This window comes from Novosphingobium sp. Fuku2-ISO-50 (genome assembly GCF_001519055.1).
Taxonomy (GTDB): domain Bacteria; phylum Pseudomonadota; class Alphaproteobacteria; order Sphingomonadales; family Sphingomonadaceae; genus Novosphingobium.
On sequence record NZ_KQ954307.1, the window covers coordinates 1 to 44,987 of the forward strand.

The 44,987-nt window shown below is 60.6% G+C and carries 47 protein-coding genes and 3 pseudogenes; 15 read left to right on the forward strand and 35 right to left on the reverse strand.

The window, feature by feature from the left end:
* Together AQZ50_RS18735 and AQZ50_RS18740 are read right to left on the reverse strand one after the other, a co-directional pair.
* Positions 1-2,161, reverse strand: a 2,161-nt coding sequence (locus AQZ50_RS18735) for a type IV secretion system DNA-binding domain-containing protein (protein WP_231730416.1), incomplete at its 3' end; no start/stop codon positions are given.
* Complete coding sequence (locus tag AQZ50_RS18740; protein WP_067748827.1) at positions 2,064-2,354, reverse strand: hypothetical protein; 291 nt, start codon at positions 2,352-2,354, stop codon at positions 2,064-2,066. The genes AQZ50_RS18740 and AQZ50_RS18735, both read right to left, overlap by 98 nt.
* Before the next feature lie 358 nt (positions 2,355-2,712).
* Here AQZ50_RS18740 and AQZ50_RS21055 point away from each other — a divergent pair, with 358 nt between their 5' ends.
* Together AQZ50_RS21055 and AQZ50_RS18750 are read left to right on the forward strand one after the other, a co-directional pair.
* Positions 2,713-3,186: an AbrB/MazE/SpoVT family DNA-binding domain-containing protein gene (locus AQZ50_RS21055; RefSeq protein ID WP_231730417.1), complete on the forward strand. Its 474-nt coding sequence runs from the start codon at positions 2,713-2,715 to the stop codon at positions 3,184-3,186.
* Positions 3,173-3,562, forward strand: a complete 390-nt coding sequence (locus AQZ50_RS18750) for a type II toxin-antitoxin system VapC family toxin (protein WP_067748831.1) — start codon at positions 3,173-3,175, stop codon at positions 3,560-3,562. The genes AQZ50_RS21055 and AQZ50_RS18750 overlap by 14 nt, the downstream gene beginning before the upstream one ends.
* Before the next feature lie 115 nt (positions 3,563-3,677).
* On the opposite strand, the gene AQZ50_RS18755 is transcribed toward AQZ50_RS18750, so the two are convergent.
* The 3 genes from AQZ50_RS18755 to AQZ50_RS18765 form a co-directional block, all read right to left on the reverse strand.
* Positions 3,678-4,637 (reverse strand): DUF2493 domain-containing protein, encoded by a 960-nt coding sequence (locus AQZ50_RS18755; protein ID WP_067748833.1) that lies wholly within the window; start codon positions 4,635-4,637, stop codon positions 3,678-3,680.
* Between the two features lie 472 nt (positions 4,638-5,109).
* The gene (locus tag AQZ50_RS18760; RefSeq protein ID WP_156427442.1) at positions 5,110-5,895 is read right to left on the reverse strand and encodes a hypothetical protein; all 786 of its coding nucleotides are present in this window, start codon (positions 5,893-5,895) and stop codon (positions 5,110-5,112) included.
* A 36-nt stretch (positions 5,896-5,931) separates the two neighbouring features.
* Positions 5,932-6,942, reverse strand: coding sequence for a hypothetical protein (locus AQZ50_RS18765; RefSeq protein WP_197412559.1), 1,011 nt, complete (start codon positions 6,940-6,942; stop codon positions 5,932-5,934).
* Positions 6,943-7,079: 137 nt separating this feature from the next.
* Between AQZ50_RS18765 and AQZ50_RS20630 the strand changes: the two genes are divergently transcribed.
* Positions 7,080-7,445: a hypothetical protein gene (locus tag AQZ50_RS20630; RefSeq protein ID WP_156427443.1), complete on the forward strand. Its 366-nt coding sequence runs from the start codon at positions 7,080-7,082 to the stop codon at positions 7,443-7,445.
* A 104-nt stretch (positions 7,446-7,549) separates the two neighbouring features.
* Here AQZ50_RS20630 and AQZ50_RS18770 read toward each other — a convergent pair.
* Positions 7,550-7,861, reverse strand: a pseudogene (locus tag AQZ50_RS18770) (transposase); the annotation flags it as partial.
* Between the two features lie 253 nt (positions 7,862-8,114).
* Here AQZ50_RS18770 and AQZ50_RS20250 point away from each other — a divergent pair.
* Positions 8,115-10,238, forward strand: a complete 2,124-nt coding sequence (locus AQZ50_RS20250) for a recombinase family protein (protein ID WP_197412560.1) — start codon at positions 8,115-8,117, stop codon at positions 10,236-10,238.
* A 21-nt stretch (positions 10,239-10,259) separates the two neighbouring features.
* On the opposite strand, the pseudogene AQZ50_RS18800 reads toward AQZ50_RS20250, so the two are convergent.
* The 4 genes and pseudogenes from AQZ50_RS18800 to AQZ50_RS18815 form a co-directional block, all read right to left on the reverse strand.
* A pseudogene (locus AQZ50_RS18800) lies at positions 10,260-11,321 on the reverse strand (IS1380 family transposase); the annotation flags it as partial.
* A gap of 466 nt (positions 11,322-11,787) precedes the next feature.
* Positions 11,788-12,117, reverse strand: a complete 330-nt coding sequence (locus AQZ50_RS18805; RefSeq protein WP_067748857.1) for a hypothetical protein — start codon at positions 12,115-12,117, stop codon at positions 11,788-11,790.
* Positions 12,118-12,200: 83 nt separating this feature from the next.
* On the reverse strand, positions 12,201-12,530 hold the full coding sequence (locus AQZ50_RS18810; RefSeq protein ID WP_067748859.1) for a single-stranded DNA-binding protein: 330 nt from the start codon (positions 12,528-12,530) through the stop codon (positions 12,201-12,203).
* A 516-nt stretch (positions 12,531-13,046) separates the two neighbouring features.
* Entirely contained in the window at positions 13,047-13,241 is a 195-nt protein-coding gene (locus AQZ50_RS18815) for a hypothetical protein (protein WP_067748862.1), read from the reverse strand.
* A 225-nt stretch (positions 13,242-13,466) separates the two neighbouring features.
* Between AQZ50_RS18815 and AQZ50_RS18820 the strand changes: the two genes are divergently transcribed.
* Entirely contained in the window at positions 13,467-13,685 is a 219-nt protein-coding gene (locus AQZ50_RS18820) for a helix-turn-helix domain-containing protein (RefSeq protein WP_067748865.1), read from the forward strand.
* 98 nt (positions 13,686-13,783) lie between these two features.
* On the opposite strand, the gene AQZ50_RS18825 is transcribed toward AQZ50_RS18820, so the two are convergent.
* The 4 genes from AQZ50_RS18825 to AQZ50_RS18840 form a co-directional block, all read right to left on the reverse strand.
* Positions 13,784-14,233 (reverse strand): DUF736 domain-containing protein, encoded by a 450-nt coding sequence (locus tag AQZ50_RS18825; protein WP_067748867.1) that lies wholly within the window; start codon positions 14,231-14,233, stop codon positions 13,784-13,786.
* Positions 14,234-14,496: 263 nt separating this feature from the next.
* The gene (locus tag AQZ50_RS18830; protein WP_067748870.1) at positions 14,497-14,877 is read right to left on the reverse strand and encodes a DUF736 domain-containing protein; all 381 of its coding nucleotides are present in this window, start codon (positions 14,875-14,877) and stop codon (positions 14,497-14,499) included.
* A 142-nt stretch (positions 14,878-15,019) separates the two neighbouring features.
* Entirely contained in the window at positions 15,020-15,973 is a 954-nt protein-coding gene (locus AQZ50_RS18835; RefSeq protein WP_067748873.1) for a hypothetical protein, read from the reverse strand.
* Positions 15,974-16,065: 92 nt separating this feature from the next.
* Complete coding sequence (locus AQZ50_RS18840) at positions 16,066-16,923, reverse strand: DUF7146 domain-containing protein (protein ID WP_067748876.1); 858 nt, start codon at positions 16,921-16,923, stop codon at positions 16,066-16,068.
* A 134-nt stretch (positions 16,924-17,057) separates the two neighbouring features.
* Between AQZ50_RS18840 and AQZ50_RS18845 the strand changes: the two genes are divergently transcribed.
* On the forward strand, positions 17,058-17,303 hold the full coding sequence (locus tag AQZ50_RS18845) for an AbrB/MazE/SpoVT family DNA-binding domain-containing protein (protein WP_067748965.1): 246 nt from the start codon (positions 17,058-17,060) through the stop codon (positions 17,301-17,303).
* Positions 17,300-17,689 (forward strand): type II toxin-antitoxin system VapC family toxin, encoded by a 390-nt coding sequence (locus AQZ50_RS18850; RefSeq protein ID WP_067748879.1) that lies wholly within the window; start codon positions 17,300-17,302, stop codon positions 17,687-17,689. The genes AQZ50_RS18845 and AQZ50_RS18850 overlap by 4 nt, the downstream gene beginning before the upstream one ends.
* 11 nt (positions 17,690-17,700) lie before the next feature.
* On the opposite strand, the gene AQZ50_RS18855 is transcribed toward AQZ50_RS18850, so the two are convergent.
* From AQZ50_RS18855 to AQZ50_RS18895, 9 genes are all read right to left on the reverse strand, one after another.
* Positions 17,701-17,988, reverse strand: coding sequence for a hypothetical protein (locus tag AQZ50_RS18855; RefSeq protein WP_067748882.1), 288 nt, complete (start codon positions 17,986-17,988; stop codon positions 17,701-17,703).
* Entirely contained in the window at positions 17,988-18,365 is a 378-nt protein-coding gene (locus AQZ50_RS18860) for a DUF3768 domain-containing protein (RefSeq protein WP_067748885.1), read from the reverse strand. The genes AQZ50_RS18855 and AQZ50_RS18860 overlap by 1 nt, the downstream gene beginning before the upstream one ends.
* Before the next feature lie 21 nt (positions 18,366-18,386).
* Positions 18,387-18,737 carry a hypothetical protein gene (locus tag AQZ50_RS18865; RefSeq protein WP_067748888.1) on the reverse strand — a complete coding sequence of 117 codons (351 nt, stop codon included), beginning with the start codon at positions 18,735-18,737 and terminating at the stop codon, positions 18,387-18,389.
* A 78-nt stretch (positions 18,738-18,815) separates the two neighbouring features.
* A complete protein-coding gene (locus tag AQZ50_RS18870) occupies positions 18,816-19,055 on the reverse strand; it encodes a hypothetical protein (RefSeq protein WP_067748891.1) in 240 nt (79 codons plus the stop codon).
* Positions 19,056-19,070: 15 nt separating this feature from the next.
* Positions 19,071-19,457 carry a hypothetical protein gene (locus AQZ50_RS18875; protein ID WP_067748893.1) on the reverse strand — a complete coding sequence of 129 codons (387 nt, stop codon included), beginning with the start codon at positions 19,455-19,457 and terminating at the stop codon, positions 19,071-19,073.
* A gap of 23 nt (positions 19,458-19,480) precedes the next feature.
* Entirely contained in the window at positions 19,481-19,906 is a 426-nt protein-coding gene (locus tag AQZ50_RS18880; protein ID WP_067748896.1) for a hypothetical protein, read from the reverse strand.
* Between the two features lie 8 nt (positions 19,907-19,914).
* The gene (locus tag AQZ50_RS21295; RefSeq protein ID WP_197412561.1) at positions 19,915-20,172 is read right to left on the reverse strand and encodes a zincin-like metallopeptidase domain-containing protein; all 258 of its coding nucleotides are present in this window, start codon (positions 20,170-20,172) and stop codon (positions 19,915-19,917) included.
* 20 nt (positions 20,173-20,192) lie between these two features.
* On the reverse strand, positions 20,193-20,810 hold the full coding sequence (locus tag AQZ50_RS18890) for an ArdC-like ssDNA-binding domain-containing protein (protein WP_067748902.1): 618 nt from the start codon (positions 20,808-20,810) through the stop codon (positions 20,193-20,195).
* A gap of 139 nt (positions 20,811-20,949) precedes the next feature.
* Positions 20,950-23,031, reverse strand: coding sequence for a ParB/RepB/Spo0J family partition protein (locus AQZ50_RS18895; protein WP_369801442.1), 2,082 nt, complete (start codon positions 23,029-23,031; stop codon positions 20,950-20,952).
* Between the two features lie 210 nt (positions 23,032-23,241).
* Between AQZ50_RS18895 and AQZ50_RS18900 the strand changes: the two genes are divergently transcribed.
* The 4 genes from AQZ50_RS18900 (at position 23,242) to AQZ50_RS18915 (ending at position 25,982) form a co-directional block, all read left to right on the forward strand.
* Positions 23,242-23,682, forward strand: coding sequence for a LexA family protein (locus AQZ50_RS18900; protein ID WP_067748907.1), 441 nt, complete (start codon positions 23,242-23,244; stop codon positions 23,680-23,682).
* Positions 23,682-24,953: a Y-family DNA polymerase gene (locus AQZ50_RS18905; RefSeq protein ID WP_067748910.1), complete on the forward strand. Its 1,272-nt coding sequence runs from the start codon at positions 23,682-23,684 to the stop codon at positions 24,951-24,953. The genes AQZ50_RS18900 and AQZ50_RS18905 overlap by 1 nt, the downstream gene beginning before the upstream one ends.
* Positions 24,954-25,016: 63 nt before the next feature.
* The gene (locus tag AQZ50_RS21060) at positions 25,017-25,202 is read left to right on the forward strand and encodes a hypothetical protein (RefSeq protein ID WP_067748913.1); all 186 of its coding nucleotides are present in this window, start codon (positions 25,017-25,019) and stop codon (positions 25,200-25,202) included.
* 135 nt (positions 25,203-25,337) lie between these two features.
* Positions 25,338-25,982, forward strand: a complete 645-nt coding sequence (locus tag AQZ50_RS18915; protein WP_067748967.1) for a DUF433 domain-containing protein — start codon at positions 25,338-25,340, stop codon at positions 25,980-25,982.
* A gap of 179 nt (positions 25,983-26,161) precedes the next feature.
* Here the strand turns inward: AQZ50_RS18915 and AQZ50_RS18920 are convergent, their stop codons facing one another.
* Together AQZ50_RS18920 and AQZ50_RS18925 are read right to left on the reverse strand one after the other, a co-directional pair.
* Entirely contained in the window at positions 26,162-26,341 is a 180-nt protein-coding gene (locus AQZ50_RS18920) for an NAD(P)-binding protein (RefSeq protein ID WP_067748916.1), read from the reverse strand.
* Positions 26,338-27,453 carry an NAD(P)/FAD-dependent oxidoreductase gene (locus tag AQZ50_RS18925; protein ID WP_067748970.1) on the reverse strand — a complete coding sequence of 372 codons (1,116 nt, stop codon included), beginning with the start codon at positions 27,451-27,453 and terminating at the stop codon, positions 26,338-26,340. The genes AQZ50_RS18920 and AQZ50_RS18925 overlap by 4 nt, the downstream gene beginning before the upstream one ends.
* Positions 27,454-27,624: 171 nt before the next feature.
* On the opposite strand from AQZ50_RS18925, the gene AQZ50_RS21065 reads away from it, so the two are divergent.
* The gene (locus tag AQZ50_RS21065; protein ID WP_304437935.1) at positions 27,625-27,714 is read left to right on the forward strand and encodes an ATP-binding protein; all 90 of its coding nucleotides are present in this window, start codon (positions 27,625-27,627) and stop codon (positions 27,712-27,714) included.
* Between the two features lie 32 nt (positions 27,715-27,746).
* Here AQZ50_RS21065 and AQZ50_RS18930 read toward each other — a convergent pair whose 3' ends face one another.
* The 5 genes from AQZ50_RS18930 to AQZ50_RS18950 form a co-directional block, all read right to left on the reverse strand.
* Positions 27,747-28,514, reverse strand: coding sequence for an SDR family NAD(P)-dependent oxidoreductase (locus tag AQZ50_RS18930; RefSeq protein ID WP_067748919.1), 768 nt, complete (start codon positions 28,512-28,514; stop codon positions 27,747-27,749).
* Between the two features lie 34 nt (positions 28,515-28,548).
* On the reverse strand, positions 28,549-30,318 hold the full coding sequence (locus tag AQZ50_RS18935) for a thiamine pyrophosphate-binding protein (RefSeq protein WP_067748922.1): 1,770 nt from the start codon (positions 30,316-30,318) through the stop codon (positions 28,549-28,551).
* A gap of 29 nt (positions 30,319-30,347) precedes the next feature.
* Complete coding sequence (locus AQZ50_RS18940) at positions 30,348-31,784, reverse strand: aldehyde dehydrogenase family protein (RefSeq protein WP_067748924.1); 1,437 nt, start codon at positions 31,782-31,784, stop codon at positions 30,348-30,350.
* Positions 31,785-31,916: 132 nt separating this feature from the next.
* Positions 31,917-32,738, reverse strand: coding sequence for a glutathione S-transferase family protein (locus AQZ50_RS18945; RefSeq protein WP_082703808.1), 822 nt, complete (start codon positions 32,736-32,738; stop codon positions 31,917-31,919).
* Between the two features lie 46 nt (positions 32,739-32,784).
* On the reverse strand, positions 32,785-33,690 hold the full coding sequence (locus AQZ50_RS18950) for a VOC family protein (protein ID WP_067748929.1): 906 nt from the start codon (positions 33,688-33,690) through the stop codon (positions 32,785-32,787).
* Between the two features lie 320 nt (positions 33,691-34,010).
* Here AQZ50_RS18950 and AQZ50_RS18955 point away from each other — a divergent pair, with 320 nt between their 5' ends.
* Entirely contained in the window at positions 34,011-35,195 is a 1,185-nt protein-coding gene (locus AQZ50_RS18955; RefSeq protein ID WP_067748932.1) for an acyl-CoA dehydrogenase family protein, read from the forward strand.
* A 71-nt stretch (positions 35,196-35,266) separates the two neighbouring features.
* On the opposite strand, the gene AQZ50_RS18960 is transcribed toward AQZ50_RS18955, so the two are convergent.
* From AQZ50_RS18960 to AQZ50_RS18975, 4 genes are all read right to left on the reverse strand, one after another.
* Positions 35,267-35,944 (reverse strand): TetR/AcrR family transcriptional regulator, encoded by a 678-nt coding sequence (locus AQZ50_RS18960; RefSeq protein ID WP_082703810.1) that lies wholly within the window; start codon positions 35,942-35,944, stop codon positions 35,267-35,269.
* Between the two features lie 156 nt (positions 35,945-36,100).
* Positions 36,101-38,422: a TonB-dependent receptor gene (locus tag AQZ50_RS18965; protein WP_067748939.1), complete on the reverse strand. Its 2,322-nt coding sequence runs from the start codon at positions 38,420-38,422 to the stop codon at positions 36,101-36,103.
* Between the two features lie 355 nt (positions 38,423-38,777).
* A complete protein-coding gene (locus tag AQZ50_RS18970; protein WP_067748948.1) occupies positions 38,778-39,938 on the reverse strand; it encodes an acyl-CoA dehydrogenase family protein in 1,161 nt (386 codons plus the stop codon).
* A gap of 50 nt (positions 39,939-39,988) precedes the next feature.
* Positions 39,989-41,560, reverse strand: coding sequence for a long-chain-fatty-acid--CoA ligase (locus AQZ50_RS18975; RefSeq protein WP_067748973.1), 1,572 nt, complete (start codon positions 41,558-41,560; stop codon positions 39,989-39,991).
* A 249-nt stretch (positions 41,561-41,809) separates the two neighbouring features.
* On the opposite strand from AQZ50_RS18975, the gene AQZ50_RS18980 reads away from it, so the two are divergent.
* Together AQZ50_RS18980 and AQZ50_RS18985 are read left to right on the forward strand one after the other, a co-directional pair.
* Positions 41,810-42,835, forward strand: coding sequence for a phosphotransferase family protein (locus tag AQZ50_RS18980; protein WP_067748951.1), 1,026 nt, complete (start codon positions 41,810-41,812; stop codon positions 42,833-42,835).
* On the forward strand, positions 42,798-44,120 hold the full coding sequence (locus tag AQZ50_RS18985) for an acyl-CoA dehydrogenase family protein (protein ID WP_231730418.1): 1,323 nt from the start codon (positions 42,798-42,800) through the stop codon (positions 44,118-44,120). Before AQZ50_RS18980 ends, AQZ50_RS18985 begins: the two co-directional genes overlap by 38 nt.
* Positions 44,121-44,194: 74 nt before the next feature.
* Here AQZ50_RS18985 and AQZ50_RS21300 read toward each other — a convergent pair.
* Positions 44,195-44,976: pseudogene (locus tag AQZ50_RS21300) on the reverse strand (IS5 family transposase).
* Between the last annotated feature and the right edge of the window lie 11 nt (positions 44,977-44,987).

Sequence of the window (44,987 nt, forward strand, 5' to 3'; positions counted from 1 at the left end):
TCTCGCGCGGGTCGGTTACCTCTGGGGACTGTTGCTGGGCTTGTGCATCTGGCTCGTTGATCTCGGTCTCCGGCTCGGTCATGGCCTGCTCGGCTGCCCCAACGACAGGCGCTGGCCCGCCATCACCGCCCGTGGCTTCTTCATCGCCTTCGCCCGGAGGAGCGTAGGCAGCCAATTGCATATCGGTTTTGCGCAGGAAGGGTTCGGCGATTTTGGGATAGTCGCGCCAGACAAGGCGGATGCGCGCTGCCGGAAAGCCTTCGGGAAACTTCACATAGCCGTGGAGCGACGGCAGGTTCATGATGTCATCGGGGATGACGAGCGGCTTGACCTCGGTGCGGGGCGTAATCGTCGCCGCATCGCGCGATCGGCTCGCGCCGATCGAATAGGCCTCATCGGTCTCCCGTACCTCGCGAAAACCGATGAAGTTCGAGCAAACCTCGGCGGTGTTTTTGTCAGCGGTGGCGAGGATCAGCTTGGTGCGCGCCAAAGAGGCAAGGTTGATCGCGCCTTCCTCGCCATAGGTTTCGGCGAGCTTGTCAAAGCTGTGCATCCCCAGCACGAAGGCCCCGCCAAAGCCGCGGGCGGTCTGCAAGCCATGCTCGATCGCTGGCATCCGGTGGAGCGCGTGAACCTCGTCGAAGAGATACCACATCCGCAGATCACGGGTGCGCGGCATGCCCATCAGCGCATTGACCGCCAGATCCATCCAGAGGGTGAGCAGCGCGCGGTTGAGCGTCAGATCGGTATGGGTCGAGGTGATGAACAGGATCGAGCCTGGAACCGGCTCCTCTTGCACCCAGCGCCGGATCGAGAACGGTGGCCGCTCTCCCGGCACAGGATCAGGCAGAAATCGGATCGCTTGCGCGTTGGTGTTGAACACGGCGCGGATGGATTCCGCCATGCGCGCGGCCTCAGTGGCAGTCAGCGGGCTCGCGATGGTGTTGGCGAGCTTGGCGTGAACGGCCTTGAGGTCAGCCGACATGAGGTGATGGGCAATCGCGCCATTGGTGGTCTCGCCAGAGGCCGCGAGTTTTACGCACATTTCGACAAAAAGCGTGCGCGCCGCCATGGCCCAGAAAGGCTCGGCATTGCCACCATCGCTGGGGATCAGCGCGGCGGCGGCCGAGATGTAATCTGCGTAGTTCTGGCAATCGTTGAAGATGGTCCAAGGCGGGCAGCGCTGGTCCATGGGATTGAGAATATGGTCGCGGCCTTCTTCGTAAAAGGCTTCGACAAAGGCACCCGTGAGGTCGAAGACCACGCAGCGTTGGCCGCGCTCGCGCGCCTCGGTCACCAGCTTGCGAAGCTGCGTCGTTTTGCCCGCGCCTGTGGTGCCGATGAGCATGGCGTGGGTCTGCTCAAGCCGCCAAGGATAGGCGATCCCTGCCATGGCATAGGGCACATGCAGCCCCAACGCGACGCGCTCGGCGATGGTGGCGTGAGCCACGCGATCGGCCTCCATGGTGGGGTGGCGCTCGGCCAATTCGGCGGCGAATTCGGCGGCATTGTGCGCATCGATCTCGCCCGCCAGCACTGCAGCGCTGACCAGCATGGCACCGCGCTCGTGGCGCTCCTTCAAGATGTCGACGCCAATCTTCTGCGACAGACGCACGAACCATGTCGCCAGCGGGCCGCTGAAAAACAGCGAACCGGCCAAAGCCACGATCATGCAACGCATGAATTTGGTCCAGGCCTGCGCGACATCAGGATAGTCGGGCACGTCGCCGATGGTCATCGGCACCACGCTGTCGTCCGGCAAAGTCAGGTTGACGCTGTGGCCGGGATCGAGATCGACCAGATTCCAAAAGTCGGCGAAGAGCCGCATTTCGACGAGCTGAACCTCATGCTCGCGCATGAGCAGGGCCAGCAGCAGGACAAGCAGCAGGCTGAAGCTGAGGACCGCTGCCAGGATCGGCCAGCGCAGCCCTTCCATCATCATCATGTAGCGCAGGCGGATAAGCTGCGAACCACGGGTGAATGCCCCGACGTTGCGGACGATCTCGCCGCGCGCCGATTCATGTTCGACCGCTACGGGGCGCCGGTCGAAGCGGATGTCGCCGTCACGCGCCATGGTATTTTTTCGTGTATTCGATGGCGAGATCGAGCAGCCGGTCAGCGTCCTCGGGTGAGGCCTTTTGAAGCAGCGTGTCGAGCACAAGCGTGTTGAGCTCGATCATGGTAATCAGGCGAACAAAATCGATGCCATGACCGTGCTCCGCGAAAGGCAGGGCAATGTTGATGAGATTGCGGGTGGTTTCGGAAATCGACGTGCCCTGCTTCTCCGCAAGGGCCTGAAGACGTTCAGCCTGACGCGCCGTCATACTAACGCCAATAGGGATGTAGTCGGCCATTCTGCTTCTTTCTATGCAGAGGCCGGTTCGGTTATCGCCCGGATAGGCTACCGCCTAAGTGGCGGAAATTCAAGCCTGGCCCGCTGTGATCGTCATTACAACGACGCGGCGACGTTGCAGGAGCCTGCATCACAAATAGGAATATTTTAGAATGACTTAGGGCTAATTTGCAGTGTACTGCATCAATTTGGCTCGGCTAGCGCAGATTTGCACCCTGCTGCAATCGGCGTTGCAAGGACATGGCAGGTTGCAACTTTATATAAATATCGGATAATATTGATTATTTTTCCATAAGCCATTTATGAGGTTCTGCGGCTATCCGCGTTCGGTGTGCCCATTTTTCCTCCCTCAGGTACTCATGAAGCAGATTGAATGGGAATCTTGCCGTGCAGAACTCGATATCGGGTTTACCGGTGGAAGCCGCCCCCGCAAAGGGGACGCGAGCGATCAAGAACCGACTTACAGACGTGGTTTGAGGCGTGAGGTCAGACACCGCAAATCGGTTGCCAAAAGCTACAGGCAGGTGTATCTTACCTTCGTCTTACTTACGGAGCGGGCCATGGGCATACAGGAAAGGGTCACGACCACCGTGTCGACCAAAGGGCAGGTTATCCTGCCCAAGGCGATCCGCGACCAAAGGCATTGGCCTGCCGGCACCAAGCTGATCGTCGAAGAGACGCCCGAGGGCGTGCTCCTGAAATCCATGCCGGTTTTTGCAAGCACCGATATGGCGGCCGTGTTCGGTTCGCTCCGGCCAACGGGGCCAGCCCTGTCGATTGATGACATGAACGTGGTGATTGCCGAGGAAGCCAAACGTCGTGCGCGCGATTGATACCAATATCGTCGTGCGGTTGTTGACTGCTGACGATGCCGAACAAGCCAAGGCTGCGCGGGGCATCGTTGAGGCTGGCGACATATTCCTCGGGGTGACGGTGCTTCTCGAAGCGGAATGGGTGCTTCGCGCGGGATATGGGTTTCAGCCTGCACAGATTGTCACGGCGCTGCGAGGTTTGGCGGGACTGCCTGGCATGACCGTAGAAGAGCCTTTGCAACTGGCGACCGCGCTCGACTGGCTGGAGGGCGGCATGGATTTCGCCGACGCCCTGCATCTGGCACGCTCCAGCCATTGCAGCGCCTTTGTGACCTTCGATCAGAAGTTCGCCAAGCGGGCCAAAGCGTTGGCGACGATACCAGTGATCATTCCCTGAAACTGCGTCAGCAGGCGCGCGACATGGGGTGGACTTGTCCCACCCCTACGTCCGCGTGCCTTCAGCCATCGGAAAAAGAAAGGAGGACGCCGCGCGAGCGGCGCCCTCCGATACGTCAGGCAGCGACGCGCTGGTGACGCTGGGCGAAAGCGTGGTGGGGCACGTTGGCCTCGCGCACGCGGCTGAGCAGATTGGACTGGAGCCCCGAACCTTCGCAGACCACGGCATGCACCGGCTTCAGGTTCAGCAGTTGCTCGTTCCGAACGAAGCCTGCCCGCTTGCCAAGCGCCCGGTTGAGCGTGAAGCGGACGGTCTTGACCCCGCGCGCGGCGGCCCAAGCGTGGGCAATCTGATCGCAGCCCTTGTGCTGGGCGGTCGTTGCCAGGATCATGTGGGGTACGCGGGCATGGGTTTCATCGAGCGCTTGCCATAGCAGTTCGTGGTCTTGCCAGTCTGTGCCGCCGGAGAAGATCACCACCGGGCCGGTGGGCGCATAATCCTCCCGGCGCTTGGAGGCTCGGGCGGCGAGGAAGTCGCGGGCGTCGATCTGGCTGGCGGTCAGGCCCGATGAGACGCGGCTGCCTTTCACCGTCGAGAATGGCCGACCGGTTTCGACCCGGAAAATCTCGCCGGCATAGTCGCGCATGGCTTCCATCGCCTCGCGGCAGTCCATCAGGGTCTGGCAGATACGCTGGGCCTCTTCCAGTTCGACGGCATAGATCTCGGAAGGGTCAAATGCCCTTGCCATCTCGCCAACCTTCTTGCTGGCTTCGTCCTCGCGCTTTTCGATGCGCTGCGCGGTGACGTGGAAGCTGTTTACGATGCCCCAGACGATGTCCCGTCCGAATTCCTCCATGCGGGTTTCGCGGAAGAGATCGAACACCGTGCCGATCACCACTTCCATCGCGCCGCGCGCGGCGTGCGGATCGGGCATGTCGGTTGCCATGGGTTCGTCGTGCACGGAAAGCTGAGCCATGCTGCCTTGTTCGGCAAAGGCTCCGTCAAAGCCCGGAGCTTCGATCTGCTCACGGTAGAATGCGCCGAGATCTTCGAGGTTGGTGATTGCATGCGTCATGGTGACCTCCAAAAGGTTCAATCCGTCATCCTTCGTGATGACGTCAGGTCACACGGCAAGCTGCGTCCAGCATGTCAGGGACGTTGACCGGGAAGCCCGAAGGGACCCCGGTTGACGCCGCAGCGCGGGGCGTGGGGGAGCCGATTTTGTGTCGGCACAGCCGGCGCAAAATTGGGGGAACCGCGCATCCTTGATCCTGCGCCAGACCAGCTTGCCATACTGGGACTATGAGAGAGTTGTTGTTTTTGAAATATCGCCCCCTGCCGTCAACGACCGCGCCAGTCGATCGTCACCCGGATGGGCCGAGACCCGCATGGGGCTCGGTGGAGCCCGGCACGGGCGGAATAGAGCGCGGTGAACGCCTTGGCGGGCAGGCGCCCGAGTAGCCAAATAACGGCAACTGGCCGAAGGCAGACTGGCAGGTTTCAGGATGACGGAACACCAACCCAGCAGGTCTATCGAGCGCCGGTGGTTACCGACCGAACGCCGGGCCCCTAACATCTACCGCCAGTTCGCTTGCAAACACCGCATCCCAAGGCCGTTCAAGGAAGCAGAAGCCGGCGAGGGAGCGGGTGAAGACAATTCCCTCGTCCGCCATGTACCGTGTCACCGCGTTGCCCGACCAATCATCCTCGCGGAAGCGCCGACTCTTGTAGAAATCTGCAAAGTCCTCCAACCCGTCCTTGTGAAATGTACCGTTGGAGCAAAACAACAGACGAACCGGACCGCGTTCGCTGGCATCTAGCAGCCCGACCTTCTGCTCGACTTCGACCGTCCGCTTAATGAAGGACCAGCGCGCCTTGATCTCTTGGCCGGAAATCGCTGCGCCCGCCCAATCACGGCTTACTATCAGCCGCGCGTTATTGGGAAACGCCGCTTCCAAATTTTCAAAGCGCTGCCATGAGGCTCCGTCGTCAATCCATTGTGGGGCAACGGTTTTCACGTCTACCCATGAGCGCGTACCGTCGGGCCATTCCAGGCTAAAATCGATTGACTTGGCTGTGTTCATTAATTTCGGCTCGTACCGGATTACGACATCGCTGGCATCGAGGCGCAAAAGTTCGACTGCCGCAGCCAGTTCATTGGCATCTTCTACGATCGGGCGAAACTCACCGCCAGCGCGCCAACGCGTGACATTCCCCGAAAACCGCGCAATCAATTTATCAGCATCCTTTAAGCGCGGGTCGGCGCGCAGCACTGGGAAAACCTGCTGTTCAATGGCCGCAATCCAAGGCTCAGCATAGTCAAGCGCATACACAGTGTTCATTTCCTCTATGGTGGGGGCCCTAGGCAACTACGCCAACACGATACCAGCCTTCTCCGCACAGTAGACCCGTTCGCGTGCCTGCTCGATGACTCGGCGATTGTAGCGCGCCAGCATTGGGCGATTGTTCTTCGTCACTGTCACATTGATCGTCGCCTGTGGCCGCTGGCGCCAGTTGTTTAAGGCAAAAGCAACAAAAGCAGGTGCGGCGCGTCCTTCGACCAAAGTCGCAGCGTCGGCAAAAATGTAGTCGACAAAGGCAGTGGAACACAGATTGAAGGACATCGCCATGTGCGGCCCATCTGGAATCGGTTGGCAGTAGCTTCGATCCGAGAGCAAACAGGCCCCTTGGTCGTAGGTCCAAACAAAAGCCGCTGCCTGCGTGTCGCGCGCCTCAAACAGGCTCTTAATCACACCTTCGAACAGGTTTGGCTGATCGTCCTCGGTCTGCATCAATAGGACGAAGATCAGTCGGAGCCACGTGACATAAGTCTCCTGCGATACGTCGAGTTGCTGACACAGGTAGGCCTGGTGCGGCTTCTGCCCCTCGACGATCCGTCGATAGGTGGCGAGCAGTTCCGGATCGGTCGGCTCGTAGTGCCCAACGCTGGGAAAGCTGTTCAACACTTTCTGGATGCAGAAGGGATTGCGGACAAAGTTCAGAAGCTTCGCCGCGAACAGGTCGATGAGCTCGGTCTTTATGTCGGTGCTGCCGGCCGCCAGCTTCTCAAGCAAGCCCTTGGTACGAATCTCGACGTTCGTCTCGTATTTGTGGAATAGCGCTTCGAGATTCAATCTCAGTGGTCCACCTCCCGGTACGTCGAAGCTAAAGAGGTCCAGCATCGATAAGGTCGATGCGATTGCACCCCCGCGGGGAGCCTCCAGCTCAAGCCTGTAAGCTTCTCGATCTGCGATGCGAAACGAGTAGATCCGGAACTTTCCGCCGGTGCTGTTCGGGTTGCTCGCGTTGAGCTTCTGCTCTACCTGCGGCACAAAGTGCTGATTGCGTGTCTCGTTGCGGCGCATGTTCTGAAGTTTCACCCCCCCTTGAATTGGATCGTAGCACGGCCTCCACCACAGAGTCAGCGCCGAGATCGCGGGATAGTATGCCTAATTGGCCCCAAAGGCAGCTAACAGGCTTGGCCTGCGCTTTAATGTCTGACCGGCCTGAGCGCGTTGTGGGCACGCCGATTACTCCCTCCACTCAGCAGTTCTTACCACGCACTCTTGCGCTCATTGATCATCACTGTCAGCATTGTGAGATCAAGCTGAAGCTGGAGAAAACAGTGAGCCCACCTCGTGAGCTAACCGATGAAGAGGCTGCTGACTTTGCTTTATCGATGTCACGATTTGAGCGCGACGTCATAATCCTTTGCTCAAAAGGCAAGTCTTGGCGCTATCCTAGAATAGCCGACAAAATCGGCGCATCCTATGAAGATGTTCAAGCTGTGGGGCACAAATTGCAGGCCATGCGCTTAGCCCGGTTTATTCATGAGTCCGCCGCTTTGGAGAGTTCTGGGCTCGGCGTGTTGGTGGCCGCGTGATCTGGGCGATCGGCTGCGCCGGTGTTTTTCACCGTGGCAGGACCGATGGGCTTTTCGAGGTTGATGGACGAAGGTGCGGGCTTTGGGCGGCACTGCCGCGCTGGCTAGGTGGGCGCAGGCCGGAGACTGGTGGCGATTGCTTTGAACACGCTGGCATCCGGGCAGGCTGAGGCGAAGGCGATGCGGATACGCGAGGCGCTTTCGATGACGCGAGCGGCGACCTTGAGCAGTCGCAGTCGCAGGGTCGCGAACTCGGCCGTTGCCAGAGAGGCTGCCTTGGGGATGGCCTGCTGGATGCGCCACAGCAGCCAGTAGGCTGCGGTGTGCAGGATGAGGCGCATCTGGTTGGCGTTGGCCGAACGGCACGACGTGCGATCGCTGGCGAGCTGCGATTTGTGGCGCTTGATGAGGTTCTCGATATCCCATAGAAGAAACCTCTCATAACTTGACAGATTCAAGCGGATTGCCCAGAATCGGGTTTGAAGCGCTATGTGCGCTGACCCGCTGGCTTGGATCGCGTGATGGGCGAAGAGCAGTCAGTCCCGACATTTCAGCTGTTGTCGATGGGGCAACAGCAGCAGGTAATTGCGCTGATCGGACGGATGGCGCTTCGCCAGATCCGCAGCGCCCAGACGATCGGGGAGAAAGGCGATGACGTCAGGAACTGTCATGGTCCGGTCGAGTTTGCCCGAGAAAGTTCATGGGCGTCACCGTGACCGGCTGGCGATTGTCTATATTCGGCAATCGACGCTGCAGCAGGTAGAACGAAATCAGGAATCAACGCGGCTGCAATATGCGCTGGTCGACCGTGCCTTCATGCTGGGTTGGCCGCGCGAGGCGATTATTGTGGTTGACGATGATCTTGGGCGTTCGGGCGCGACGATTGAGGGACGGCTCGGGTTTCAACGTCTTGTCGCGGAAGTTGGTCTTGGTCATGTCGGCTTGGTGTTGGGCATAGAGATGTCCCGCCTGGCACGCTCGTGCCGGTATTGGCATCAACTCCTGGAGATTTGTTCTTTGTTTGATACGTTGATCGCAGATGCCGATGGCGTTTACGATGCGGGCAACTTTAACGATCGGTTGTTGCTGGGCTTGAAAGGTACGATGTCGGAAGCGGAGCTGCATGTCATCAAGGCCCGTATGATGGAGGGTCGTCTAGCCAAGGCGCGGCGTGGTGAGCTCGCGAAGGCCGTGCCGATGGGCTACGTGCAGCGCCCGTCGGGCGAAGTGATTTTTGATCCCGACGAGCAGGCACAAAGTGTGATCCGGCTTGTGTTCGACCTGTTTGATCGTCTCCGAACGGTTGGAGCGGTGCTTGTGTATTTGATCGAACATGACGTGAAAATGCCGGTGCGACGGAGGCATGGTCCAACTCGGGGTGATCTCGAATGGCACCGACCCAGTCGGCCAGGGCTCTATGACATGTTCAGCAATCCCATCTACGCGGGCATCTATACTTGGGGCAGACGGCAGGTCGACCGGCGCCGTCAGAGGCCGGGGCGCCCTGGGACCGGGCGGCGTTCGCGTGGACCAGAAAATGTTGAGGTGTTTCTCCCTGACCGCTTGCCAGCCTACATCAGTCGGGACAAGTTCGAACAAATACAGGCACAAATCCGCTCGAACCGGACGAACGACAAAGGCCATGCGCGCGCCGGAAGCGCCTTGTTGTCCGGCATGGTAACGTGTGGTGTGTGCGGATTGCGGATGACTTCATCCTACAACAATAATGGCAAGACAGCGCGCTACATGTGCGCTGGCAGGACCATCAACTATGCCGATCCACTTTGCCAGTCTCTACCGGCCGCGCCGGTCGATGCTGAGGTGACGCGCCTGGTGCTGCAGGCACTGGAACCGGCGGCGATGGACATCAGCCTGGCGGTTGCAAACGACCTTGAAGCTGAACGCAACGCTCTGGACAAACAATGGCATCAGCGCCTCGAGAGGGCGCAGCACGATGTTGATAGGGCACGGCATCAATATACCTGCGTCGATCCGGAAAACCGCCTGGTGGCTCGTACGCTGGAGAAAGATTGGGAGACAGCCCTTGCAGCACAGGCGCGCCTGGCCGTCGATTATGACCGCTTCAAACGCGAACGAATGCAGGCACCAAGTGGCGCTGAATTAATCGCCGTCCGCAAGCTGACAGATGATTTGCCAAATCTTTGGCACGCCACAACGACCACCCAAAAGGAACGTCAGGAGATCACTCGCCTGCTCCTCGAAAGGGTGTTGGTCAAAACGATCGATGACACGGAGCACGCGATCCTCGAATGTCATTGGCAGGGTGGAAACCAGACCGTGCACAGGATCGTCCGGCCGGTCAAACGAGCGACAGACATGGAGGGCTATTCGGCTCTGATCGCACGCCTGCGGGAACTTCATCAGGCCGGAAACCACGCCACCCGCATCGCAGATATTCTGAATGAGGAAGGTTGGCGCCCACCCAAGCGGCGCGACACATATAACGCCGGCATGGTCCACCAACGCCTGCTCTCAGCCGGGATCACTGCAGTCAAATTCAAGAAACCCTTATGCCTTGCAGATCGTGGACCTCACGAATGGACTGTCGGGGAACTTGCCAAGCACATCGGCATGCCGGAATCGACGCTCTATACTTGGGTTCAAAACGGCCGCCTAAGCTGCCGCTCGATCACCGTCGCCGGTAAGATTATCAAACTGCTTACGGCCGATGCAGAAACTATTGAAAGCATTAGGGCGATACGATCGATTCCGCCACATTTGAGAAAAACGCTTCCTTCCAACGAAAGAATTTCCTTCAACTTTAAGTCTTGAGAGTCGCCATGCCTGGTCGATATCTGCCTGGCCGCGTGCGCAGTAGAGCGTGTCGTAGATGTGCTCGGCCGAACCTTCGGCCAGCGAGGTGACGACATAGCGGATGTCCATACCCAGCGTGCTCGCCTCGATCCGGGCGACAACGCGGCGCTGGCCCTTCCAGCTTTTCGCGCCGTAGCGGGTCTGGGCATAATGGCGCAGGACCGCACGGCCTTCCTCGGCCCGCTTGACCGCGCAGGCATCGGCGGCAGCGACGATGACCGGATCGGCCCGCAGCGCAGCGTTGGTTGGCAGGCCGAACACGTAATCGATGCCGGCCGCTTCGCAGAAGGCCATGACCTCGGGCCGGCCATAGTGCCCGTCTCCGCGGATGGTGATGTGGGTATCGGGCCAGTGCCGGCGGATATGGCGCACGAGGCGCCGGATGTGGCCGGCGGCTTCAGCGCCCGACGGTGTCTTGCCGGTACGCAGCAGCATCGCCACTGGCCGGCCGGTCGCGGTGTCGTAGACGTGGATCGGCAGGAAGCAGCGCTCACCGTGATGACCATTCCAGAACGAGAGCTGCTGGTAGCCGTGAACGACATCACAGGTGTCATCGATATCCAGCGTCACCGCCGCCGGCGCGGCGGGATAGCTGGCGCAGTAGATGCCGATCATCGCGACCATCATCCTGGCCAGTTCGCGTGTGGTCGGAGCATTCTCCCAGCGGCTCATCGTCGGTTGGCTGGCAAGCCCCGCGCCCGATCCCGGCAACTTGCCCAGCGCCAGGCGGAACCCAGGATCATCGCGCAGGGTGTCGAGATCATCGGCATCCTCGTAGCCGCATGTAATCGCGAACACCCGGGCACGCAGGATGTCATCAAGGCGATGGATCACCCGCATCGGGTCACGCGGATCGGCAATGCAAGCCGCAAGCCGACGGCAAATCCCCATCGCGCGCTCGGCCTGCGCAAGCAGGAGAACGCCGCCGTCAGAAGTGAGCCGACCACCGTCGAACGCAGCTGTGAGCTTTTTGCGGCCAATGGCTGGAAACGAAAATCCGAGCGCGCTATCCTCGCTTCCGGCGGGTGTGGCCTGTGGCATTTATTGCCTCGTTGCAGGTTGGTTTAGACACCCAATTTCCTACAGCAAGACAAGCGCTTACGCTACTCCCGCCAACCTTTCACGCCGGCCCTGGCGAATAAGACAGGTTAGCCCACGTATCGGTCATCCCTTATAATGGTTCTGCGATTTTTTTGAACGACCGTGGTGAAAGCGTTAAACGCGCAGTTGAGGCGCTTACAAGGTTGAAGGCTAAGCGAGACAGCTAGGTAAGGTTAGAATGTATAATCGAAAATATTTGAGGATGAATTTACCCGGTTTTTAAATATGCGCGCTGTGACTTTTCCTTTCTCCATCCAGCACTTTTTTGCATAATACCGTTTGGGCCATCCGGAAAAGCTGCCAGTCGGTTTTTGCGGTCGCTGAATTGTCGCGCGATCGGCGAAAAGGGGGTGCTTTGCCGTCACTACTCGAGGGCGAGCGCTGACAAGCGCTCGCCCTCGAGCGGTCAATGCACCGCCACTACGTCGATGAGCAGCCCATCGAGGCTATCGATGCCGCGCTCGTCGGCGATCAGGCTCCAGGCGGAAACCAGTTCCTCGAAATATTCGGCATCAACCAGCGTTTCGGCGCTGGCTTCGCCAAGCTGGCTTTGCTCCCAGGCGAGGGCGTGGGCGGCGTCGGTCGATGAAGCGATGGCGTTGCTCAGATGAGCGGCGATGTCGTAATCGCTGAGGTGTGCGGCTTGGCCCCGGATGCGGGCTACCATGGCGGGATTGGTGACGGTGATGCCGTTGGTGATGCAGGCGACGTCATCGAAGGCCGAGAAGTGCAACATGAACTTGCTCCCGAAAGAGAAAGGGCGGCCCGCCAGTGTTTCGCGATTTCTCGAGAAATCGCTGAGGGGCCGCCCGTCAGGGGTCAGATGAACTCGATCTCGTCGGCGACGATGTCGGTGTTGTAGAAGGTGCGGCCGTCCTTCTCGTTGCGGGTGTAGCGGATCTCTCCGGTGACGATCAGCTTGTCGCCCTTTTTCTTGTGGTTGGCTATCGACTTGCCGAGGCCATTGAAGGCTTTGACGGTGTGGAACTGGTCGTAGGTTTCGGTGTAGCCATCCTCGCCCTTTTGGACCTGGCCGTCCTTGATGACGGGGCGCGAGGTGACGAGGGTGAAGCTGACGCCGCCTTTGGAGTCGGTGCCGAAACGGGTGATGTCGGAGGTGATGCGGCCGGACAGGAAAACCTTGTTCATGGGATGTCTCCAGATCTTACCAGCGGGCCGATCCCGCCGGGATGAACCAGAGCGCAGCCCGCGATTGAGGGGCTGCTGCACCGAGCCTTGGCGAGGGGAACCTCCATTTTCCGGGTGGTGCGGGCGCCGAGCGCAGCGAGGTAACTCGGCCGGTCAATGGGGGTTGCAGCGGTCCCGCGCGGGCGTAGTGTTCATCCCTTCCAAGGCGGGTTGGCCTGCTGGTGAGATTGTCAGGAGATGCGCGTGCAAGGGTCTTATGCCCTGATCTGGCCGCGCCGATATCCCCCGTTGTGGTCGCCCATCGACCCAGGGGTCAGTTGATTGCCGCCCTTTTCCAAGCTCGGTAGCCGTCAGGGCCAAGTCCAAAGCAGAGGATGGCCCAGCGTGCACCAGTTCCCCTAACGCCAAGCCTGGGGCCGAACGATCACTCGCCAACCCTGAAAGGGCGACATGCTTGTCAACGGGAAGCAAGACCCCGACTGATAAGGCCGCTTCTGTAAACCTGCGGCGTCACTGTCAGGCCTGATCGCTGCCCCGTGCGGAGGCCTGCTGGTTGATCGGGTTTTCGGGATCAAGGCATTCCAGCGCATGATCGATATGCATGGCTGCCAGCAATTCCCCGGCTTCTGCAAGCCGGGTCTTCAACTGGGCCAGCGTTCCGGTGATGGCCTGATTTTCCGAGTGTGTAAGCGGATTGTGATGCTCTGCCATGCAATTGCACCTTTGGCGGGATTGAGGAGAATACGCAGCCTAACAGGCAAGCGTTACAAACAATTGGAAGTGATGATGGGTCCAGTTACGGGGCAGGCAACATGGAAGGGTCTGTCGCCCGTCTGCGACGCTGCTGAGTTGTCCGAAGGTCCAAATCATCGAGAATGCTCATTTACATACTATAGTTGATAAACTCAAAGTGTGTAAATCGCGATCCTGCTGCGCATGGACATGCGTAAACTGGTTGGCCGGAATTTCGCGCGCCTGCGTCGAGACCGAGGTCTGACCCAGGAGCAAGTCGAGGTGCGCTCGGGTTTCAGCCAGCAATATCTCAGCAGCCTTGAGCGTGGGCGGCGGAACCCGACCATCGTCACACTCTATGAATTGGCGCTGGCGCTCGACGTCAGCCATGTCGATCTGGTCCTGCCTGACAATGAGATCTGACAGGCTGCGCGCTCTGGCATTCCGCAAGCGATGAATAAAAATGGGCGACCCGTTGCAAAACGGGCCGCCCAAAAGGCCGAGCATTCTGACGAAAGGAATCAGGCTGCCCTGGCCAGACCCGGGTCAAGGTCACCAAACGGCGATGCTTCGTGATCCACTGCGCCGTGATCGGTGAAACCTTCATTGCCTGATCCCGTGATCGCCACCTCGCCGAACGCGGCTTCCATGCGGCGGCGCGGGCGCGACCAAGCGACGTTGAGAGCGCCATCTTCCTGCGAGAACAAGGCCACCGAAAGCGGTGCCTCAAAGCTCGGATCATCGATCTGGCCCTGAAGGAAACTGCCGCTGCCGTTGGTTGCAGTCTTTTCCCAAAGACCGCCGACGGGGATGAACTGGCCATTCTTGGCCCGCACCATCACGTCATATTTCGGGGCAGCGGCATTGCTGGAATTGACGGGGCGCAGGCCGACGACAAGGTCCAGCGCGGCAGTCTGGATCTTGCCCATGTAAACGCCAGCGCCGTTGAGCTTCAATTCACCGATATTCATGGCCGTAATCTCCTCTGGCCCGACACCCTCTTGCATCTTGGGTGCCGAAAGTTGGTTTGCGTCTTAGCCCCCTTGGCCAAGACACTTTTCCCACATTCCCCTCATCTCTCCGTCCTCGCTGCTGGCCGCCAGGTTCGACGTGCGCGGGGCCAGACATTCCTCGCGGCCAACCCGACCTCCAGCGCCGCAGGCATAAAAATACCCCGAGCCGCAACGAAGCGACCCGGGGCACAGGGGATCTGGAAATTGGATTGAGCGCAGGTTCAGGCCGCGTCGAGGAAAGGTGGATTGTCGTTCGCGGAAGGTGAGAAGGCAGCACTCGAACGGCGCTGCGGACGCAGCCAGGCAACATTGTAGCTGCCATCGTTCTGGCGGAAGGCGCTGATCGCCAGCGGGTGTCGCATCGAGGGATCGTCGATCCGGCCTTGCAGGAAGCATTCACCGGTGGCCTTCGAGGTTTGTTCCCACAGCGCACCGATCTGGACATGAGCTCCGGCGGGATTGCGCGTGCAAATCTCGTAGCGCGGAGCCTTAGCGTTGCTCGACTCGACGCTGCGCAGCGCGAAACTCATGGCGACGGTCAGTGTGGCAATGCTGCCGGTCAAGTGGCCGCGCTCGCTGGCGCGAATGGTGCCGATGTTCATGGGGAAATCTCCTTTGGCAAAGGCCCCGTCTTGCATTCCAGGGGCCAAATGGTGGGGTGCGTCTTTGGGTCATCTCACCCTCGACACCTTGTCTCTCACCCCCTCGGCTTTCCCGCCGCAGGCGGTACAACCACCAGAGGCCTCAGTTACACACCGAGGCATGGTAATGGGGCGTATGAAGGCTGCAAATATTCTCAGGTGACCAGTGCAGATGGCCGCCGGAAAGAAAGCGCCCGTCGCCCGGATTGACTGTCACGGGACCGTTAGCGGGCACATCGAAGAAGGTGCCGTTGATTGGGTCGAGCGTCGCGACCCAGCATTTCTCGAAAGTGACAGGCCGGGCAAGGTCGAGCGCGATCAACTCGGGGATCGGCACGATGGCGTAGAGACAGAAGAGAAAGGAGGTCGAGCAGGCGTTGTCGATGATTTCGGCAAGCTGCTCGTGCGCAATGATCGGCGCGCGCCGACGCCGGGCATGATGCGATAGCGGCCGATCCGCAGGGTGGCGGTTGCCACTGGCCTTACGGAACTGGCTGACGGTGTAGCCGAGGTTATGGAGCGCAAATTGCAAATTCGCGGTAATGGCAAGCTCTGCCGCATCCGGCCACGGTCGGTGCGAGAAGACCAAGCTGTCATCGAGCCACTGCTCGGCGCTGAAGCGGAACAGCAGTTCGCAGCGGTCGTAGCTGGCAAAGAGGTCGGAAACCGAACTGTCATCGCGGTCGGCGGCGTGATCCTCCCAGCCATCGCGGATGGCGTCGAAGGCATCGGCGTCCTCGAGAAGCCCTGCGTCCCGCAAAAGTCCTCGTACCGGCGATGCAACCTCGTGATACCAGGTCGACCAGGAGTCGCCGGGCTTGAATTCGGCCTCCATCGCATCTTCGACATCGCGGCCTTCATAGCGGGCATCAATGATCCGCGCGCCCAGCGCATTGAGGCTTTTCAGCGACCAGCAATCTGATCGCTCCCGCCAGTAGCGGGTATGCGGGAAATTGTCGGCGAGCGTGCCGATCCAAGCTTCTCCTTCAGGGCTCGCGAAAAAGGCGGACGGATCGGCAAGGGCGCCGGGCATTGGCAGTGCAGGAACGGAATACATGACTGGTGACCTCCTCTCAGGTTCACCCAATTCCCACCCTCTTGCCTCTGGTCCGATGTCGAATGGCGCCGCCAGTTGGGCGCGATGTGGACTTATGAGGCTGTGGACATGTGAACATGTGGACGTGTGAGATCTGCCCAATCGCCGTAGCCCGTTGGGCACGCGGTGATTGCGATGGGCAAGCCATCGCGGCCTCGCTGCTGAACGGCCTGGTGCGCGAAAAACTGCCCTTCATCATCGTTGTCGGGCAGGAGAATGAGCGCGCCCGTACCCAGAACAGGCTCGAAGCGTGCGAAATTGCGCACGCCAAAGCAGGTGCCAGCCTCCTGGCCGGTCAACTGCCGATAGGCGCAGGCGCTTTCAAAGCCTTCGGCGATCCTCATGACCCCGCCCTCAAAGCGAGCAGGCCAAGTGCCCCCGCGAGAATTCCCCAGCATCATGCGATGCGTGCGGACGGCGGTTTCGGAATCGAGGAACAGGCGTTGGACGGCGATTAGACGCTCACGCACGAATACGCCTACCAGCAAGGCTGGGAGAAAGCGCGCTGCGCTTCCACGGCCCATAGGGCAGCGAGGGTGGAAGCGGACATCCGCAGGGACAAACCTGATCCCGCGCACATCTCGGAGATACCGCTCGCCAAGTGTGCCTTCAACCGGCCGCGCCTCAGCCCAGAGGCACCGGAATGGGGGCTCGCGATCGTTGGCGGGCTCCGGCATTGCACGCTGATCCGGGATCGTATGTCCGAGGACTTGCCGAATTCCGCGCATCACTGCCGCGCCATCACATCCGGCAAAGCAATGGACAAGGATCGAGTTTCGACCTTGCCGGATCGAGAGGCTCGGCGTCCGGTCCTCGTGCGCCGGACAGCGCACCATGGCGTGCCGGCCTGACCAGATGCCGCCAAGGCGCTGGATGACGGAAAGCGTATCGGTGGTGGGTTGATAGCGCATCGTGATCTTTCGCAGGAATGCTGACTTATGCCAGTCAGACTAGATTTTGTCAGAAAATCGGATTCGTGACAAAATTTCTGAAGTATGTCATAGGATGCCTATTGCGCCCGATGGCGCATGTCGGGAGCCTTGCCATGACAATCCAGGTTAGCATCACGCCCAACGGCCGGATGAGTTTGCCCGCAGACATCCGCAAACGCCTTGGCGTGGCGGGCGGCGGCGCGCTGCTGGTCGAAGAGACGCCAGACGGGATAATCCTGCGCACGGTCGCGCAGTCGATTGCCCATGCCCAGGCAATCGCCCGCAAATACACTGGCGGAAATCCGGATGTGTCCGTCGATGCCTTCCTCGCCAACCGCAAGGCGGATAGCGGCGAATGAGCGAAGTCGTACTCGATGCGTCAGCTTTGCTGGCACTGCTCAACGACGAACCGGGCGCCGCTAAGGTGGCAGAGGTTCTGGCCGAGGCACGCATGTCATCGGTCAATCTCGCGGAAGTCGTGAGCCATTTCATCCATGCGGGCATGCCGGCAGCGGACGTCGATGCGATGCTTCGCCCGCTTCCGGTCGAAATCGTCGCGGCGGACGAAGGCCTTGCCCATATCGCCGGGCGCCTGCGGGCGGTCACAGCGTCAGCCGGCCTGTCGCTTGGCGACCGTTTCTGCCTGGCGCTCGCAAAGCGCGACGGCTTGCCGGCCATGACCGCCGACAAGCAGTGGCGCACGATAGCCGAGGCTGCCGACGCGAAGCTGGTGCTGATCCGCTAAGAACGGGGTCTTCAACCGCGGCAATGGCGACAGCCAGAGCCATTGCAGCAGTCCGCCCAGGCGCTGATATGCAGCGTCGAGCCGTCGCGAAAGCGCGCAGACACGCCGACGGTGTATTCCAGTTCGCTGGCGGCTCGGTCGAGCTCAAAGGGCCAGTCCTGCTCGAGCACATCCCACACCTGATAGATGTTCACAAAATCGCCACAGTGATCGGGAAAGGAATGGACCGCCAGGTCGGCGATGGTGACCTGCGCGCCGAACATCTCGGCACGACGGTCAACCGTCAGGAAAGCGCCCATCAGTAATCTTCGGGCAGCAGGATGGTGATGACACGGGTGGTCTGCGAGGCGTCGGCCGGATCCTCCGAACCGAACTCCATCGCGGCATCGTAACAATCGACCTTGAGCCAGACCTTGTGCCCAAGGAACTCGACCACCGCAAAATCACGTTCGGGACTGTCCGCCGAGAAGGCGCAGTGGCGGAAAGCTGCCATCAACTGCGCTTGTAGGAAGATCTGCTCCTTGGGTGCGCCATCAGCCTCGGCAAGGCGTTCGAGGCAATTGCGGGTGATGACGGTGCGCGCTGTGCGGTCGAGACCGAGGCGAGCACGGTCGTTGAGGCGAGCAATCTGTTCCAGACGCGTCGAGGCGTCCGCAGGCGTAGCGGTGGAGAGCATGATGGACCTTTCGCAGGGGTGTTAGCCGACCCGCACCAGCAGGTCGGCGATGGCGGGATCGATGGCGAAGCCGAGTGCGCGGGCCAGGTCGACGGCTGCCGTGATGTCGCCGTCCGCGATCGAAAACGATGCCGCGAAAGTGGCGAGTGTGTCGCTCGGCTTGGGGCTAATGCCGTGAAGCTTGCCGCAGGCAGCGGTGACCGCAAAAGGCCAGCAATGGGCGATGCCGATCACGCCCTCAGGCAGGATCAGCAGTGTGTCGCCGGCAGCGATGTGATCATCGGTTTGGGTTGCGTCATAGGCGTTACCCGTGGTGGCAAAGCCGTGGTAGCGGCGCACCAGGAAGGCAAAGCGTTCGCTGTCGGTTAGCATCGGCGGTGAAACTTTCACACGAGCGGAATTGCTCGTTCCCCGCTTCCCGCTCTCCTCCAATCCATTGGGCAGCGTGCCCTACAGCGGGAAATCTTCGAGCGTGGTCACCAGCCCATCGAAATCTTCGTCCGCGCCGAGAACGTCGGTAAGGGTGAGGATGGTTTCGAAGGTGACGCCATGATCGGCGGCGAGGTTTTCGAGATAGCCGAAGCGGTCGATCGCGCCGTCGGCCTGGTAGCGATCGAGCGGGATCACGCGGTCGCGGTTGAGGCGTTCGATTATGGCAAGCGATATGCCGCGAATGGCAAGCTGGGACATAGTCCGGGTTCCTCGTCAGGATTGGGCAAGTGCCAGCACCGGGACGTTAGTCCCGAAGTCGGCGAGGAGCGCGCGCAGCGCCTCCTCGTGGCGCAGCAATTCGTCGAGGCAGTCGGCCGCGCTATCGACGAAGGCCGGATGCTCGGGATCGCTCATGTCGAGGACGTGGACGACGCTTGCGAGGAGGCCCAGCATCGCCGGAGCACGGGCCATGGCTCGGACATTGGCCAGCGCCTCATCAAAGCGGCGGACGCCACTTTGGCGGATCGTTGCGACGAAGGAATGGCTGCGGGAAGCCAGATCGACGGTGGTAATTTCGGCCACCCAGTCGAAGGGCCAGTCGGCGGTGCTGCGGCACAAGTCGCTCGCGCGCCAGTCGCCGGAGGTAGGCGGTATTTGCATAAGGTTCTCCAAGGTTTTTAAGGTCAGGCGGCTTCTAGCCAGCGAGGCTCACACGCGCGGTCTGGCAGATCGGGCGTGCAGCCAAGGCGCGCAGTGACGGCATCGAAGGTGGGCGCGATGTCGGTGAGCCATCGCTGCGCTGCGCCGGAAACGTCAGTCCATTCGCAGCGGATGCGGTAATCGCGGTCGATGCGCTCACCGATCCAGACCACCGCCAGGCCCTGGTCAGTGGTGATTCCGATATCGGCATAGGGATTGCGCAGCAGCACGCGGCCAGCCCAGCCGCGCCAGCGGTGGATAGAATCAAATGACCGCATGTCCTGTCGCACCTCACGCCGGATCTCGGCAACGAACCCCGTATAGGCCGCAAACCAGGTGTCGGGTGCGACAGCGCGCAAGTCACGCAGGGCAACCTGCGCACCCTCCGGCGAGGATGGGATACCCTCCATCGCACCACTCACGCCGCTAGTGGCAGCGGCTGCACCGCAGTCTTGTGGGCGCTGTGGATCCAGTCGGCTGCCGCCTGTGCGTGAGCAGCAGCGGTGAAAATGGCCTTGGGATCATGGCGAAGCGCCAGCCAACTGGCAAGGTATGCGGCATGGTCGGACCGAGGCGTATAGGCCAGCCCCAGATCAGCCATCAAATAGGATGCGCCGAGTTCAGCCACGAGTTCTTCCCTCGCGCGAATGCTGCGTTCCTTGTGGTATTCGCGCAGCGTCTCACGATTTAGCCTGCTTACATGTCCACTTGCGTGACCTCATGTGCGAGTGTGGACACCAGATCGAGATCATGGTCGAAAGCCATGCGCTCGGGCATGAAGACCTTGTCGAGATCGGCCCGGTAATAGGCATCGTGCAGCCCGTACTCGACCAGCACACCGACGCCTTCGAGGAAGGCCAGGGCATCGCCGATCGAAGTGCTGACCGGCGCCACATCTTTTTCGGGCGCGTCCTCAGCGCCATCGACCTGATCGCGGTTGAAGACGACGAAGCTGCGCGCGAAGAACCGCGCCTTGCCCTCGCCATCGGCACCAACATGTGCCGCAGCGTCGCCGCGTTCGACCTTCTTCCAGAGGATGACATGGGTGCCGACCTGTCCTTTGCGGACCTGCGCGCCGCTGGTTTGCCACTGCTGATAAGTCGCCCAAGTGCCCGAGGCATAGCCACAGGCGTCAGCCGTGGCCCACAGGACCAGGCGATTGATGCCGGAATAGCGGCGCCCGGCGACGCTGGTCGGGCGCATGACAGGCGCGCCGGAATGGTGCCAGGGCATTCGCCAATTTCCAGCCCCGGCCTCGATGGCCGCGACAATCTGGTCGGTGACGGTGGCGTAAATGTCGTGACGTGGCTTCATGGGGATGTTTCCTCTTTGTCCGAGCCTGTGCTCACGCGAGGGAATCCTCCTTTGCCTTTGGCGCAGGAGCGAAAGCGGAGCAGGCAAGTGTTGCGGGAGCTGGCCAAAACCAGCCCCCACAAGCAGGTTGCTTAAGATATCAGGCGGCCTCGGCAGTCGGGACGCCGGCGTCATTCTGATTGGCGGCTTCGTGCGCCGCTTCCTCGTCGTCCTGCAGGCGATCATCCGCTTCATCGGGTGCCGCAGCGTCCACCCCTTCGGTGCCTTCGAGCAAGCTCGGGAAACCATCGAAACGCATCACGGCAGGAACCCAGGCAAGGGCCTTGGCCTTGATCTCCGGCTCGATGATGGTGTCGCCCGCACACAGGCGCGCAGCAGCCGTGGCCAGTTCGGCCTTCTTCGCCGTCGCATAGCGCAGGGCGATTTCGGCATCGAATTGCCCAAGGATGCCGAGGATCTGAGCCTTCTTGATCCGGTCGAAGAAGTTTTCCGCACCCGGCCGCCAGTGCTGGGCCATCTCGATGCCGATCTCGGCACCAAGCCGGGTCTGGAAGGCCAAGGCATGGGTGCCGCTGGTGAGGCTCGCCTTGAGACTCTGGCTCACCGCGTAGGCAAGCCAACCCGCCTTCACGTCATCAGCCAATGCGCGGAAGGCGAGGAAGGAGGCGAAGCTGTCCTCCTCGCTGGCCCAATCATTGGGCAAAGCGGCTCGCAGGCCTTCAAGGTCGGTTACCGCCGAGCTGGCGGGAATTCCGCTGAGACCCGAAGGCTCGTTCCGGTCAGCGATGCGGATAGTACAGCCGGTGTCGCCATATCCGAAATGCCCCGCGTGATCGCGGGCCAGCGCAAAGATCGCCAGATCGAGCGCCAGCGCCGGATCGTGGGCGATATGCAGCGCCAGCACATCGCGGCGATCCTTGGCCATCTGTTCCTCGAGCGAACGCGGCAGGCTGGCCGTCGGTGCGGGTTCGTCGCCTTCCGCATCAGGACTTCCGACCATTTCACCATCGCTGCTGCTGCGACGGGACGGCTTGGCTGTGGTGTAGTAGGTTTCGAGGAGGCGCGGCTGACCATCCTTGCCCAGCACCAGGAAGGTGCCGACAGCGGGCTTGTCGTCCTCGGGGATCAGCAGTTCGGTATCGGCAAGCCGGTCATGCTCGGCATCGAGCGCGTTATATTCGGCCTCAAGCGCCTCGACATCGTCGCCATCCTCGGGTCCGTCGATGATTTCGGCAATTTCGGTCATGCGATCCGAAATCTCGTCCATCCGGGCCACAGCTTCAGCGCTGGGTTCGGCGCGCCGGGGCCAGTAAGCGTGAAGCTCCTTGGTGTCGTCGTAGGTGACATGTGTGGCAAGGGTCGGCTTGACCCAGGCCAGCTTGCTGCCGAGTTCGGCAACCTCCGCTTCAAACGCCAGCTTCTTGGTCGCCAGATCCATGGCGAGATCGCCATCAAGCCACTGGCCTTCCCCTTCGTCCGCGAACAGGTCGCGCTCGATACGACCGCCGCAGGCCAAATATTCCACCTCGCCGACGAAGCGGGCGATCGGATGGTCAGCCGACAGCGCTTCTTCGGCGATGGCGCGGCGGATCGCCTGCGGATTGTCGCCCTGCCAACTCGTCGACAGTCGCTCCCAGGCGGCTAGCTGGCGTTCGCGGTCGCCGGTCGAGCCATAGGCCATCGCAACGTCGAGCGTGATCTCGCCCTCGGCCAGCGCGGCAAAGATCGGCTCTCCAAGGTCAGCGAGGCGCAGCCGGCCTTGGACATGGCGGACCGTAACGCCGAAACGGCGGGCCACGGCCTCCGCGTCAGTGCCGCCGGCGATGATATCCTTATAGGCCCGCGCCTCGTCTGCCGGGGTCATCGCTTCACGGATGAGGTTTTCAGCCAGGCTGATCTCGCGGGAGGCGGCGTCCTCATTTTCGCACAAGCGCACGTCGATGGCGTAATCCTTGGGCAAGACGCCACGCTCGATCAACAGGCCGATCGCGCGCCAGCGCCGGCCGCCCGCGTGGACATCAAAGAGGGTCTTCTTGCCCGATGAGGGGCTGACGATCAGTGGTTGCAACAGCCCATGTTCGGCGATGCTGGCAGCCAGTGCCTCAAGGCCGGCGGTGCCATTGGCCTTGCGGACATTGCTTTCGGACAGGCGCAGCTTGGCATGCGCAATCGTGGTGGTCTGCATGAAGGGTCTCCGGACCAATTCCGAGGCCCGGATCATGGGACGCTTTTATCTCCCAGGGGGCCTCGCCCCAATTTTTCCTCCTCCTCTCTCCCTGATGCAGGATTTCCGCCGACGGCAGAATATAGATCGGCCTCGAACCAGACGTCCGAGGCCCGACCTTTACGAATGCATGCCATGTCCCAAGCAAGCTGCTGGTGCGCGCGACGGTTGACGAATCACGACAGATCGTTCTTTGTATGTTCCATAATGAAAATCCAAACAGACCCTATCCTGCGATTGCCCGACGCTCCCTCAAAGCTGCTGCTCAACGCCTTCTCCTCCAGCGTTCCGGCGGGGTTTCCGTCGCCGGCAGATGATCACATCGAAGGTAAGCTCGATCTCAATGAGCATTTGATTCGCCGACCGTCGGCAACTTTCTTCGTCAGGGCGTCCGGGGAATCCATGCGTGATGCGGGTATCTTTGATGGAGACCTGCTTATTATCGACAGAGGGATCACCGCGAAGTCCGACGACATTGTGATCGCCTCAATTCACGGCGAACTGACCGTCAAACGGCTTCGGCAATCGGCGGATGCGTGGCTGCTGGTCCCGGAGAACACGAACTTCCCAGCCATACCTCTGGACGAATCCGGCTGTGAAATCTGGGGTGTGGTGACCCATAGCATCCGGCGGCACTGTGGACGCTGATGGCAACCTTCGCCCTTGTGGATTGCAACAATTTTTATGCCTCGTGTGAGCGGCTGTTCCGCCCGAACCTCAAAAACCTGCCGGTGGTGGTCCTGTCCAACAACGATGGGTGCGTGATTGCTCGCTCGCAGGAAGCCAAAACCATCGGCATCGGCATGGGCGCTCCCCTTTTCAAAATCCGTGATCTTGTGGAAGAGCATAGCGTTGCCGTCTGCTCGTCCAACTACGCCCTCTATGGCGACATATCCGAACGCGTCATGACGATGCTGGGATCAAATGCCCCGAGCCACGAGGTCTACAGCATCGATGAATGCTTCCTCGATCTGGACAATCTCGGTGTGCCAGACCTGACAGCGTGGTGCAGCAGCTTGCGTCGGGACACGTATCAATGGACCGGAATTCCGGTGTCCATCGGCGTTGGGGGGACAAAGACACTGGCGAAACTGGCCAACCGACTGGCCAAAAAATCGACCAAGGCGGGCGGCGTCATCGATCTTGCCCATCACCCGGAATGGATTGATGCTGCGCTTCGAAAAACACCCATTGGCGATGTTTGGGGTGTTGGCCGTCGCTGGTCACAGATGCTGGAAGAGCGAGGCATGGTGACCGCCCATGATTTTGCGCACGCCCAAGATGGCTGGATCCGGCAGAAGATGGGGGTTGTTGGGCTGAGAACTGCCCACGAATTGCGCGGCTACGTCTGCCATGCTCTTGAGGATCAGCCGCAGCCTAAGCAAACCACATGCTGTTCACGCAGCTTTGGCGCCACCGTCACCGACAAATCTCAGGTCCATGATGCGTTGATGCAATTTGCCGAACGGGCGGCAGAAAAGGTCCGGTCTGCCGATCAGGTCGCCGGGGCCATGCAGATTTTCATCAGAACTGACCCATTCAATCCAAATGCCGCGCAGAAATCGCTGTCGGGGTCAGTCAGCTTTGCCCAGCCCACATCGGACGCAAGAACTATCACTGGTGCTGCGACCCGTATTTTGGAGCGCATTTGGCGCGAAGGATTTACGTGGAAGAAGGCTGGAATTCTGCTGCTCGACCTGTCCGCCAAAGGGGCCGCCCCGTCATCCCTGTTTGATGTCGTCGCCAATCTGGATGATGGGCTGATGACCGCGATGGACCAGATCAACGCAAAATTTGGACGCGGCAGCATCAAGCTGGGTTTGGCTGGCAAGGATCAGGATTGGCGCATGAGGCAGGACAATCTGTCTCCCAGTTTCACCACCAGATGGGCTGATCTTGCCAGTGTCAGGGTGGGATAGCCGCGGTCGCATGGCACGCGGTCAGCACTTGGCTCGCCGCGTTTTGTGCGGTATTATGCAAGCATGGCGCATGAACTGGACGACATACTGGCCCAGACCGACTGCCCTGTCTGCGGGCATGAACTCAACGTGAGTTACAAGTCTATGCGCCTTCAGCGAACCGTCGAATGCCCGAGCTGTGGGGAAACCATCCGGCCCATAGATGACACGCCCATCGGCAAAATCCAGCGGTTGATCGACGAAGCCTGACTGAGGCCGAATTCTTTCGGCTGCGCTGGTCGCAACCGATCCTCGCTACCGGGGTGGGGCACGTTCAACCAAGCCGAAGCGCGTAGCTTTACTTTTTTGAACGCTTGATATATATTCTCTTCAAGGAGAATGTTTATGCAAGCCGCCCGCCTGTACTCGCCCGCAGAGGCTGCCGCTGTCGCCGATATCGCCGTCAAGGCGGTCAACAACGCGATCGACAAGCAGATCGTGATGGCCGTGCGCCGCACCGCGCGATCCGGGTTGCAATCCCGTCAGCGTTCGGTGTCAGCCGACGGACTGCTGCAACTCAAGCTCTGGTCGCAGGTCGGGAGCATTCTCTCGCAGGAGCGCCGTGAGCGATTGTTCGAGGCCATCAGGCTGCAACCCGAAGCATCTCAGGTGCGTGCCGACGACCTGCTCATCATCGACGTGGCCGAAGCGCGCAAACAGATCGCTTCTCGCACTCAGGATCTGGAACAGGCCGAGGCCATTGTCGTGCAGCAAAAAGCCGTGATGGGCGGTGAGCCGGTCTTCAAGGGTACGCGCATTCCGGTCCGCCTCATCGCCTCAATGCTCGACGAAGGGGTGAGCGAAGAGGAAGTTCTGGCTGGTTATCCCAAGCTGGATTCACGGCAATTGACGCTGGCGTCGATCTGGGCAGCGGCACATCCGCGGCGGGGTCGCCCCAAGCCCTTTAAAGACGACACGCTCGTCCTTAAGCAGACTCGGCGGGTGTCACTCAAGCAAGCCTCTGCCGAGGTTGGCTTGGCAGGGCTATAAATCGCAATCACATGGCTAGCGCTTGGTCGAATTTCGCAAGTCGCAAGGTTGACCCCAACGATTTTACCAGCGCCACGCACGCGCGAAGCATCGGCGTTAACATCTCCCCGCAGGTTGTCGTGCATCTCACCAAACATCGATCATCAAATCATGGACGAGAGCCCCCAGCCCCAAACGGCTCATACGCGACGTTGGAGATCAGCCCGCTGATCGAGCTGTATCCGCCCAGCATCTTGCCCCCCGGCTTCGAGCAGCGGCACGCGGTGTCGGCCACAGGCGCTGAGGCGATTGGCCAGAACACAGCCTGCCGACCCCGCGCCAACGATGATATAATCGTAACTGCCCAGATCGCGGGTCATTGGCTCATTTCCCACTTGGCAAAGACATGGTCGGCAAGTGCCAGCGAACTGGTAAGGCCAGGCGATTCGATGCCGAACAGGTTGAACAGCCCCGGCACGCCATGGTCAGTTGGGCCATCGATACGAAAATCGGCAGGAGGCTCGCCCGGTCCCGACAGCTTTGGCCTGATACCGGCATAGGCCGGCTGAAGCTGTGTCGGGTCCACCTCTGGCCAGAATTGCTGCACCGCCTTGCCAAATTTGTCGCGCCGGTTTGCCGCCACCACATAATCGATGACATCGACCCATTCGACATCGGGTCCAAAGCGGGCCTGCCCTGCCATATCAAGCGTCAGATGCGTGCCAAGGCCGCCCGGCTCGGGCACCGGATAGATCAGGTGACGAAACCGCGTTTTCGCGCCGTAAGTGAAATAGCAGCCCCTGGCATAGCGCAAGCGAGGGCGATGAGTGGAGGGCAGTTCGTCGACCATGTTCGCTATTTGCCCGGCATGCAGCCCCGCGCAATTGATGACGGTGCGGGCGCAAACCACGGGAGCTTGCTCGCCGGCAATACTGACCAGCCAACCAGGCCGTTCCCGCTTCAGGCCAGTCACCTCGGTGTTGCAAACGAGGCTGGCGCCATGGACCTCTGCTTCGCCCAGCAGCGCCAGCATATAGGCATGGGAATCAATGATCCCGGTGGAAGGCGAGAACAGCGCCCGGTCACAGCGAATGTCAGGCTCGAGCGCGCCGACCTCTGCCTTGTCCAGCCAGACGAGGTTCGTGACCCCGCAAGTTTCGGCATTGACCTTGATCCTGGCCAGTTCCGCAATCTGCGCAGGGCCGGCGGCGACGATCAGCTTGCCGCAAGAACGGTGGGGAACGCCCCGGTTCCGGCAGAATGCGTAAAGCGCGGCGCGCCCTTCAACGCATAGCCGCGCCTTCAACGTGCCAGGTTGGTAGTAGATCCCGGCATGAATGACCTCGCTGTTGCGCGCGCTCGTTTCCATGCCAAAGCTGGTGGCCTTTTCGAGCACCATGACGCTTTGCCCCGCCAGCGCAAAGCGGCGTGCCGCGCCAAGGCCAACGACGCCAGCGCCGATAACAATCACATCGATAGGTTCAGCGGACATGATGGCAACCAAACTTGAAGCGCTTCAAGTATGACGGCATGGCGAATTGCAGCGACCGGGGCAAGCCGGGGAACGGAGCAGCGGTGACCCGGCGCCAGCATGATTGCGTCGCGGATCTGGTCCCGACCGGATAAGTTCGGCCATGGCGAGGGCAACGGCGCATAGTCGAGTTTGGCCACCGCGCTATTCGATCGCATCACCCATCATGGCGATATCGTCGAGACCGGCAAGGACGGTTGGCGCATCAAAAACCGCAACTGACGCTTGCGGGGCAACCCCCGGGACACACACCTTTAGAATTGGACGCTTTGAGTCAGACCGCCATCCACGGTCAGATTGGCGCCAGTGGTGAAGGACGACCTGGGGCTGGCAAGAAAGATCACCGCGTCGGCCACTTCCGCCGGGGTGGCCATACGTCCGGTCGGATTGCGAGCGAGTGCCTGTTTGAACCGGTCCGCCGCGAAGTGTTCGACCTTTTGCCAGATGCCGCCCTCGAAATAAACCATGCCCGGTGAAACCGTGTTGATCCGCACGCGCTTGGCGGCGACTTCACGCGCCCTGGACTTGCAGAAGTGGGCAATAGCTGCCTTCAGCGGGCCATAGGGCGCAGTAAACACCGGCTCTGCGACCGCAGTCGTGGAAATATGCACCAGCGCGGCATCGCCGTTGCGCCCGGCCGCCTGTTCCAGATGGGGGAGCACAGCCTCGATCACCTTGATCGTGCCGCGAAGGTCGATGTCGATCGCCTGATCCCAGTCTGCATCAGTCGTCCCGGTCGCCTGCGCGCTGACGCACAGCAAGGCGACGTCGACGCCTCCGCCGGCTGCGAGTGAGCCCAGCCAGGCTTCGACGGCGGCGCGATCGGTGACGTCGACACTGTCCCCCTCGACCGAGGCCGATTGCGCGGACAGCCGATCGACGACGGCGCGCACGGCACCGCCATCGCGGGCGCACAGTGCGACATGCGCGCCTTCTGCGACCAGCGCCTCGACGACAGCCAGGCCAATCCCCCGCGTGCCGCCGAATACCACGGCGCGCTTTCCAGACAGTTGCAGATCCATGTTTGGGTTCCCCGTAAAGTCTCGTTCAAAAGACTTATTTTTTGAGATTGTCGTAATAGGGCATGATCACGTCGTTGGCCGCGCTTGGCGAGATCATCGCCTCGGTCCGTGGCGACATGATCGACGCATCGGTGGCCATCATCACGTTGACGCAGGCCGGCTTGCCCGACGCCAGCGCGCGTGCATAAGCCGCCTTCAGGTCGGCGGGATCGGTAACCAGTTCGCCATGCCCGCCACACGCTTGTGCAATCAGGTCATAGCGCGTGGGGACCAGCCGCACGGCAATGTCCTTGCCGCTCCACATCGCGTGCTGTCCTGATATGCTCATACCCCACGACGCATTGTTCAGGACAATCGTGACGATCGGCAGGCCGTGACGGACATAGGTATCAAATTCCATGATCTGGAACCCGATCGAGCCATCCCCGGTCAGGCACACGACGCGCTTGTCCGGGTGCGCCAACTGCGCCGCGATCGCCCAGCCCTGATGCATGCCGAGATTGCCCAGATAGCCGACCGAGGCATAGGATCCCGGCGCCGCCGCCAGATCGGCCAGCCCGATTTCGCACCAGCCGCTGGTATCACCGCCATCGCTGATGACGAGCACATCGCTGGTCACGAATTCGCGCAAGCTGTCGACGACCTGAAACGGGTGCACCGGTGCATCGACACGGTTGCGCAAGTTGGCATAGCGCGCTTCGATCCAACGGCGCGCTGCTTTGGCCTCAACCGCAAACCGGCTGCGATCCGGCCAGTCAATGTCGGCATCGGCCAAAGCTTCTGCAGTCTGGCGGCAGTCGGCAACAATGCCCACGGTTGCCGGCCGTTCGCGGCCCATTTCGCGTTCGTCGACATCGACCTGGATCAGGGTCGCCGTGCGCGGAATGACGCCATATCCGCCGCCAGTGTACATGCCCGTCCGCGCGCCGAACAACAGCACCACATCCGGCTTCAGGCCTGACCGGCCAATGTCGGAAAACATGCCGCAGGCCAGCGGGTGGTGCTGGGGAAACAGCCCGGCTGCCTTCACATTGGTGAACACGGGTATGCCGGCGCGTTCGGCGAACCGCTGCAGCGCTTCACCCGATTGCGACAGGACCGCGCCGGTCCCCGCCATGATGACCGGCCGTTCCGCCTTGCGCAGCAATTCGAGCGCCCGATCCAGCGCGGCCTTGTCGGGCGCCGGTTGTGCCGCGCGCTGGACGAGCGCCGGACTCACCGCAATGTCTTCGGCATCGTCATAGAGAATGTCGATCGGCAATTCCAGAAAGACCGGCCCCGGGACGCCGGACAACGCAGTGCGAATGGCATGCGCGGTAAGCCGGACGGCCGTTTCGGCAGACGTCGCCCTGCCGGCCCACTTGGTGATCGGCTTGGCCAGGGCAACCTGGTCAATGCCGCCTTGCAGCACGTTCTTTTCGACATCGCGCAACGGCGGCGCACCGGCAAGGAACAGCACCGGAATGCGGTCAAGCCAGGCGCTGGTAATCGCGGTCAGGACATTGGTATAGCCCGGCCCCGCCGTGCAGAGGCTGACCGCAAGCTTGCCGGTCATGCGCATATACGCATCGGCGGCATAGCCCGTGACCGCCTCGTGGCGCGTGTCGATCAGCCTGATCCCCTCGCGCTCGGCAGCGAGCAGGATGGTGTCGATGTGACCGCCGTGCAGCAGAAAAATCGTATCGATGCCCGCTGCCTTGAGCACGCGGACGACCGCCGCGCCGCCGTCAACGCGGAATGCCGGGGCGGCACCAGCGCTCTCGTCTGTGACGATCGCCTGCTCGGTTATCGCAGAAATGGTCATGAATGCTCCTGTCCGTGCAGTGTGACTGGTCAACCAAGATAAGTCGTCTTGGTGATGGTGTAGAAATCGCGGGCATGCGTTCCCTGCTCGCGCGGGCCGATGCTGGATGCCTTTCGCCCCCCGAACGGAACGTGATAATCCACCCCGGCCGTCGGCAGGTTGACCATGACCATCCCCGCCTCAAGGTCCCGTTTGAACCTGCGCGCTCTGGCAAGCGAAGTGGTGCACACACCCGCGGAAAGACCGAACCGAACGCCGTTGGCGACCGCGACAGCTTCGTCGTCGTCGTCCACCCTGATCACCGAAGCGATCGGGCCGAAAATCTCTTCCTGATTAATGCGCATGGCGCTGGTGGTGTTCAACAACAGCGCTGGCTGAAGAAAGAAGCCCTCGGTTTCCCGACTCAACCGTGCGCCGCCGACAACATCGGCACCTTCTGATCGGGCGATCGCGATGTAATCGAGGTCCTGTTGCAACTGCCGCGCGTCAACCACCGGCCCGATCCGGGTCTGGGGGGCCAGCGCATTGCCCACGTGCAGCGCCAGCATCTCGCAGCCAAGCCGGTCGACAAAAGTGTCGTGAATGGCGGCGCTGACAATCAGCCTCGACGCAGCGGTGCACCGCTGCCCGGTGGAAAAAAACGCACTGTTGAGCGCAAGCGCAACCGCCACATCGAGATCGGCGTCGTCCAGAATCACTTGCGGGTTTTTGCCGCCCATCTCGCACTGCACCCGTTTGCCCACTTGCGCGCAGCGCGCAGCAATACCGCGACCGACGGCGACCGATCCGGTAAAGCTGATGGCATCCACATCGGGCGATTCAAGCAGCACCGGACCAAGATCCGAACCACGGCCCATCACCAGATTGGCGACTCCGTCGGGAAGGCCCGCTTCGCGCAAGATCGCAACCAGCGCGTAGGCGCTGGCCGGCGTCAATTCAGCCGGCTTGAGGATGCAGCAATTGCCGAACGCCAGCGCCGGCGCCATTTTCCAGGCTGGAATGGCGATCGGAAAATTCCACGGTGTGATCAGGCCAATGACGCCTACCGGCTCCCGGCTGATTTCCACATCCACGCCCGCGCGTATGGACGCGAGCAATTCGCCGTGAAGGCGCAAGGCTTCCCCGGCAAAGAATTTGAAGATCTGCCCGGCACGAACGACTTCGCCGATCGCTTCAGGCAGGATCTTGCCCTCTTCGCGTGCCAGCAAAAGTCCCAGTTCCATACGCCGGTCGAGGATCAGCGATCCCGCACGGTCGAGAATGTCCGATCTGAATTGCGGTGTGGTCCGGCTCCATGTGGGAAAAGCGTGGCGCGCGGCGCCGATCGCATCTTGCACGACGGACGGGTCCGCCTCGGCCGATTGCCCGATGATGTCGGACAGATCCGAAGGGTTCTGATTGATCCGCGTTTGCGCGCTGCCGACGAACGTTCCGCCGACAATATGGTGCAGCACCGCCTCGGTCATGACAGGCACAGCCTGTTGGTCAGCGGATTGAGGAAGCAAAGGTCCATGGTGTTCTGCCTGTCTTGGTTGATCGGAACGGCAGGCCGCGCGGCAATTGGCCGGCCCGGCCGCTTGCCCTATGCAGATCAGGCCCTAGCCGGCAGCGCGCGTGGCAGCCTTGATCAGCGGGTCCACCACCGGGGCCGCAGCGCCACCAATTGCGCCAAAAGCGGCAACCAGAGGCGCCGAAGACCAATCGGTGAACGCCCGATCGAAGGACGGACGCGTCACCGCCCGATCGAGCCAGTGCTCGACCGCCGGGCGGGCGCCCTCGTTCCAGAACGATTCAAAACGCAATTCGCGAAACCGCACGACATAAGGCAGCACAGTCGCATCGGCGATGCCGAACGCATCGCCCGACAGCCACGGATACACGGCAAGATGCTGTTCCAGTCGATGGAAATAGCGCGCCAGAGCGTCAATCGCGCCCGGAATTTCGGGTGCCTGGGCGCCATGCGTCAGCAGGCTGGTCCGCAACCCGCGTTCCGCCGGATCAGGAATTGCCGCAAGATAGGCCGCAACCTGATCGACCGTGCGCTGGCTCATCGCGGCGCGGGTAAGCAGCGCATGCGTCAACACCCCGGTCACTTTGCCATGCAGGCGCGTATCGAGGAAATTCACCAGCGCGGCCGCACGGTATCGTTGATGCGGATCGGCGGAACGCAGCGGCGATCCGGGATAACGATCATCGATGAATTCGCAAATCAACGTCGATTCAACCAGCACTTCGCCATCGGCCACCAGGGTCGGAACGACGTGATCCGCATTCAACACCACGTATTCCGGTGCGTGCTGTTCACCTTTGGTAAGGTCGATTTCCCGGGAAATGAACTCCACACCCTTTTCGGCCAGGACCATGCGGACCTTTTGCGAGCAAGTGGAACCGGAGAAATGATAGAGGGTCGGGTTCGGCATTGTCTGTCCGATCGCTGGAAAATGATTTTACGGCAGTTCGATCGGATCAGGCGTCGGCGGGCTCGACCAGCGGCAGTTGCACCTGATGGCCCCAATCGCTCAGTTGCGAATAGGTTTTGGGCACCCAGGTTGCATCATCGACTTCACGCGAACCCCAGCCCAGTTCCACATCGATCCCCGACGGAGAGCGGACGTAGAAGGAGAAGGTTCCGCAATTGGGATGATGGCCGATCGTCATGGCCAACGGGGTCTGCTCGGCGCCAAAGCGATCGAGCGCAAACCCCACATCGGACATTTCCTCGGTCTGGAACGAGATATGCTGCACCTTGCGCTTAGGCGCGAAAGGCACTTCGCCGAACGCCAGCGAGTGGTGGCGTGCATTTGCGTGCATGAACGTCAGATGCGAAGACGAACCGTCCGGATGACCAAGGCGAATGTAATCGCTCAGCTTCAGGCCCAACAGATCCTGATAGAAATGCAGGGTGCGCGCCTGGTTGCGGGCCAGGATCACGAAATGACCGACGCCATCCTCACCCGTCACAAATCCACCGGGCGTGACGGCTGAGGCGAACGGGCGCCGCGCACGTTCCGCTCCCCAGAAAATCTCCACACGAATGCCGTCGGGATCGTCGACCACGATCAGGTCTTCAACCTGACGCGCCCGGGCCAGCGCTTCGCCGCCGGGCTGCGCGTCATAGCCGCCCGCGCTCAAGGCGTCGGCGATTTCGCGCAATGCATCGGCCCCGGCAACTTCCCAGCCGGTAACTGTCACATCGTCAGCCGGTCCCTGGTAAATCCGCACCCGCGACGCATAGGCATCGCTGCGATAGACGTCGGCGCCATCGGCGCCCTTGCCGCCCTCGATCAGGCCGATCTGGTCGACGAGAAAATGGCGCCAAGCGGCCGGATCAGAAACTTCAATTCCCCAGTACCCCAGACTCCGAACTGCCATGACATCCACCCTGGTTATTTCAGCGAAAACCTAACCTTGCCCAAATCGGTAAGACAGGCGTACTGACAAGTCAATCAGTTTTCCTGACTGCATTTCTCGCGTGATGATTTTGCGCCCTACGGGTCGCCAGGGCGCATCGGCCGCATGCGCTGCCATTTGCGCGATTGACGATGGACCACCATAGCGATACTGACTTTTCAATCAATTGTCCTGATATATAAGTCAGTCATAAATCACAGCTCGATGGCCGCCCCAACATTTTAGATTTTATCGTTTAACATCAATATTAAATGGCAAACCAGGATCGGAGGAATGGACTGATGGCACACAATTCCGTCGCAGAATTGACCCGCGCGACTTCCCCATCGGTGCTTGATCGCGCCCGGGCACTGCGAGAAACGTTCAGATCACGGATACCGGAAACCGACCGCATCTGTCGGCTGCCGGACGAAACCGTCGCCGATCTGGAGGCCGGCGGCTTTTTCAAATTGCTGACACCGCGCCGTTACGGCGGCCTGCAGATGCCGCTGTATGACTATATGGATGTGATCGTTGAACTGGGCCGCGCCGATGTGTCGGTGGCCTGGACGGTCAATCTGATCAACACCAACGCCTGGATGGTGGGCTGGATTTTTCCTGAATTTCTGCAGGACAAAGTGTTCAACTCGCCAAATTCAAGAGGCAGTTGCGTGCTCAACCCGCAAAGATGCATCGTTCGCGATGCCCCCGGCGGAAAGCTGGTGGAATACGGTATCTGGCGTTTCAATTCAGGTATTTATCACGCGGGCTGGGACATTGTTACCATCCCGCTGACCGATGACAGCGGAAACGTCGTTGACACCGGATTGGCCCTGGTGCCGATCTCTGACGTCAAAATTCTTGACGACTGGGACACGATCGGTGTGCGCGGCAGTGGCAGTTCAACGGTTGAATTGCACAACGTGTTCATCCCGACCGACCACATCGTGCCCTTGTCGCATGGCGCGGGCGGATCGACCGTCCACCCCTATGAGGACGAATTGTATCATCTGCCGTTTCACGCGGCGACGATCATCCTGGAACTGCCCATGCTGGGGGGGTGTGAAGCGGCCCTCGACATCTTCATGAGCAAGGTTCACGGGCGGCCCATTCTGCATAGCCGCTATCCCGATTCAGCCAAGGCGCCTTGCACCCATCTCGCGCTCGGAGAAGCGACGGCCAAGATCGATGCCGCCAAGCTGCTGGCGAAATCCACCTTCACCTATATCCATGACAAAGTGCACAACCGGTCGCCGTTCGTGCCGGAGGACTTTCTGCGCATGCGCCGGGATGCCGGCCTTACCTCGATGCTGGCCTGGCAAGGCGTTGATCTGCTGGCCGAGGCGGCGGGTGCATCGATGATGTCCAGTTCGCACCCGCTGAACCGCATCTGGCGCGACGTGCGCACCGGTTCGCTGCATGCCGCACAACATCCCTCAAGCGTGTTCGAAGCCTATGGCCGAGGGCTTTGCGGGCTTGAACCCTGATCCCAACCTGTTGCAGCATCGCGCAAACGACCGGTTGCGCGATGCTGCACAAACCATTTTGGCACTCGTAACTACGATCCAGGTGCCGTTTGAATACCACGAAAAATAACTTCGATTATCCAATCCCCGTGTGACGAAAACGTTTCGCTGTCTTGGCGGTCAACGCCGTACAAATTCGAAATCAACGGCACAGACGGGTAAAAATACACGATCGATTGAATGATGATGTTGGTCAGATGCACCGCCGGAATGGCCTTTATCTGACCGGCCGCGACGGCGCGTTCGATCATCCTGTCAAAATGGCCATGAATGATGCGAAGGTGATTCTCGATCACCCATTCCAGGCGTTCGCCCGGCGTCCGCGCCTCGTTGATCAGCACCAGCACATGTTCGGGATATTCGGACGCAAACTGGATCAGCGTTCGGCACAACAAGCGCAACCCATCGACAGGCTGAAGGTCGCGGGAAGCGGCCGCAATCGCATGGAGCGGCCGCACCAGTTCATCAAACGCATAGGCGACCGTCGCCTTCCACAGCTTTTCCTTGGTTCCGAAATGATAGTGGATCAAGGGTGTGCCGACGCCGGCCTGGCGGGCTATGTCAGGCAGCGAGGCGCCACCGAACGTATCGCGTGCAAAGGCGTTGAGCGCCGCGACAAGAATTTCATGACGACCGCTCCCGGCACAAGCCCTGGGCGCAGCGTCAGAGGGTTTGGGCCGTTTGGCTCGTTTGGCTAGTGGGGATTTCATCCGCGCATTTAGAGCAGAATTTTGGGCAATGCGCAGTATCTATCGCGGGTTGTGCAGCATTGTCCCCGTTTTTCTGCCGGTTCCGACGCAAAGAATTGCGCGCAACGCGGGTGCGGTCGGGCGCCGCCGGATGCCGACGCCCGACCTGCCCATGCCTCAGAAGCTGAAGCGCGCCCTCACCCCGTAAGTCCTCGGCGCACCGAGGAACGCGTTGTAGCTGCCGGTTTCAATCGGCACGCCGAAGGCACCGGTAACATAAGCGCGATTGAGCAGGTTTTCGGCGTAAGCCTCGATCTGCAAACCGTTCTTGAGCGAAGCAAGGCCCAGGCTGACATTGACCAATGTCACCGGACCCTGGGTGATGTCATTGTCATTCCCGACATAGACCGAACCCGAATACTGCGCCTGGATCCGCGAGGTAACGGCCCAGTCATTGCTGACCGGGGTAAAGCCGAACAGCGCAACATTGCCGGCAAAGTGGGCTGCTTCAACCATTCTGCGCCCGGACAACGGGTAGCCCAGCACGCTGGTCGTCCCGAACTTGGCTTCCGGCAGGTAAGTCCCCGCCGCCGAGAATGTGAAGCCGTGGCCAAGCTTGAAAGTCTGTTCGAATTCGGCGCCGGCGACCTTGGCGCTGGGCGCATTGGCAATCAGGTACTGCAGGCCGACGAATTCGGCGACCTGGAGGCTGTGCAGGCTGTCATAGAACACGGCGATGTTGGTGCGCGCCTTTTTGCCCAGCCAATCCGCCTTGATCCCGGCCTCGAAGGCATCGACGGTTTCCGGTGCGTAGACCGGGCTCTGGCTGACGCCGGGGCTGCCAAACACGACGCTGCCGGGAATGCCCGCCGCGTTCACGTCGATATTGACGCCGCCCGCCTTGAAACCACGATTATAGGTCAGATACGTCATCACGCCCGTTGCCGGACGATACTGCACGCCGACAGTTCCGCTGACGGCCTGGTTCACCACCGACTGGTTATATCCGATGCCGGGCATCACGCCGACCAGCGCGAGCGGGTCAAGCAGGGGATCGCGAAAATAGGTTTCGGCGAATTGCCCGGTTTTTTCCTCGCGCGAATAGCGGGCACCGGCAATCAGGTCGAACGCGTCGGAGAACTTGAAGTCCCAGTGGCTGTATGCGGCATAGGAATTGGACGTTCCGAGCATGTTTTCGCTGCCAAACAGGCCGGGCGCGGCGTCCGCGGTTCCCGCCGGCACGCCGGCCGCCCCCAACAGCGCGTCCCAGAACATCTGAGCCTGAGAACCCCACCGCAAATTGCGGAAGTCAGTATCGGTTTCGTGCGAGTAAAACGCACCAAAGACATAGTCCGCCTTGATCGCACCGCTCAGATGACCATTATAAGTCAATTCCTGAGAGAAGAATTTCGAAGTGAACCCTTCATCCAGATTGAGCACGCTGATACCCGAAAAATCGGCGTCTTCATTCAACTGCAGGACTTTGTACCGGCGCAGCGCAGTGACCGAGCTGAGCGTCCCGTCGCCAAGGGTATAGTCGATGTGCAGCGATACCCCGCCGTCATCAATGCGGTTGTTGGCATTCGGCGTCGCATTGCCTTGCCGGTCGTTGATGTTGGTCGAAGCAGGCGTCAGGCCGTTGGCGAGCGTAAGCGCATTGACCAGCGGGCCGAGCGGACCGGGAATGATGTTCACCGTGCCATAGCAGCAATTGTCCCGCTCTCGCGCATAGTCGGCAATCACCTTGATCGACAGGTCTTCGGTTGGTTTGAGCAGCAGCTGAACCTTGAAGCCCAGATTGGCCTTGTTGTTGAGATTGCCGCCGTTCGGGGTGCTGATATAGCCATCATGACCGACGCTGACGGCCGAGACGCGGATCGCAATCTTGTCCGACACAGGCACATTGACCGCCGCGCGCAGCGTATAGGCATTGTAATTGCCGTATCCCGCCTCAAAGTTGCCCTTGTAATCCGTCGTGCTCGGCTCGACGCTTTTCACCAAAATGGCGCCGCCGGTCGTATTCTTGCCGAACAGCGTTCCTTGCGGCCCTTTCAGAATCTGCAGGCTGTCAACATCCAGGAAGTCAGTCAGGGCTTCACCCGACCGCGAGCGATAGACGCCATCGACAAACACACCAACGGCGCCTTCGAATGTCCGCGCCGGACCGGTTGTGCCAATCCCGCGAATCTGAAGATTTGGCGTGCTGGCGGGGCTGTTGGCATCAACATAGGTGATGCTGGGAGAAAGCGCCTCGATATTCTGAATATTGGTCACATGCTCCACGGCCAGCATTTCGCTGTTTGCGACTGTGACCGAGATCGGGACATCCTGCACGTTCTGCGAGCGACGCTGCGCCGTAACGATGATTTCCTGGACACCGCCTGCCGTCGGCGACGCGGCCTGCGCCTCCTCGGCCCGAGCCGGCGTTGCAATCAACGCTGCACCGGAAACGCCCGTCAGAAACGCACAAATCACAGGACGACTGATAAAATTGGCCATCGAAATCTTCCCTCCCAAGGAATAGCTCTTTATCGCAAAAAAAATTCATTATTCGACTAAATAAAACGAGTCAAGGCGCATCCATGGCGGATCGCGGCCCGCTGCACCATCTTATTTGCACGATTAAATATATTCTCGGCAGCCGCTGGTCTGCGGCTCCCCACAACCGTGGCCAGCGTCTAGTGGATTGTTTTTGACATTTGCATCCCGCCATCCGGATCTACGACCGCAAATGTCAAAAACGAAAAATCCACTAGAATCAAAAACTTCTAGTGGTCCGAAAAGATTCTGACATTTGCGTACCACCTCGCCGATAACGGATGCAAATGTCAGAATCGGACCACTAGTCCCACCCTCAGGACAGGATGCTTTGATAGTTCTGCGAAAAGACGTCGCGCCCGATGATCAGGCGCATGACTTCCGAGCTTCCCGCCAGAATGCGGTTGATGCGGGCATTGGTAAACATCCCGCAGATCGGGTATTCGTTCATATACCCGGCGCCGCCATGCAACTGCACGCCCAGATCGACCATTTTCCATTCGATCTCTGTCGCCAGCATCTTGGCCTTGGCGCCCTGGATGCTGGTCAGGCGCCCGGCGTTGTGTTCGGAAACCAGATGATCGACATAAGTCTGCACCAGGTCGATTTCCGCATCCATTTCCGCCATCCGGAATTGCGTGTTCTGCTGCTCGGCAAGCGCTTTGCCAAAAAGTTTGCGCGCGGTTACAAAATCCCGCGTGATGTCAAACGCACGCCGCGCATTGATGGCCGCACCGACCGCAGAGATCAGGCGTTCCTCGGCAAGACCTTCCATCAGATAGTAAAAGCCCTGACCGGGTTCACCCAGCACGTTCGCCTTGGGCACTTTGACGTCGCGGAAAAACAGCTCTGCCGTATCCTGGGCGTGCTGCCCCATCTTGTCGAGATTGCGGCCGCGTTCAAACCCTTCCATGCCGCGCTCAACGATCAGCAAGACCAGCGCGTGCTTCTTTTCGGCACCGGCCAACTTGGCCGCGACGATCACGACATCGCCGTTGATACCGTTGGAGATATATGTTTTTGAACCGTTGAGCAGGAAATGATCGCCCTTGTCCTCGGCAGTGCTGCGCATGCCGGCAAGGTCGGACCCCGCATCGGGCTCGGTCATGGCAATGGCCAGGATCGTGTCGCCGCTCACGCAGCGCGGCAAAAACCGGTCACGTTGTTCGGCTGTACCAAAGCGCTTGAAATAAGGCCCGACCAGACGGCTGTGCAGCGTCGCGTAAAATTCGCCGCACCCGGCCCGGCAGGTCTCTTCGATGATGACCTGTTCATAGCGGAAATCCTCGTCGCCCAGGCCGCCATATTTTTCCTCTGGCCACACCATCAGGAATCCCCGATCGCCGGCCTTTTTATAGGCGCCGCGATCGATGATGCCGGCCTCGCGCCACGCCGGCATGTGCGGCGCGATCTCTTCGGCCAGAAAACGGCGATAGGATTCGCGAAACATGGTCTGCTCTTCGGTAAATTGACGCATCACTTGATCTCCACTGAACGCTAAAATCCGGCTTTGGCTGTCCGCCCGGATCAATTGACGCCTCGTTCGCGTCCCGCCCAATAGGGTTCGCGCAAGGCCCGGCGCAGGATCTTTCCGGCCGGATTACGCGGCAAAGTCTCGACGAAATCGATGGATTTTGGGCATTTGAACCCGGCGATCCGGGTGCGCGCAAAGGCAATCACCGATGCCGGATCGGGCATTCTGCCGGGCTTGAGCACGACAATTGCCTTGACCGCTTCACCCCAGCGATCGTCGGGCACGCCGATCACGGCGACATCCGCGACATCGGCGTGGCCATAGATCGCGCTTTCCACTTCGGCCGGATAGACGTTCTCTGCCCCGGTGATGATCATGTCCTTCATGCGGTCCTGGATGAACAGATAGCCTTCCGCATCCAGCAACCCGGCATCGCCGGTGCGCAGCCAGCCGCCGGGCAGCACGGCATGGGCGGTATCTTCGGGGCGGTTCCAGTATCCTTTCATGGTCGAAGGCGATCGGATCAGGATTTCGCCGATCGTGCCCGACGGCAGCGGCGTTCCGGCCTCGTCGACAATCCGCAGTTCCACGCCCGGCACGGCCTTGCCCGCCGAAGCCATGACCCGCAGCCGGTCCGGGTGGTGATCCTCGGGCGGCAGCGCGGTCGCAGTGCCCCAACTCTCGGTCAGTCCATAGAGCTGGATAAAGCTGCATTTCAGCGCTTCCAGGCCCTGGTGCAACAAATCGAGCGGTATCGGGCTTGATCCGTAAGAGAAATATTCCAGCGACGAGAAATCCGTCACTGCGGCCCTGGGATGCTCCAACAGTATCTTCAGCGCCGCCGGAACCAGAAACAGCCGCCTGATCCGGTTGACTTCGATCGCCTCAAGGAAGGCGCCTGCGTTGAATTCCGGTTGAATTACCATTTCGGAACCGTCCAGCGTCGCAAGCAGGACACCGCCGACGCCGCCAATGTGGCCATAAGGCATGGCCACCAGAATGGTCTCGGGCGCAGCGGGGAACAGCCAGGGCAAGTTCGCGGCCCGCAGGGCACTCCGGATGCCGGTGGCGTTGGCGTGGCTCAGCATCACGCCCTTGGGCTGGCCCGTCGTGCCGGACGTATAGAGTTGCAAGACCACGTCATCGGCCTGCACAACAACCGGCACGCGCGTTGCAGGTGCTGCATCGCGCCACCGGGTAAAGTGCGGCCAGGCCGGATCACCGCCGTCATCGCCCATCAGTACGATGGTGGCCGGCGCCTCCCCTCCCCCGGGCACGCGATCGACAAATCCTGGTTCGACAAACAGCGCCACCGGGCCGCAGTCGCGCAGAATAACCTCGATTTCCGCAGCAGTCAGCCGCCAGATGATCGGCACGAACACCATTCCTGCCCGTGCGACACCCAGTGCAAGTTCGATGGCCAGGTCGCTGTTCTTGCCGATATAAGCAATGCGGCTGCCCGCAGGCGCCGCTGTGGCGAGCAAGGCATTGGCAATCTGCGTGGCGTGGCGGTCAAACGTGGCATAGTCGGTGGCTGCGGCGCCGAACCGCAGCGCGATGGCGGCGGGTTGATGCGCGGCATGGATTGCCAGGGCTTCACCAAAAGTACTTGCGACATTGTCCATGATCATTCCTCAGCCAAAGGACCACGCCCCGGCATGGCAACCCGCGAGCAACCTTGCCCCAAACAGCTTTGCATGCGACGAGTTCGCGGGCGAAACGTCGCGGTCACGCGCACCGTTGCAGCGCGCTGGACATCTGTTATTTGATCGATTAAAGAAATGCAACCAACCATCGGCAAGGGACAGTGACAGGTCGGGCAAACGGACGCCCGGCTTTCAAACCATGCCGATTGCGCAGGAAAGGAACCAAACGTGGGTCATTCTCTTGCCGGCTTGCCGGGCGAGCAACTGGACACTTATTTGCGCGACAGGATTTCCGGCCTCGCCGCCCCCCTCACAGTCGAACCGATTGCGGGGGGGCAATCCAATCCGACCTTTTTCGTGTCCTATGGCGATCGCCGCATGGTTCTGCGCAAAAAGCCGCCCAACGCATTGCCATCGGCCCACGCCATCGACCGCGAATTCCGGGTCATGAGCGCGCTTCACCCGGTCGGGCTCAAAGTGCCCGAAACCGTGCTCTATTGCGACGACAGCGCGATCATCGGCACGCCGTTCTACCTCATGAACCGCCTCGAAGGCCGGGTGTTCAACGATTGCTGGTTGCCGGGCGTCTCTCCCGCCGACCGACGCGCCATGTACATGGATATGGCGACCACGCTGGCGGACCTGCATAATGTCGACTGGCAAGCAGCGGGCCTTGCCGATTTTGGCAAGCCGGGCAATTACTTCTCTCGCCAGATCGGTCGCTGGACCAAACAATGGCAGCTCTCCAGGGAGGCCGAGTCCGATGCCATCGATCATCTGATCGCGTGGTTGCCGGACAACATTCCGGCAGGTGACCAGACGGCCGTTTCGCACGGCGATTTCCGCATCGGCAATCTGATCTTTCACCCGACCGAACCCCGGGTTGTCGGCATTCTCGACTGGGAACTTTCGACGCTCGGCCACCCGCTTGCCGATCTGGCCTATAGCGCGCTCGGTTGGCATTTGCTGACGTCGGAACATATGGGCATGCGCGATCTGGATTACCAAAATCTCGGCATCCCGATCGAGCAGGACTATCTCGAACGATACTACAGCACCGCTTCGAGCAAGGCTCGCGTGCAACCGTTCCACTTTGCCTTTTCGCTGTTTCGCCTCGCCGTCATTTTTGAAGGCATCGCCGCCCGCGCACGTCTGGGCAATGCCAGTTCCGCCAACGCGGCCGAAGTGGGCGCGTTGAGTACCGTACTGGCCCAGCGTGCGGTCGACGAAATTTCCAGCAACCGCACATATTGATCATCGGATCAAAGAGAGATTCAGGATGGATTTCGAATACTCGGAACGCACGCAGGACTTGATCAACCGCGTCAGCGCTTTCACGGATCGGTATCTCCTGCCGCAAAATCAGGTGTGGTTTCATGAGAACGAGGCGGGACGCCATCCGTCGGATATCATCGAGCCCCTGAAGGAACTGGCGCGCGACGAAGGGCTGTGGAACCTGTTTCTGCCGGCGCTGCACCCGCATGAACCCGGAACGCGCGCAAGCAACCTGGAATATGCGCCGCTGGCCGAGATCATGGGCAAGCTGCCCTGGGCATCGGAGATCTTCAACTGCAGCGCGCCAGACACCGGCAACATGGAATTGCTGCACCTGTTTGCCACGCCAGACCAGCATGACCGCTGGCTGGTGCCGCTGCTAAAGGGCGATATCCGGTCCTGTTTCTGCATGACCGAACCAGACGTCGCGTCGTCGGACGCAACCAACATCACCACGCGCATCCGCCGCGATGGGGATTGGTATGTCATCAATGGCCGAAAATGGTTCGCTACCGGTGCCCTGCACCCCAATTGCAAATTCATGATTGTGCTGGGCGTCACCGACGAGGCCGACACGGCCCCGGCCCACAAGCGCCATTCCATGGTCATCGTCCCGGTCGATACGCCGGGCATGACAATCGTGCGCAACGTACCCGTCCTTCATCACCTCGCCGTCGAAGGCCATTGCGAGATCCTGTTCCGCGACGTGCGCGTGCCGGTGGATCACGTGCTTGGTACCGAGGGGAACGGGTTTGCGCTGGCACAGGCCCGGCTCGGGCCCGGGCGCGTGCACCATTGCATGCGCACCATAGGCCAGTGCGAACTGGCACTCGACCTGATGTGCGAACGCGCGCTGGAACGCCGCGCCTTTGGGCGTGCGCTGGCGGATTATTCCAACATTCGCGACTGGATTGCGCAGTCGCGCATCGAAATCGATCAAGCCCGCCTGCTCGTGCTGCGGGCAGCGGCCATGCTGGACAAATACGGCAACAAGAAAGCGAAAATCGACGTTTCGGCGATCAAGGTCGTCGCTGCACGCTTGCAAACCCAGGTGATCGACCGCGCGATTCAGGTGTTTGGCGCCATGGGACTGACCAACGACACCCCGCTCGCAGGGTTCTTCAGTTGGGGCAGAGCACTGCGCTTTGTCGACGGCCCGGATGAAGTGCATCTGCGGCTCATCGCCAAGAACGAGATCGACCGGGTCAAGTCAACGCTGGGCAGCACCAGCCGCTATTATACCTTGCCGGATTCATTGGGCTGAACATAAACCCGGGCAAGCTGCGCGACATGAAAATCGCGCAGCGCGCTCGACACCGTTCACAATTCAATTTGCGATTAGGCCGTGTTGACAAAAGATTGCAGCCATAGTCTTGCTGCGGCGAGATTGAGGAAGCTCTCGAACGACAGGACGGTCTTGTCATAGCGCGTGGCGATGCGGCGCTGTTGCTTCAACTTGCCGAACATGCGCTCGACGCGGTTGCGGTCCTTATAGCGCCGGTAGTCCGGATGGGCTGGGACCTTTCGGTTCGAGCGGGGCGGAATGACGGGCAGGATGCCCCGCATCAGCAGGTTTTCTCGGAATCTATCGCCATCATAGCCCTTGTCCGCCAGCAGTCCTTTGGGCGTGGGTAGCGGCAAGTTCATCAGGTCGTCAGCTGCGGTATAATCCGATGCCTCGCCACCGGTCAGGATGAAGCCAATAGGGAGTCCCTGATTGTCACACCGGGCGTGGACTTTGCTCGTAAAGCCGCCGCGTGATCGACCAAAAGCCTGCGCACAAGCCCCCCTTTTCCGCCCACTGCCGAAACATGGCCGCGAACCGTGGTGCTATCGATCATGTGCTGCCAGTCGTCGGTAAGCCCCAGATCGACCAGTGTTTGCAGCAGGGCATCCCACACCCCTTGTTCAGCCCAGCGCCGGAACCGGACATAGACCGAATTCCACTTGCCGTATCGCTCGTGCATGTCGCGCCAGGGACAACCAATCCGCAGCACGTGAAGCATGCCGTTGAGAAAACGGCGGTTATCGCCCGCAGGTCGTGCCCAACGCCCGCGCTCGGATGGCAAAAGCGGTCCGATCAGTTCCCATTCCGCATCTGACAAGTCCCCTCGGCCCATGACTGCTCCCC

Excerpts from the sequence above, each read along its gene's own strand:
- AQZ50_RS21055 (WP_231730417.1), top strand. The coding sequence starts at position 2,713 with ATGAAGCAGATTGAATGGGAATCTTGCCGTGCAGAACTCGATATCGGG.
- AQZ50_RS18805 (WP_067748857.1), bottom strand. The coding sequence starts at position 12,117 with ATGTTGCACTTCTCGGCCTTCGATGACGTCGCCTGCATCACCAACGGC.
- AQZ50_RS18950 (WP_067748929.1), bottom strand. The coding sequence starts at position 33,690 with ATGGCAGTTCGGAGTCTGGGGTACTGGGGAATTGAAGTTTCTGATCCG.
- AQZ50_RS18960 (WP_082703810.1), bottom strand. The coding sequence starts at position 35,944 with ATGAAATCCCCACTAGCCAAACGAGCCAAACGGCCCAAACCCTCTGAC.
- AQZ50_RS18900 (WP_067748907.1), top strand. The coding sequence starts at position 23,242 with ATGAAAATCCAAACAGACCCTATCCTGCGATTGCCCGACGCTCCCTCA.
- AQZ50_RS18965 (WP_067748939.1), bottom strand. The coding sequence starts at position 38,422 with ATGGCCAATTTTATCAGTCGTCCTGTGATTTGTGCGTTTCTGACGGGC.
- AQZ50_RS18890 (WP_067748902.1), bottom strand. The coding sequence starts at position 20,810 with ATGAAGCCACGTCACGACATTTACGCCACCGTCACCGACCAGATTGTC.
- AQZ50_RS18755 (WP_067748833.1), bottom strand. The coding sequence starts at position 4,637 with ATGACGCATGCAATCACCAACCTCGAAGATCTCGGCGCATTCTACCGT.
- AQZ50_RS18875 (WP_067748893.1), bottom strand. The coding sequence starts at position 19,457 with ATGCAAATACCGCCTACCTCCGGCGACTGGCGCGCGAGCGACTTGTGC.
- AQZ50_RS18810 (WP_067748859.1), bottom strand. The coding sequence starts at position 12,530 with ATGAACAAGGTTTTCCTGTCCGGCCGCATCACCTCCGACATCACCCGT.
- AQZ50_RS18870 (WP_067748891.1), bottom strand. The coding sequence starts at position 19,055 with ATGTCCCAGCTTGCCATTCGCGGCATATCGCTTGCCATAATCGAACGC.
- AQZ50_RS18850 (WP_067748879.1), top strand. The coding sequence starts at position 17,300 with ATGAGCGAAGTCGTACTCGATGCGTCAGCTTTGCTGGCACTGCTCAAC.
- AQZ50_RS18945 (WP_082703808.1), bottom strand. The coding sequence starts at position 32,738 with ATGCCGAACCCGACCCTCTATCATTTCTCCGGTTCCACTTGCTCGCAA.
- AQZ50_RS18845 (WP_067748965.1), top strand. The coding sequence starts at position 17,058 with ATGACAATCCAGGTTAGCATCACGCCCAACGGCCGGATGAGTTTGCCC.
- AQZ50_RS18935 (WP_067748922.1), bottom strand. The coding sequence starts at position 30,318 with ATGACCATTTCTGCGATAACCGAGCAGGCGATCGTCACAGACGAGAGC.
- AQZ50_RS18880 (WP_067748896.1), bottom strand. The coding sequence starts at position 19,906 with ATGGAGGGTATCCCATCCTCGCCGGAGGGTGCGCAGGTTGCCCTGCGT.
- AQZ50_RS18820 (WP_067748865.1), top strand. The coding sequence starts at position 13,467 with ATGGACATGCGTAAACTGGTTGGCCGGAATTTCGCGCGCCTGCGTCGA.
- AQZ50_RS18925 (WP_067748970.1), bottom strand. The coding sequence starts at position 27,453 with ATGTCCGCTGAACCTATCGATGTGATTGTTATCGGCGCTGGCGTCGTT.
- AQZ50_RS18955 (WP_067748932.1), top strand. The coding sequence starts at position 34,011 with ATGGCACACAATTCCGTCGCAGAATTGACCCGCGCGACTTCCCCATCG.
- AQZ50_RS18865 (WP_067748888.1), bottom strand. The coding sequence starts at position 18,737 with ATGCTAACCGACAGCGAACGCTTTGCCTTCCTGGTGCGCCGCTACCAC.
- AQZ50_RS18740 (WP_067748827.1), bottom strand. The coding sequence starts at position 2,354 with ATGGCCGACTACATCCCTATTGGCGTTAGTATGACGGCGCGTCAGGCT.
- AQZ50_RS18895 (WP_369801442.1), bottom strand. The coding sequence starts at position 23,031 with ATGATCCGGGCCTCGGAATTGGTCCGGAGACCCTTCATGCAGACCACC.
- AQZ50_RS18835 (WP_067748873.1), bottom strand. The coding sequence starts at position 15,973 with ATGTATTCCGTTCCTGCACTGCCAATGCCCGGCGCCCTTGCCGATCCG.
- AQZ50_RS18915 (WP_067748967.1), top strand. The coding sequence starts at position 25,338 with ATGCAAGCCGCCCGCCTGTACTCGCCCGCAGAGGCTGCCGCTGTCGCC.
- AQZ50_RS18840 (WP_067748876.1), bottom strand. The coding sequence starts at position 16,923 with ATGCGCTATCAACCCACCACCGATACGCTTTCCGTCATCCAGCGCCTT.
- AQZ50_RS18970 (WP_067748948.1), bottom strand. The coding sequence starts at position 39,938 with ATGCGTCAATTTACCGAAGAGCAGACCATGTTTCGCGAATCCTATCGC.
- AQZ50_RS18920 (WP_067748916.1), bottom strand. The coding sequence starts at position 26,341 with ATGACCCGCGATCTGGGCAGTTACGATTATATCATCGTTGGCGCGGGG.
- AQZ50_RS18825 (WP_067748867.1), bottom strand. The coding sequence starts at position 14,233 with ATGAATATCGGTGAATTGAAGCTCAACGGCGCTGGCGTTTACATGGGC.
- AQZ50_RS18930 (WP_067748919.1), bottom strand. The coding sequence starts at position 28,514 with ATGGATCTGCAACTGTCTGGAAAGCGCGCCGTGGTATTCGGCGGCACG.
- AQZ50_RS18940 (WP_067748924.1), bottom strand. The coding sequence starts at position 31,784 with ATGACCGAGGCGGTGCTGCACCATATTGTCGGCGGAACGTTCGTCGGC.
- AQZ50_RS20250 (WP_197412560.1), top strand. The coding sequence starts at position 8,115 with ATGGTCCGGTCGAGTTTGCCCGAGAAAGTTCATGGGCGTCACCGTGAC.
- AQZ50_RS18905 (WP_067748910.1), top strand. The coding sequence starts at position 23,682 with ATGGCAACCTTCGCCCTTGTGGATTGCAACAATTTTTATGCCTCGTGT.
- AQZ50_RS18815 (WP_067748862.1), bottom strand. The coding sequence starts at position 13,241 with ATGGCAGAGCATCACAATCCGCTTACACACTCGGAAAATCAGGCCATC.
- AQZ50_RS18860 (WP_067748885.1), bottom strand. The coding sequence starts at position 18,365 with ATGCTCTCCACCGCTACGCCTGCGGACGCCTCGACGCGTCTGGAACAG.
- AQZ50_RS18855 (WP_067748882.1), bottom strand. The coding sequence starts at position 17,988 with ATGGGCGCTTTCCTGACGGTTGACCGTCGTGCCGAGATGTTCGGCGCG.
- AQZ50_RS21060 (WP_067748913.1), top strand. The coding sequence starts at position 25,017 with ATGGCGCATGAACTGGACGACATACTGGCCCAGACCGACTGCCCTGTC.
- AQZ50_RS18975 (WP_067748973.1), bottom strand. The coding sequence starts at position 41,560 with ATGGACAATGTCGCAAGTACTTTTGGTGAAGCCCTGGCAATCCATGCC.
- AQZ50_RS18830 (WP_067748870.1), bottom strand. The coding sequence starts at position 14,877 with ATGAACATCGGCACCATTCGCGCCAGCGAGCGCGGCCACTTGACCGGC.